A 56494-nucleotide genomic window follows, 5' to 3' on the forward strand; every position below is an offset into this window, starting at 1 on the left:
TCACGGTACTGTTCCGGCGTCATGTCATAGGCACTCTGAAGATGGCGCTTGAGCATCTTCAGCTTTTTACCGTCTTCAAGACAGATGATGTAGTCAGGAAAAACCGAGCGTTTGATGGGGACAGCCGGCTGCGGACGTTCGGACTGCGGCTCTTCTTCCGGAACTCCAGCCTTGGCCAGAGCGTCATAGACCTGACGGATCAGAGCTGGCAGCGCCTCGGCTTCAAGTGTACCGCGCGATGCCTGTGCAGCAACGATCTTGGCCGTGAGTTCCAAAAGACCGGTATTGGAAGTGTTTTCGGACATGATATTTCATCCCTCTGCTCGAATGAATTTTTTTGGTTCTATAACGCCTGTAAACGATCAGGTAAATGCATTGCGGAAATATTTGACTTATGCCTCTCCCGACTCATTGATTATCATCATACCAAAATAGTCTGCAAACAAAAATAGTTCAGCGCAATTGCGGCAATATTCAGTCATACAACAGAGACCTGGGATAATGACATGAACGGCAAAACAGTTGTCCTTTCAGCCACAAGTGATTTTTCCGGCTGGCGCGCATGGTCCAGAAAACTGCTTTATGACAGAGTAGCGGCGGACGAAATACGCTGGACTATAGAAGCTCCAGCAGACCTGTATGCCCGCTCTGCTACACGAGTCCTTCCGGAAGCCCCCTCGACAACCACCATCCCCCGATCTTTAGCAGCCCTTTTCCCCGCAGTGTTTGCTTCTGACGCTCCAGACCGCTTTCAGTTACTTTATTTTACGCTTCAGCTGCTGCGTGACGGAACACCGATATCCGATGAGCTTTTCGTGCGGTTACAGGATCTCGCCACACAGACGCGGCATCGCGTTCTCGATCTTCGGTGCCAGATGCCGGATGCGCATAATCCTGACTGGCAGATTATTCGCACATCCCACGCCTCCGCCTTGATCGACAGTCAGGCTTCGGCGCTCTCAAACTTGAGACCAGCTCCGTGGATTCTAACCGCTCCTGAGCGGACCCTGTGCTGGGATGGTCAGGAATACCGCTTCGGTCCGGGGCTGGAAAAGGATATCGCCGATCCGGCCGAGCTCATTGCAACCGCACGCGAAATCGCTACGGCCGGGACCGATAATGCCTGGTGGAACGGAATTGCCCCTGTGCGACTGCATCCCATAGCTTCCGAAATTGGCTCGTCCACGTCACTGGCCAGTCTCCGCGGACAGGCTATTGACTGTCAGTTGTGCGATCTCTATGGCCCGGCGACACGCACGGTTTCAGGAGAAGGTGATCCCGAGGCCCGCATTATCTTTGTCGGGGAACAGCCGGGCGATCAGGAGGATCTTCAGGGCCGACCGTTTGTCGGCCCCGCAGGACAGCTGTTTGACCGTGCCCTGAAGGAAGCCGGCGGCAACCGGGCGGAAGCGTGGATCACCAACGCCGTCAAACATTTCAAATTTGTTCCCAGAGGGAAACGTCGTATTCACCAGAAGCCGGACTCGGCTGAGATGGCCGCCTGTGCGCCATGGCTGGCAGCCGAGCGGAAGGTGCTGGCGCCAAAAGTGACCGTGATGCTCGGCGTTACAGGCGCCAGTGCTGTTCTGGGGCGACACGTCACAGTGTCGCGTGAGCGTTCAAGGCATATTCCTCTGGAAGACGGAAGTATCGGGCTGGTAACCGTCCATCCGTCTTATCTGCTCCGCCTTCCCGATGAGGAGTCGAAGACACGTGAATATACAAAATTTGTAACCGATCTCAGAATGGCAATTTCCGCTCTCGCCGGATAATGCTGTTAAGGCTAAGAAACTCCCGCAATGAGTGGCAGCACCATCTCCTCGGGACAACCGACTCCGGATAATACGACCACACGGCCTGCACCTCTGCGGCCGCGCGCGCGTCCCTTTCTTTCATGGCTATACGCACCCAGTGCCTCATCCGTAACCTTTGCCCTGCGCAATACCATTGCGGCCTGCCTCGCGGTGGGGATTGCGTTCTGGATGGAACTGGATGATCCGGCCTGGGCTGCCATGACCGTCTGGGCGGTTGCGCAGACCAGCCGTGGCGAAAGTCAGTCCAAGGCCAAATGGCGTGTAGTAGGCACCATCAGTGGCGCGGTTGCGGCCATAACCATCATGGCGGCCGCTCCGCAGGCACCCTGGATGTTCTTTCCCATGATCGCGGTCTGGATCGGTCTGTGCAGCGGCTTTGCGACATTTGTCAGCAACTTCCGCTCCTATGCCCTTGTTCTTGCAGGATATACCTGTTCGATCATCTGTATGGGCGCCGCCTCCAATCCCGATAATGTCTTCATGATTGCGATGTCGCGCGGGACCTACATTGTCCTCGGCGTGCTGTGTGAAGCCTTTATGGGACTTATCTTCGCCACAAGTCAGGAAAGACACGCCCGGGCCCAGCTGAGGCAGAAACTTGAATCGGCACTGGTCCTCGTCACGACGACATTGTGCAGCCTTCTGGGTGAAGAGCGTGGTGCGCTCAATGCCGCCCGCCGTCAGTTTGGTACGATCCTGACGATCAACGACCAGATCGAGTTTGCCGAAGTCGAGATGGGGCCACACGGCCATGAAGGCGATCATGCCCGTGCAGCACTCGCTGCGGTCTCCGCGCTTCTGTCCCGTGGCTTCGGAATGGCGATGCGCCTTCAGGTGCTCAATCACAACCATCCGGCCTTTACCAAGACCGCTGATGAAATCCTCGCATTTCTAAAGCAGTTTCCGCAGCGCCTGCCGGATCAGAACGCCGTCCCTGCCCTGCTCGCTGATCTTCAGCACTTTCGTGACGTATGCCGCCTCTACGCGGCACCACATCGTGAATCCGATGTCCGGACGGATCTTGAACCCATTCCCGGACAGGAACCTTTCGACCAGACGGCCGAAGGTCAGGAAATGCAGCAGGGTCGGCTGGATGAACGCATCCTGTTCGTCTCATTGGGAGAACTGCTGGGCGATCTCGAACAGGCCATCAAGGAATATGAAGCCAGTACCCATCGCATCAGGGGCGACCATTTCCATTTCCAGCTTGAAACCCATCGCGATACCCGTGAAGCCGTCCATAACGGTCTGCGCGGAGCCTGCGCCGTGCTTATTACCGCCTACATCTATGAAGTAACGGCCTGGCCAAACGGGCTTGGTTTCATCGCCATTACGACGCTGGTCTGCGGCCTCTTCGCCACCAAGGAAAATCCTGTCCTCGGCACGACAGAGTTTCTCAAAGGCGCGGTCGCTGCCTATTTCATGGCATGGATCCTCGTTTTCGTGCTCATGCCGAAAGTCACGACATTCGAGACTCTGGCGCTCTTTCTCGGGCCTGCAATGTTCCTGGGCGGGCTAGCCAAAGGCAATCCGGCCACTGCTGGCGGTTCAGCGGCTTATGGTCTGCTGCTCCCGGCCATGCTGGGGCTCCAGAACCATCACGTCATGAATGAAATCGCGTTCTACAATGGCAATATGGCGACCGTTCTGGCCGTGGCCGTCAGTGTTATTGTATTCCGGAGCGTCCTGCCCTTCAGCAGCGATGCAGAGCGCTTCCGTCTGCGCCGCATTATGCTAGGAGAATTGCAGCATCTGGCCCATCCGGGCTTCACGCCACGCATCAGTGTCTGGATCGGCCGCAACACGGATCGCTTTGCACGCATCATCCGCCATGCCGGACCGACCCCTGCTCCGCTGATCGAAGCCTGCATCCTGGGAACACTGGCAACACTCACCCTTGGCCTGAACGTTATCAGGCTCCGCGCCCTCCTGGACCGTGAATACCTGCCCGAAAGTGCACGGCGGCCAATCCTGCTGGTCCTGCATTATGTAGAAGAATCGACACGCCGACATGACAAGGCAGCCCGTATTGCCGAAGCTGCCGTTAGACGCCTGCGCGTTCTCGACGCCCAGGAAACGGATCTGGTGACGCGCCTCGAACTGACACGCGCCATCACCTATCTCGTCGTCATCGCCTACACGATGCGGACAAACGAGGACTTCCTCGATGCCAGCAAGCCGTTCCGGGGCGAGAAGAACAGCCGCCTGCTCAACTCGGGTCAGGGCTGATTATTTTTCAATGATTTCAAATCAGATGGCGGAGAGGGTGGGATTCGAACCCACGGTACCCGCGAAGGCACAACGGTTTTCGAGACCGCCCCAATCGACCACTCTGGCACCTCTCCGTACGGCTCTGCTTTTGCGCTGAACCTGATCGACGGAGGGGCTTATGACGGGGTTTGTCCGACATTGCAAGAGGGTCCGAGGACGTTCATGACAGAAACCAGTCTGCGAACGCGTTTTTTCGCCGTTTCTGATTGACTGGAACGCCTCAAAGCTATATCGACCGCGGCTGTTCCATGTCATTGCACCCGCTGGAGTGCATGGAGCCAACGACAAAAAGCGACTGGGTCGCGCCAGATCGGGTCAACCCGGCAGAAGCGGCCACGAGATCGGAACAGAGAGAGTTTCCAGAATGTACGCAGTCATCCGCACCGGCGGCAAGCAGTATCGCGTTGCTCCCGAGAGCATCCTCAAGGTCGAGAAGCTCGAAGCTGAAGCCGGCAGCACCATCACCTTCACCGACGTCCTGATGGTTGGCGGCGAAGGCACCCTGACCGTTGGCGCACCGCTGGTCGCTGGCGCAACCGTGACGGCAACCGTGGTTGCTCAGGATCGTCTGCCGAAGGTGATCATCTTCAAGAAGCGTCGCCGCCAGAACAGCCGCCGCAAGAACGGCCACCGCCAGCCGGTGACCGTCCTGCGCATCAACGCGATCAACGCGGCCTGATCGGCCCGACACTCCAGGTAAGGATAAACAGCCATGGCACAAAAAAAGGCAGGCGGTTCGAGCCGTAACGGACGCGACAGTGCAGGTCGTCGTCTGGGCGTGAAGAAGTTCGGTGGCGAAAGCGTCATCGCAGGCAACATCATCGTCCGCCAGCGCGGCACGAAGATGAAGGCTGGCGCCAATGTCGGTATCGGCCGCGACCACACGCTGTTCGCTCTCGTGGACGGTCATGTGAAGTTCCAGCGCCGCGCAGAAGGCCGTGTCCACGTTTCCGTGGCACTGCCGGAAGCTGCTGAATAAGCAGCCCGCGTTTTCCAGCGCGAGCGGAAGGGGCCGGTCCTGTTCGGGACCGGCCTTTTTGCGTATAAAGCGCCCCTCACCTTTTCTTGCGGACAATACGATGAAGTTTCTCGACCAGGCCAAGATCTATGTACGTTCCGGTGACGGTGGGGACGGCGTGATCGCATTCCGGCGCGAGAAATACATCGAGTTCGGCGGCCCGGACGGCGGTGATGGCGGCCGTGGTGGCGATATCATTTTCCGCGCGGTTCCCGGCCTGAACACGCTGATCGATTTCCGCTACACGCAGCATTTCAAGGCCCGCAAGGGCGGCAACGGCGCAGGCTCCAACCGCACCGGTGCGGCTGCGGCCAATGTCACCATCAACGTGCCAGTCGGCACGCAGATCTTTGACGAAGACCGCGAGACCCTGCTGGCCGACCTGGATGCCGAGGGCAAGGAAGTCCTGCTGTGCCGCGGCGGTGATGGTGGTCTTGGCAACACCCATTTCAAGAGCAGCACCAACCGTGCGCCACGCCGGGCCGACAAGGGCTGGCCGGGCGAAGAGCGCTGGGTGTGGCTGCGCCTGAAGCTGATCGCCGATATTGGCCTCGTGGGTCTGCCCAATGCGGGCAAGTCCACCCTCCTCTCCGTCGCGTCCCGGGCACGTCCCAAAATTGCCGATTATCCGTTCACGACCCTGCATCCGCAGCTCGGCGTGGTGCGGCTGAACAATACGGAAGAGTTCGTGATCGCCGACATTCCCGGCCTGATCGAAGGCGCCAGCGAAGGCGCCGGGCTTGGGGACCGCTTCCTCGGGCATGTGGAACGCTGCGCGACACTGCTGCATCTGATCGACGGCACGGAAAGTCAGATCGTCAAGCACTGGCGTCTGATCCGCAAGGAGCTTGAGGCCTATGATCCCGAGCTTGCGGCCAAGCCGGAAATCATCGTCCTGAACAAGTGCGATTCCCTCACCCCCACCCAGCGTTCCGCCAAGAAGCGGGCTCTGGCAAAGGCTTCTGGTGCGGAAGTGATGATGCTGTCCGGCGCGACGCAGGAAGGTCTGCCCGAACTGCTCCGCCTGCTTCAGGATCGCGTGACCGCTGCCAAAAGGGACCGTCAGGGATGACCGCTCCGGCTTCTGCTCCTCGTCTGGCGCAGGCCCGCCGGATCGTCATCAAGATCGGAAGTGCGCTTCTGGTCGATTCCGCGAATGCAAGCCTTCGTCTTGAATGGCTGCAGAGCGTCTGTGCGGATATTGCCGACCTGCGTGCCCGAGGCGCGGAAGTCATCGTCGTGTCCTCGGGCGCGATTTCCCTGGCGCGACACCGCCTCGGCCTGACATCCCGCCGCCTGCGGCTGGACGAAAAACAGGCCATGGCCAGTGTCGGCCAGATCGGACTGGCGCAAGGCTGGAGCGCGGCCCTCGCCGGCCATAATCTGGTCGCCGCCCAGCTTCTGCTGACCCCGGACGATACGGAAAACCGTGAGCGCCATCTCAATGCGCGCGCCACGCTTCAGACCCTGCTCGATCTGGGCTGCGTTCCCGTCATCAACGAAAACGATGCCATCGCGACCGGCGAGATCCGCTTCGGCGACAATGACCGCTTGGGCGCCCGTGTAGCCCAGATGACCGGGGCCGACTGTCTGGTCCTGCTGTCCGACATCGACGGGCTTTATACGGCGGACCCGCGACAGGATCCGTCCGCGCGGCATATTCCCGTTGTCGAACAGATGACGGACGAGATCATGGCGATGGGAGGCGAGCCGCCGCCGGGTTATTCGTCTGGCGGAATGCGCACGAAGCTCCTCGCGGCCCGGATTGCGACGCGCGCGGGTGCGAACATGGTGATCGCGGCCGGACAGGAGCATCATCCGCTCCGCAGGCTGCAGAATGGCGGTCTGTGCACCTGGTTCATGGCACAGACCGATGCCGGCTCCGCCCGCAAGCGCTGGATCGGTGGCAGCCTTCAGCCCAAGGGGACACTTACGATCGATGCCGGTGCCCGTCGTGCTCTTGAAGAGGGCGCATCCCTCCTGCCAGCGGGCGTGACCGGCCTTGAGGGCAGTTTTGGGCGCGGCGACCTGGTACTCATCCGTGATGCTGACGGAAGCATTATCGGGCGCGGTCTGATCGCTTATGATTCCGAAGAGAGCCAGAAGCTGATTGGCCATCGCTCCGGCGAGATGGAACAGCTTCTGGGATATCGCGGACGTGATGCCCTGATCCATCGGGATGACCTGGCGCTCGATCTTCCCTGACGGGTCGGCCCTGCGCGCCGCTGGCTAGTCTCTGGGCGGCCAGCGGAGCTTGGGCTCCGAGCGGGGCCGGTAGGCGTCTTCTTCGACGACCGGTCTGTTGCCCTGCTTCCTGTCCATACTGCGACCAAGGGGCTGTCGTCCCGTCGTCGAGACATCCTTTTCCCATGGCGCCCGGGCCCAGGCGCGTTCGGAGACGTCGGACATCTCCTCCCGCAGGGCGGATTGGGAGGACTGACCGCGACGCGGCAGGGTTTCAGGATCCCCTGCTCCCGGACCATCCTCATAGGACGGCAGATCGGAACGCAGGCTTCGCACCGGCATGAGATAATCCTCATCCGGCAGGCTCGGAGCTGAATGAACCGTACGCGGCTCAACAGCCGCAACGGTCTGTCTGTCGGGTCCGGCAGGCAGACTGTCAGGCCGTGTCGAAACGGCCAGCCGCATGTTGAGCGCCCGCAGTTCCGCCCGCAGTTCCGCGATCTGGAACTCCAGTTCCTGCAGCCGCGGCTTGGTGCCGAAGACGGCGAAGGGCATGCAGAGCAGCGCCAGCGCAAACAGGGCGGCCACCACGGCCAGGCACCCGAAGGCCCAGCCCGGCAGCCATGAAAAATCAGACATCATAAGGAGGCCTGGTCCAGTCTGAAGGTGGCGCGTTCGGGTATCCGGAAGCCGGAATTACATGCCCCGCAATTACATACCAAGGGCACGGCGATAGATATCGAGCAGGGTCTCCTGCTCCTCGATCTCGGCCGGCTCCTGCTTGCGCAGACGGATGATCTGCTTGATGACTTTCACGTCAAATCCGGCGGATTTGGCTTCGGAAAAAATATCCTTGATGTCCCCGGCCAGAGCCTTGCGCTCCTCTTCCAGACGCTCGACGCGCTCGATGATGGAGCGCAGACGGTCCGCAGCGATCCCGCCTGTGGCAGCGCCTTCGCTTTTGCTTTCTGCATCCATGTCCGGTTTCCTTCCTGAGGCGTAAGTCTTGGCTGTATTTTCCGGCGCTGCACGAACACAGCATCCGCCGCGCGGCTTATCGTGATGAGGGCGGGACGGTCAACGGAATTATGTGCACGTTTCATGAACGCGTGAACATGACGAGGCTTTTCTCCCGAGGTCGTGCTCGGGCTATCCCTTGACAGGAAGGGCCCTGACAGGGAACTAGACGGTGCCTGAAAAGGCCTGAACCCTAACCCTTTTTTCCCCGGTCTGCGGGTTCGAGAGGTCAGAGAGTCTTCCATGGAACATTTCCAGCAGGTCGAGCCTTTCGACTATGTCATCTTCGGTGCCACTGGCGATCTTACGATGCGCAAGCTGCTGCCCGCGCTCTATAACCGTCTCCGAATGGGCCAGATTCCAGATGATGCCTGCATCATCGGAGCCGCCCGTACGGAGCTGGACCGGGAGGCCTATGTCGCGCGGGCCCGAGATGCCCTTCAGCGCTTCCTTCCCTCGGACATCCTGAGCCCGGGACTGGTTGAGCGCTTCCTTGCCCGTCTCGACTATGTGACGCTGGACAGCAGCCACGAGGGACCTCAGTGGGAAACCCTGAAGTCCCTGCTGGCCAAGGCGCAGCCTGACCGCGTCCGCGTCTATTATTTTGCAACCGCACCGCAGCTCTATGGCGGCATCAGCGAGAACCTGCACCGGTACGGGCTGATTACACCCAATTCCCGGGTCGTGCTCGAAAAGCCGATCGGCACCGATATGGCGACCGCAACCGCCATCAATGACGGCGTCGGACAGTATTTCCCGGAAAAGCAGATCTACCGGATCGACCATTATCTCGGCAAAGAGACGGTCCAGAACATCCTCGCCCTGCGTTTCGCCAATCCGCTGATGAATGCGGCTTGGTCCGCAGAGCATATCGAGAGCGTTCAGATCACGGCCGTCGAAACCGTGGGCGTGGAAGGCCGTGCAGCCTATTACGACACCTCCGGCGCCCTGCGTGACATGATCCAGAACCATCTGCTTCAGGTCCTGTGCCTGGTTGCGATGGAAGCACCGGACTCCCTTGAGGCCGATGCCGTCCGCAATGCCAAGCTCGCCGTCCTGAACGCCCTGCGCCCCATCACCGATGCAACTGCTGCCACCGAGACCGTGCGCGCGCAGTACACGGCAGGTGTGGTCGATGGAGAGAACGTTCCGGGTTATCTGGAAGAGCTGGGCAAGCCGAGCACGACAGAAACCTATGCCGCAGTGCGTGCCTGGGTCGATACCCCACGCTGGAAGAACGTGCCGTTCTATATCCGCACGGCCAAACGTTCAGGCCGCAAGGTCAGCGAGATTGTCATCACATTCCGCCCGGCCGCCACCACGATGTTCGGTGCAACGCCCGCCAGCAACAGACTGGTCCTGCGCGTGCAGCCCAATGAGGGCGTCGAACTGCGGCTGAACGTCAAGAACCCTGCGCTGGACGTGTACAATCTCCATACGGCAGATCTCGACGCCAAAATCCGCATGGAAGGCGGCATGCCCTTCCCGGACTCCTACGAGCGGCTTCTGCTCGATGCCGTGCGGGGCGATCCGGTGCTGTTCATCCGCCGCGACGAGGTCGAGGCCGCATGGCGCTGGGCCGAACCCATCCTCGATGCGTGGAAGCATGACAAGGTCCCGATGCAGACCTATAGTGCAGGCTCTTACGGACCGGAACAGGCCACCCGCCTGCTCGCCGGGCATGGCGATATCTGGCACGAAGCCGCGGAGTAACACCATTTGAGTGATGATAAGAGCGCAACGCCCCGTCTCGGCCGCAATCCGGGCCGGGGCCCGCGCCGGCAGCCCCGCAGCTTCAAACAACTTCTGCTGCGGCGAATGCTGGTCGTCATTCCGGCCTTCCTGCTGATGTTCATTGCGGTCCGGACCGGACTGCTGGACATGTCCTACGACAAGATCACGTTCAGCAAACTCAGCTGGTTCGACAACACGGCTCTGGTGGAGCATCTCCGCCTGGCCGTCGTGAAAGACAACCTGACGGACCTGCCCCGGCACTGCCTGGTTTTCGTGGTGAACGGGAATGCGGCCGATAACACACCCACGATGGATGTTCTGGGACGGCACGGAAATGGCTGTCCCGGCGCAACACCTTCGGCCGACAAGTTGTTCAGCCTGAAAATTAACCGCTCCGAGCGCACGGTACAGACAGACGCAGGAACGCCCGGCGCCTTCCACGATCTACCCCTTTAAGACATTCCCGGAAGGCGGGGCCTGCTAGCGGGCTTCGCCTTTTTTCTGCGCAAATGCCTCGCGCAGGAACAGCCCCCCTTCCCTGAGCGCCCGACGCCCGTCCCGGAACAGCGCATAGCCGTTCAGGAAGCCGTGTATCATCCGCGGAAAGTTTTTCAGTCTGACTGGTATTCCGGCTTCATCGAGGCGTCGGGCATAAAGCTCCCCCTCACCCCGAAGCGGATCAAATCCCGCCGTCACGACCATGGCAGGCGGCAGATCCTTCAGGCTTTCCACCAGCAGAGGCGAGAATGCCGGATCAAAAAGCTGCTCGGGCGAACTGAGCGTCTGGCCACAATACCAGTACAGAAGCTCCGTGCTCAGCATGTAACCTTCCGCGTATGTCTCACGCGAAGGTGGCGCGAACGGACCACTCAGGGCCGGATAATAAAGAAGCTGGGCACTGAGCGCACGCATCCCCTGCGAGCGCACCCATTGTGTCAGCGCAGCAGAAAGATTGCCGCCCGCACTGTCCCCGGCAACCGCAACAGGCATGTCTGGCGGAACAGTCCGAAAAATCCAGTCCAGCGCCGATTTGGCATCCTCCAGACCAGCCGGGAAACGGTGTTCCGGCGCAAGGCGATAGTCCAGCGAAAGAACCATCGCCCCCGATGCCGCCGCAAGCCGGCAGCAGATCCCGTGATGGGATACGAGATCGCAATGCACGAATCCACCGCCATGCAGGAAGAGGACAACACCCCGGACCTTTCCACGCGGCCGGTACAGGCGCGCCGTCCTCGGTCCCTCCGCTCCCGGAACCCGGATGTCACGCCAGCTACGGATCCGCAGCGACGACAGCCAGACCGGGAAACTCGGGCGACCTGTCACCCGCCGGATCTGCCGCAGGACGTCCGCGGATGGGGGCACGGCCGGGATCGGCGGGATCTCATCCAGAGCAACACGCCGTGGTACGACGCCCCGTTTACGGGCCTGCCGGGCAAGCCAGAAAAGGAAAATCCGCAAGGTCAGGGTTGGACGCATTTTGTCATTATGCCGGGATTTTACTGAAAAGTCTGCCCTTGACCCCGCAGGCATCCCGGAGCAGTGTCTGCGCCGCCAGACGGCTGGACGATCGCTGTGTGTGCGATGAGGATCGCATACAGGGAGGAAAGTCCGGGCTCCATGGGAAGACGGTACCGGTTAATTGCCGGCGGGGGCGACCCCAGGGACAGTGCCACAGAAAACAGACCGCCCGCCGGACTGTACCCCACGCGTTCATTCGCCGGGGAACATGTTGCGGGTAAGGGCGAAACGGTGCGGCAAGAGCGCACCGCATCTCCGGCAACGGCGATGGTCATGGTAAACCCTACCGGGAGCAAGACCGAATAGGAACGGCAGGTCTCCGCAAGGGGACCGGGGGTTTCTCGCCCCGTCGTTCGGGTTGGTTGCGTGAGGCCTGCAGCAATGCAGGTCCCAGAGGAATGATCGTCCCGCTTTCGGGCGGACAGAACCCGGCTTACAGGCCGTCTGGCACCCTCTGAAAAAAATCTGTTCTTCCAGTAATTGTTCCGCTCATTAAAGAAGAACAAAAACAGAACAAATAACGGCAGGTATAGTTCCGCCAGAGCGATTATCCCTGATAAACCCTAATAAACCGCAAAAATTTCCGTCACATTTCCAGTTTTGAAAATGTCGCAGTTTTCTGCGGTTTTCTGACGATATCTGTTTGACGTCCCATGAAATCCCATGATATCCCAGTCAAGACAAGCCAAATAACCAGAAGCCGCATTACCGGTTCTGAGCGCAGGAAGGAGGCACATCATCCATGAGCATGTTCCTCGGCACGCATCAGAACCGTTTCGATGCCAAGGGACGTGTTTCCATTCCTGCATCTTTCCGCGCCGCCCTGAAATCACAGGCCCAGCCGGGAGATCCACTGGTCATCCTGCGCCCGTCCCATCTGCATCCCTGCATCGAGGGCTGGACGACCGGCGCATTTGCCGCCCTCGCCACACCGCTCGACGAATACGATCCCTTTTCGGAAGATCATGAAGATCTGGCCGCCAGCCTCTATGCGGATGCCTATCCGCTGGACAGCGACAAGGAAGGCCGCATCATCCTTCCTGAAACCCTGCGCACCCACGCCGTTCTGACGGACGAAGTTGCTTTCATGGGGCTTGGCCGGACCTTCCAGATCTGGAACCCGACCGCTGCCGCAGAACGCCGTCAGGCCGCACGCAGCCGCGCCAAGACGCTTGCCACCAGCCGCCGTCCCGCCAGCAACCCTGCGGGAGCAGCAGAATGAACGCGATCACCCTGATCCATTCCGGTCATGTTCCGGTCATGCTGCACGAGGTTCTCGAAGCCCTCGCCCCCCGTACTGGCGGACGTTATCTGGACGGAACGTTCGGTGGCGGTGGCTATGCCCGTGCCATCCTGAATGCAGCCGACTGCACGCTGGATGCGATCGACCGCGACCCCGCTGCCATCGAGCGCGGAAACGCCATGGCCATTCAGGCTAACGGGCGCCTTCGAATGCATCAGGGGACGTTCGGCGACATGGAAGCGCTGGTCGGAGCGGAAGGACCGTTCGACGGCATCGTTCTGGATCTGGGAGTTTCATCCTTTCAGATCGATCAGGCCGAGCGCGGCTTTTCCTTCCGCAATGATGGTCCGCTGGACATGCGGATGGGCTCCGATGGTCCTTCCGCTGCGGATCTGGTGAATACCTGCAAGGAAGCAGATCTCGCGGACATCCTGTACCGCTACGGCGAAGAAAAACTCTCCCGCCGCATTGCACGCGCCATCGTAGCCGCACGCGCCGAAGCCCCGATCACCACGACCGGTCAGCTGGCACATATCATCCGCTGCTGCGTCCCCCGTGACCGCGCCAATATCGACCCCGCGACCCGCAGCTTCCAGGGGCTGCGCATTGCGGTGAATGATGAGCTTGGCGAACTCGAACGCGCTTTCGAAACCGCACCACGCCTGCTGGCCCCGGGTGGAGTTTTCGTGGTCGTGACCTTCCATTCCCTCGAGGATCGTCTGGCCAAGCGCGCCATGGCAGTGCTCGCAGGCCGGACGGGAAACCCGTCCCGTTACGAACCGGCCCCGCTCCGTCAGGAAGCGCCGGCCTTTTCCCTTCTTCATTCCCGCCCCCTCTCCGCCACGGATGAGGAAGCCCGGGAAAATCCGCGTGCCCGCAGTGCCCGTCTGCGCGCACTGGTCCGTAACCCCGTCTCCAAGATGCCCGTCTCAGGAATGCCCTCATGATCCGGCCCTTCACCGTTGCCTGCGCTGTCCTCGCCGCAGGATCTGGCCTGTTTCTCTACACCAAGAAGCATGAGACCACGGTTCTGGACCAGAAGATCACGAAGATCGTTCAGGAAACCCAGCGCGTGCGCGGCCAGACTGCCATGCTTCGGACGGAATGGGCTCTCCTGAACCAGCCCGATCGCCTGAACACACTGGCAGCCCGTTTCGTGCCTTCCCTGCACCCGATGGAGCCGGACCAGTTCATCCGCATGGCCTCGCTTGAATCTCGTCTGCCCGCACCCGGTTCGAAGGCGCAGCCCGCTGATCCACGTGAAGGACTGCACGAAGTCGTTAACCGCGCAGCCGAAGCGGCACATCTTCCGCTGCCTGCACCACAGACTGTCACCCATACACCTGCACAGCCTGCACCTGCCCCGCATCCGCTGGTCGTCGCCGTGGCAACGCACCCTACTCCGGCAGCAAAGCCTGTGCCGGTCCAGCCGCATGTCTCCCATGCGCATAATGCCGACACGCAGTTGGCCTCGGCAGCGCCACGCACCATTACGGCCTCTGCCCGCAGCCATGCGGACAGCGCGCCCAGCGTCCATCTCGTAAGCTATCGTGAGAGCCACCCTGCTCCCCTGATGGTTGCAGCCTGGCACCCGCAGACCGTGCGCGTGAGCCATGCCGCAGCCCCAGCCCGTCTGGCCGAAGAGCGTCCGCACCCGCATCACGCACAACTTTCCGCTCTGGGAAATGCGAATGACGCATTGCCCGCGCCTGTGCCGTTGGCTAACTGAGAGCCCTTCCATCATTAACCGCTCGTTCAGCATTTTCGGATAGCTTAGGGCGAGCCCTTCAACAGGACGCACCCCCGCACGATGCCTCAGGACGTGCCACCTTCTTCCGGTTCGCAGCGCCCCGAGCGCCCGGATGTGCCGTCAGGGCATTCCCGCAAGACCGCGCAGCCACGGGGACTGCGCCGACTGAATCTTGACCAGATGCACGGGCGCCTGCTCGGCGTCGGGATGGGATTTCTCGCGATTTATGGCGCCGTGGCGCTCAAGGCGACAGTGGCGACCGTCCTGATGCCGATGGAGCCTGAAAAACGCCAGATCGCGCCCCAGGTCCCGGAAATTCCTAAGAGTGACCCACGTGGAGAAATGGCGGGCGATTTCGTTCTGCCAACCGTTAAACGCGCCACAATCACCGACCGTACAGGTCAGGCCCTCGCCCTCTCGCTCCCCGTCGCGCAGGTCTATGCCAATCCGATGGAAATGATCGATCCGGCCGATGCTGCGGACAAGCTCCGGAAAGTTCTGCCGCAGCTCGACCGTGACGAAACAATCCGCCGCCTGTCGCTGAAAAAACAGTTCGTCTATCTGGCGCGAGACATTTCCCCCGTTCAGGAAATCGCCATCAACAATCTGGGCATTCCAGGCATCTATTTCGAAGCAGGCGAACGCCGCCATTATCCGCTGGGCCGGACTGCCGCACAGATCATGGGCAGTGTCGATATCGACGATCATGGCATTGCAGGCGTGGAACGTTATTTCGACAAGCGACTGAATTCGGACAAATCTCCGCTGCGCCTGTCACTGGATGTCCGCGTGCAGACCGTTGCGCATGACGAACTTCAGGCTGCCAAAGACGAGTTCTCGGCCATCGGCGCCAGCGCGATCGTCATGGACGTCCGTACCGGCGAAATCCTGGCCATGGTCAGCCTGCCCGATTACGACGCCAACGATTTCGGTCACGCCCCCAACGACGCCCGCTTCAACCGGGCCGTCACCGGCATGTATGAGCCCGGCTCAACGTTCAAGCTGCAGACGGCCGCAATGGGTCTGCAACTTGGGGTCGTCCATCTGTGGGACCGTTTCTCGACCATTCCGATCAAGGTCGGCCGCTTCACCATCCGCGACATGAAGACCGATCATTTCGCCCCCTGGCTCTCTCTGCCCGGCGTTCTGGCCTACTCCTCCAACCCGGCCGCAGCCCATATCGCGCTCGATGTCGGTGCAACCCGCCAGCAGGACTGGCTGCGGAACATGGGCTTCTTCAACCGTGTTCCCGTAGAACTGCCCGAAGCTGGACGTCCCCTTGTTCCCGCCTCGCGCAACTGGGGCATTTCAACCGTCATGACGGTCGGGTTCGGTCACGGTGTGGCCGAGCCGCCGCTGGCCATCGTTCGCGGCACGGCGGCGACCGTGAACGGCGGTATCCTGCTCAAACCAACCCTCGTGGCACGCGATACCGAAGACGACAGCAAGCCGGCGTCCGACGCCGATGCGGCCCAAGTCCGGCCCGTAGCCTATCGGCCGGGTGCGGACAGTGACGAGATCGGAGCCGAAACGCCCGTGGGCACACGCGTCCTGTCCGAACAGACCTCAGCGCTCCTGCGCAAGCTGCTGCGTCTGGACGTTACACTGGGGAGCGGCAAGTCCGCCGAGGTCCCCGGCTATTATGTCGGCGGCAAGACCGGCACGGCAGAAAAGATCGGCGCACATGGTGGCTACTTGAAACACGTGAACGTCTCGGCCTTCACCAGCGTGTTCCCGATGAACAACCCGCATTACGCCGTCTATGTCATGCTCGACAGTCCGCAGGGCACAGCCGCGACGCATGGCTGGACGACAGCCGCATGGAACGCCGCACCCACGGTCAAGAAGATTATTTCGCGTGTCGGCCCGATCCTGAACCAGTTCCCTGATCTGGCGAACAAGGATGCGATTGACGCCTCCCTCGCCATTCCGATGAACCCGCCCGTTCCTGCCGGATACCGCGCCCTTGGTCCCGGAAATGATCCGGGCGACCCGCGCAACCAAGCCCACGCCGCCAAGACCCAGCCCTCAAAGACACAGCACTGAACCGTTTGATGCGCCTCTCCCAGCTTTTTGCCCTCTGCGGTACGCCTCAGTCCCTGACGGACGATCCCGAGATCCTGTCCGTAACAGCCGATAGCCGCAGAGCCGGTCCGGGTACGCTCTTCTTCGCCCTGCGCGGAGTGAAGCAGGATGGCAGCGCTTTCATCGCACAGGCCATGTCACAGGGCGCTGCGGCGGTCATCGTGGATCATGAAACTATCGATCTGAGTGCTGCAATCCCTGTGATCGTACGTCCGGACGCCAAGCATCTGCTGGCCTGCATGGCCTCCGCCCTTGCTGGTCGGCAGCCCTCCTGCATCGCCGCAATCACGGGAACGAACGGCAAAAGCAGCACGGCCGATTTCCTGCGCCAGCTCTGGACGCTTCAGGGAAACCGGGCGGCAAGTCTCGGAACGCTGGGCCTCATTTCCGACACGGACGTGCCAGCTCCACCGAGCCTGACCACACCGGACCCCGTATCGCTGTCCCAGACCCTGGCCGCGCTGGCCCGCAACGGCGTGGAGCATGTCGCCCTCGAAGCCTCGTCGCACGGACTGGAGCAGCATCGGCTGGACGGCGTCACTTTGACGGCGGCAAGTTTCTCCAATCTGACGCGCGACCATCTCGATTATCACCTGACGCTGGAAGCCTATCGCACGGCAAAATTGCGCCTGTTTGACGAAGTGCTGCCCACGGGGGGCATCGCGGCGGTCAATGCAGACATGGACAGCGAGACGTTTGCGGCTCTTCAGAACATTGCAGCCCGTCGGAGCCTGAAACTCCGCAGCGTCGGGCGCAATGGCACCACGCTGCGACTGATCGAAGCCCGTCCCACGCCGTCAGGGCAGATCCTGCGTTTCGCCCTGCATGGCGAGGAACTGCCCGAAATCTCCCTTTCGCTTCCCGGGCGCTTTCAGGCTGACAACGTGATGCTGGCGGCTGCCATGTGCTGGCAAGATGACGCCGACACCCGGCAGGTTGTAGCCCTTCTGCCGCGCCTGACGGGTGTACACGGCCGGTGCGAGCGGGCTGTTGCGTTGCCCAACGGTGCTGCCGCCTATGTCGATTATGCCCACACCCCCGATGCGCTGGACTGCGTCCTGTCCAGCCTGCGACCGCATACGGCAGGGCGTCTGGTCGTGGTCTTCGGCGCGGGCGGCGACCGTGACCGCGGCAAGCGCCCGCTCATGGGGGCCGTTGCCGCGAGGATGGCGGATCTGGCGATCGTGACGGACGATAACCCCCGCACGGAAGAACCCGCTTCGATCCGCTCCGAAATCCTGGCGGCATGCCCGGATGCACTGGAAATCGCAGACCGCCGCAGCGCCATCGCAGCAGGATTAGAAGCTCTGAAGCCCGGCGATATCCTTGTCGTGGCCGGCAAGGGACATGAGCAGGGTCAGATCGTCGGCACGGAAATCCTGCCCTTCGATGACCGTCTCGTCATTCGTGAACTGGCAGGTGCGGTATGAGCGTTCTGTGGAACAGTGCGGACCTTCGGGCTGCGACGGGTGGAACACTGAATGCCGATGTTCAGGTTACGGGCATCTCAATCGACACCCGAACGTTGGCCCCGGGCGACCTGTTTATCGCCCTGCGTGGCGAAATGAGCGACGGTCATGCCCATGTCCGGCAGGCTCTGGACAAGGGCGCAGCCTGCGCGCTTGTGCATGACATAGCCGGTCTGGACGACCCGCGCCTTCTGATCGTTCCTGACACCATGACTGCCCTTGTGGATCTGGGCCGTTATGCGCGAGCGCGCTTTCGCGGCAAGGTCGTCGCGATTACCGGAAGTGTCGGCAAGACGACGACCAAGGACATGCTGAACGTCGCGCTGTCCGCCATCGGCCCGACGCACGCCGCCGTCGCCTCCTACAACAATCACTGGGGCGTGCCCCTGACACTGGCACGACTGCCGCAGGACGCCCGGTTCTGCATCAGCGAAATCGGCATGAATCATGTCGGGGAAATTGCTCCCCTCGCTGCTCAGGTCCGGCCCGATGTGGCCATCATCACCACGATCGGCACGGCGCATCTCGGCCATATGGGCAGCATCGAGGCGATTGCGCAGGAAAAATCCGACCTGTTCGGCGCGCTTGCGGACAACGGGACCGCCATCGTTCCCGACGACGCAGCCGGTCAGGAGCATTTCCGGACATCCCTGCCCGAAGGCTGTACCCTGTGGCGTTCGGGCTTCTCCGAGACGGCACAGCTCCGGATCGAAAATCTGCACTGCTCGGCAGAAGGCAGCCATTTTGCGCTTCATCTGCCATCTGGCATCCAGAACGTGACGCTGACGGCGCCGGGAGAGCATCTGGCCCGCAACGCGGCCCTAGCTCTCGGCGCGGTTGCAGCCTTGGGCGAAGACGTCGCCGTTGCCGCCACCGCACTGCGGAACTTCGTGCCGGGCGCCGGACGTGGACAGATGCGCACGATCCTGAACGACGTACGCCTTCTGGACGAAAGCTATAACGCCTCCACGCCCAGCGTCCGCGCGGCTCTGGCAACCCTCGCGCTGCTCCCGGCCCAGCGGCACATCGCGGCTCTCGGAGACATCCGCGAACTCGGCACCTTCGCCGATGCCGAACACCGTTCGCTGGCGGACGCCGTTCAGAACGCCAGGGCCATCGCCTTCTGCTGCGGCCGCCATATGCGCGCGCTTTATGACGCGCTTCCGTCCGAACTTCGGGGAGGATACGCCGCTGATGCCGCGTCTCTGGCCCCTCTTCTGCTCAAAGCCCTTCGCCCCGGTGATCTCCTGCTCGTGAAAGGCAGCTTCGGCAGCCGGATGCGTGACGTGATCTCAGTCCTCGACAACGCTTCCAGCCCGGTTTCTGCCTGATGCTTTTCAATCTCATCGCCGCCCATGACACGTCCCATGGCGGGTTCTTCAACCTGTTCCATTACCTGACATTCCGTTCGGGCTGCGCCTGCCTGACGGCGCTGGTCATCTCCCTGGCACTGGGCAACCCTTTCATCGCACAGCTCAAGCGGATCCAGCGCGAAGGCCAGCCAATTCGCACTGTCGGTCCCGAGCGGCACATTCTGGAAAAGGCCGGCACCCCCACCATGGGCGGCATGCTGATCCTGATTGCACTGTTCTCAGCCACGCTGCTCTGGGCAGACCTGACAAACGGGTTTGTCTGGGCGGTCATGCTGACCACGGCAGCCTTTGGAGCCGTCGGTTTTGCCGATGACTACCTGAAGCTCTCCAAACGCAACACGACCGGCGTCTCTAAGCGCACCCGGCTTGGCTGCGAGTTTCTTGCGTCGCTGATCGCCGGAATCTGGCTCCAGTCCCTGACGCCGCCGGAACTGCGCAACATGGTCGCCTTTCCCTTCGTCAAGGATGTGCTGCTTCCGCTGGGCTATGCCTTCCCGATCTTTGCGATGATCACCATTACAGGCTTCGGCAATGCTGTGAACTTCACGGACGGGCTGGACGGTCTGGCCATCGTCCCGGTCGTAATCGCGGCACTGGTCTTCGCGCTGATTTCCTATCTGGTCGGCAACCACGTCTTCGCCGATTACCTACAGCTCCACCCGGTTCCTGGTACGGGCGAACTCGCGGTTTTCTGTGCAGCATTGATTGGCGCGGGTCTCGGGTTCCTGTGGTTCAACGCCCCGCCGGCCGCTGTCTTCATGGGCGATACCGGCTCCCTGTCCCTCGGCGGCGCTCTCGGAGCCGTGGCCGTCGCCACCAAACATGAACTCGTGCTGTGCATCGTAGGCGGCGTTTTCGTTGCTGAAACCCTCTCCGTCGTGATCCAGATCTTCTGGTTCAAACGAACCGGACGGCGCGTATTCCTGATGGCACCGCTGCACCACCATTTTGAGAAAAAGGGCTGGCAGGAGCCGAAAATCGTAATCCGGTTCTGGATCGTCTCCATCGTGCTGGGCCTGTGCGGTCTGGCGACGCTGAAACTGCGATGAGCGGCTTTCCGTCCAACCTCCTCGCAGGCGAGCGCTATGCCGTCTGCGGTCTGGGGCGCAATGGCACAGCCGTTGTGCAGGCGCTGCTCGGGATGGGCGCAGAGGTTCAGGCCTGGGATGATCGCAATGCCGATCTTCCCGCGCAACCGAACCTGACCGTTGCCCCCCTGACCGACCTGTCCGGCATGACGGCCCTCATCCTGTCCCCCGGCATTCCCCATCTGCTGCCCAAAGCCCATCCCGTCGCGGACCTCGCCCGGGCACAGGGGATCCAGATCCTGTCCGACGCCGAGATCCTGTATCGCGCCGTCCGAAAGTCCGAATCAAAGGCCGCGTTCGTTGCCGTCACGGGAACAAACGGGAAATCGACGACGACGGCGCTGATCGCCCATCTTTTTACGATGGCCGGGCGTCCCTGCGCGGCGGGTGGTAATCTGGGCACGGCATCGCTGGCATTACCGCTCCTGCCCGATGACGGCGTCTACGTCATCGAAATGTCGTCCTACATGCTCGAACGGCTGGACCGTTTCCACGCGAACGCCGCCTGCCTGCTGAACCTGACCCCCGACCATCTGGACCGCCATGGTGACATGGCAGGCTATGCCGCCGCCAAGGCTCATGTTTTCGACAATATGGGCCCGGACGATCTGGCCGTGATCGGCATGGATGATGACTGGTGCCGCGCCATCGCCTCACAGGTCACATCTCGCGGCGTGCAGGTTGTTGAACTGGACGCAGACGCCCTGCCACCTTACGACGGCCCGGCCCTTCCCGGACGGCATAATGCCCAGAATGTCGGCGCGGCCCTGGCCATCGCGCGCCATCTCGGCCTTGATGAGGCGGCAATCCGGACCGGCCTGAAATCATTCCCCGGCCTGGAGCATCGCCTGCAGAAAGTGGCGGAATGCGATGGTGTCTCTTTCATCAACGACAGCAAGGCCACGAACGCCGAGGCCGTCTCCAAGGCTCTCGCCGCCTATGACAAAGTCATGTGGATTGCGGGCGGAGTTGCAAAAGCGGGCGGCATCGAAAGTCTCGCGCCCTTTTTCGGTCATATCACACAGGCTTTTCTGATCGGACAGGACGCGGACGTCCTGGCCGTGACGCTGGCAACGCATGGCGTACCCTTCCAGCAGTGCGGAACATTGGAAAATGCTGTTCCAGCCGCTTTCCAAGCCGCTCTCGACGAAAACATTCCCGTCGTCCTGCTCTCACCCGCCTGTGCAAGTTTCGATCAATTTCGCAGTTTCGAGGATCGAGGTTCACACTTCCTTCAGATTTGCGATAATATCGTAAAATCAGGCCATTCGGGCACCAACCCCACGCAGAAACAGGAGGATTGACACCATGTCGGGACTGTCCCGTGTCGAGACTTCTGCGCTTGCCCGCTGGTGGCGCAATCTGGACCGTGTGACGCTGGCCTGCGTCGGCCTGCTGATCGGGCTCGGCTACGTCCTGATGCTGGCGGCCAGTCCAGCCGTGGCCTCGCGTATTGGCGCCTCGCGCAACATGTTCATTCTCAAGCAGGTCATCTTCTTGGCGCTGGCCGGAGCGATCGTGCTTGGAACGTCCTACCTGTCCCGACAGGCCATCAAGAAGCTCGCGATCATCGGTGGCATCATAGCGCTCGGCGCCACGGCCATGACGCTTGTGCACGGCATGGAAATCAAAGGCGCGCGCCGCTGGATTGCGCTGCCGATGATGTCGGTTCAGCCCTCGGAGTTCCTCAAGCCCTGCTTTGCAGTCGTCACTGGCTGGTTGCTCTCCGCGCGCCGTTCCGTCGTGATGTGGGGCAACATCGCGTTCCCGGGCATGCTGGTGGCCTTCCTGTGCTTCGGGTTCATTCTGGTTCTGCTGAAATCCCAGCCGGATATCGGAATGCTGTCCGTCATCACGATGGTCTTCATGACCCAGCTTTTCGTGGACGGTCTCAAGCTCTACTGGGTCGGACTGTGCGTGGCTGGCATGGCGGGCGCCTTTGCAATCGCCTACATCGTCTTTCCGCATGTACAGTCCCGCGTGCAGCGCTTCCTGCATCCCGATGTGGGTGACCACTACCAGATCGACACCGCTCTGCGGGCGTTCGGAAATGGTGGCCTGCTCGGCCGGGGGCCCGGCGAAGGCCGCGTAAAGGATCTGCTGCCCGATGCCCATGCCGACTTCGTCTTCGCGGTCGCAGGTGAGGAATACGGCCTGATCCTGTGCATCGGCATCATCCTGCTGTTCGGAATCATCGTTCTGCGCACCCTGCTCAAGCTGATGCATGAGGATGACCCGTTCGTCATCGTCTCCACTGCCGGTCTGGTGACAGGCTTTGGCCTTCAGGCTTTCGTCAACATGGGTTCGACATTGCATCTGATCCCGACAAAGGGCATGACCCTGCCTTTCATCTCCTATGGCGGCAGTTCGGCAATGTCGGTGGCCCTGACCATGGGTATGGTTCTGGCCCTGACACGCCATCACGTCGGCCAGAGCAGGATCGGTCAGAGAGCCTCCGTCCCATACGGACAGGCCCCATTGTTTGAGAGGAACGCGCCGTGAGCCGCCCCATCGTTATCGCCGCCGGTGGCACAGGCGGACATTTCTTCCCGGCCGAAGCCGTCGCAACCGTGCTTGCGGGACGGGGTCACGACCTTGTCCTGATGACGGACGCCCGGCATGGACGTCGAGAAACCGGCCTGTTCAAGGACCGTCCGCAATATGTGCTGGACGGCGCAGGCGTGGCTGGCAAAGGCATTGGCGCAAAAATCCGTGGCGTACTGGCCCTGCTGCGCGGCATGATGGAAGCACGACGGATCCTGAACACGCTTGATGCCGCCGCTGTTGTTGGCTTCGGCGGCTATCCGTCCATCCCGCCTCTGACCGCATCGCGCCTTCTGCCTTCAGCAAAGCGTCCGCAGATGGTCATCCATGAAGGCAATGCCGTGCTCGGACAGGCCAACGCCTTCCTGTCCCGCTTTTCTCCGCTGATCGCCACGTCCTATGCGAAGGTCGCCCGACTTCCCAAAAACGCGCAGACGACACTGACCGGGATGCCTGTCCGTGCAGGGATCGAGGCGCTGTGTGGTCATGTCTATGCGCCGCCCAAAGACAGAATCAACCTTCTGGTCTGGGGTGGCTCCCTGGGCGCACGCGTGTTCTCCGACATCGTGCCACAGGCGCTGGCCGCCCTTCCCGAAGAATTCCGCAAACGCCTGAAAGTCACGCAGCAGATCAAGGCCGATGATCTGCTGCGCGTCCGCGGCATCTACGAAAATGCGGGAATCGAAGTCGAAGCCGCCCCCTTCTTTACGGATGTTCCGGCCTGTCTGAAAAATGCCCATCTCGTGATCGGACGCGCAGGCGGTTCTTCGGTTGCGGAACTGGCCATGACCGGTCTGCCATCCATTTTGGTGCCGCTGCCCATCGCAGCGTCCGATGAACAGGGCGCGAATGGTCAGGCGCTCGTCGATGCCGGTGCAGCCTGGATGATCCGACAGCCCGATTTCACGCCCGCAACCCTGACGGCTCTGCTGACAGACCTGTTTTCCCATCCAGAAAAGCTCGAAAACGCAGCAAAAGCCGCTCATCTGTGTGCGCGCCCTCATGCTGCCGCAAAAGTTGCTGATCTGATTGAATCCGCCCTGCGGTCCTGATCCTTGTTTTCTCGTTTCTGCCCAAGAGTACCTGCCCCATGCGCGCCCTGCCCCTGAACATCGGAACCATTCACTTCGTCGGTATCGGCGGCATCGGCATGTCCGGCATCGCCGAAGTCCTGCACATGCTGGGCTACAAGGTGCAGGGTTCCGATATTGCCGAGGGCGCCAATGTGCAGCGCCTGCGCCAGGCCGGGATTGTCGTCCATATCGGCCATGATGCCGCTAATCTGGGCGACGCGCAGGTCGTCGTGACCTCGACGGCCGTGAAAAAGGACAACCCGGAAGTTGTGGCCGCCCGCGCGAAGCTCATCCCCGTCGTCCGGCGTGCGGAAATGCTGGCCGAACTGATGCGCCTGCGCTGGTCCGTCGCCATCGGCGGCACGCATGGCAAGACGACGACCACTAGCCTCGTGGCCTGCGTGCTTGAGCATGCCCGTCTGGACCCGACTGTCATCAATGGCGGCATCATCGAGGCTTACGGCACCAACACACGTATGGGGTCAGGCGACTGGATGGTCGTAGAGGCCGATGAAAGCGACGGGTCCTTCCTGCGCCTGCCGGCCGTGATTGCGGTGGTAACCAACATGGATCCGGAACACCTGGATCACTGGGGCACGGAAGAGGCTATGCAGGCCGGCTACGACCAGTTCGTCTCGAACATTCCGTTCTACGGCTTTGCGGTCCTGTGCGTGGATCACCCGCAGGTGCAGCAGATGATCCCGCGCCTGTCCGATCATCGCGTCATCACCTACGGTTTCAGCCCGCAGGCCGATATCCGCGCCGAGAAGGTCGTCATGGACAAGCGCGGCGCGACATTCGAGGTCGTGGTCACCAACCGCCAGCGCAACCGCTCGCGCCGCGCCGGTCCGTTCCGTCTGCCGATGCTCGGACACCACAACGTCCTGAACTCGCTCGCGGCCATCGCCGTCGCGCTGGAAATGGAAATCAGTGATTCCGTGATCGCGTCCGCCCTGACGACCTTCAAGGGCGTCAAGCGCCGCTTCACGCGCACGGGCGAGTATAACGGCATTTCCATCATCGACGATTATGGCCATCACCCGGTCGAAATCGCCGCCGTGCTCAAGGCGGCCCGTCAGGCCGGTGCGCGTAACGTCATCGCCGTTATGCAGCCGCACCGCTATTCGCGCCTGAAGGTCCTGTTCAACGAGTTCTGCACCTGCATGAACGATGCCGACACGGTCATCGTGGCGGATGTCTATGCCGCAGGCGAAGCACCGATCGAGGGTGCGGGCCGCGATGCACTCGTTGAAGGCCTGCGCGACCGCGGCCATCGCTCCGTCGTGCCGCTCCCCGACCCGGCTCATCTGGCAGAAATGATTAACGTCATCGCCAAGCCGGGCGATTACGTTGTCTGCCTCGGCGCCGGCACCATCACCCAGTGGGCGCAGGCCCTCCCCGCCCAGCTCGAAGCCCTGAACCGCCAGCCCGCAACCGAAGGCGCGGCATGACGGGCAGCAGCGATTTTCCCGTCAAAGGCCTGCGCGGCAGACTGACCCCGAACGCCCTGCTTGGCCCCCGCGCATGGTTCCGCGTGGGCGGCCCGGCGGACTGGCTGTTCGTTCCCGAAGACCAAGATGATCTGGCCCTTTTCCTGCGCGAAAAACCGGCCACCATGCCGGTTACGGTTTTAGGTGCGTGCTCGAACGTCATTATCCGCGATGGTGGTATTGCCGGTACGGTTATCCGCCTAGCGCGTGGTTTTGCGAACATTGATGTGCAGGGCGACAGCCTCATTGTAGGTGCAGCCGCGCTCGACATCACTGTGGCCGAACATGCCGCCGCTGCCGGTCTGGCAGGGCTGGAGTTTCTGGCTGGCATTCCGGGATCGATCGGCGGTGCCGTCCGCATGAATGCGGGCGCCTACGGATCGGATATCAACGCCGTTCTCGAATGGGCGGACATCCTGACGGACGAAGGCGATCTGCGCCGCCTGTCCCATGACGATCTCGGCTTTGCCTATCGCCATTCGGAGCTTCCCGAAGGCAGCGTGGTGATCCGCGCCAGCCTGCGCGGCACACCGGACAACGCAGACGCCATCCGCAGCCGCATTGCAGACATCCGAGCTTCGCGCGAAGCCTCGCAGCCCGTGCGGGCGCGGACCGGCGGCTCAACCTTCCGCAACCCCGAAGGCCACAAGGCCTGGCAGCTCATTGACGATGCCGGATGCCGTGGTCTTCAGATCGGGGATGCGCAGGTCAGCGAGAAGCACTGCAACTTCCTGCTCAATCTGGGACAGGCCAGCAGCGCGGATCTGGAAACGCTGGGCGAAACCGTGCGCGAAAAAGTGCTGGCACAGAGCGGCGTGGACCTGCATTGGGAAATCAAACGTATCGGGCGCAAATCCGAAGGAGAACAGACGGTATGAAGGTCGCAGTCCTGTTGGGGGGAACATCCAGTGAGCGGCCTGTCAGTCTCGTCAGTGGCAAAGCCGCAATCGAGGCGCTGCGCGAAAAGGGACACGACGTCACGCCAATCGATGTCGGCCCGGATATCGCAACGACCATCGCCAGTCTGAAAGCCGCCGCACCGGACGTCGTTTTCAACGCCCTGCACGGCCCGCGTGGCGAAGACGGTGCCATTCAGGGCGTCCTGGAATGGCTTGGCCTGCCCTACACCCATTCCGGCATCCGCGCCTCGGCCGTGGCGATGGACAAGGGCGCGACCCGTATCCTTCTCGCCGCAGCCGGTCTGCCCGTAGCGCAGGGACGTGTCGTGACGGTCGATGAACTGGCCGAAGCCGATCCACTCCCCACACCTTACGTCATCAAGCCGGTCGCCGAAGGCTCCTCCGTCGGGGTCGAGATCGTGCGGACGGGAGACAACCGTCGCGCCGAAATCGCGCGGACCTGGCGCTTCGGAAAAGACGCGCTGGTCGAGAGCTTCATTCCCGGCCGCGAGCTGACTGCCGGCGTCATGGGAGACCGAGCTCTGGCCGTGACGGACATCCTGCCCAGCGAAACGGCTGCGTTTTATGATTTCGAGGCTAAATACAAGGCTGGCGGCTCGCGTCATGTGGTCCCTGCGGAGCTTCCGCAGGCGGTGACGGACCGTGCGCTTGATTACGCTCTGCGCGCCCATCAGACACTGGGCTGTCAGGGGGCCAGCCGTACGGATTTCCGCTACGATGAGGACACCGACACGCTGGTCATCCTCGAGGTCAACACACAGCCCGGCATGACACCGACATCCCTGCTGCCGGAACAGGCTGCCTATTGCGGCATCTCCTATCCGGAACTGTGTGACTGGATGGTCCGGGAGGCACTGACGCGCTGATGCGGGAGGATCCGTCCTTTCAGAGAGACGATTTTGTCCGGGAACGCTATTCCGGGGCCCTTCCGCCCCAGGAAGACCGTCCGTCACGGGCAAAGCTGTTCTGGCGCCGGCAACGGCGGCTGATCCGGCCTGCGATCGTCTTTCTGGTCGTGATGGGAATTGCCGGCGCGGGAATACGACTGCTGTATGACGCAGCTTCCGAAGAGCGCTTCGCTCCGCTACGGGCCCGTCTGGTGGAAATGGAACCGCTGCCCATCCGCCACATCATCATCAACGGCCGCAGCATGACGAGCGAGGCTTCGATCCAGGAGGCTCTGGGGACATCGGTCGGTCATCCCATCTTCGGATTTTCCGTCGAAGCCGCGCGCCAGCGGCTGGATGAGTTGCCGTTCATCGACCACGCAACGGTCGAGCGGCACATGCCCGATACGGTCATTATCACGCTCGTGGAACGGACTCCGATCGCCGTCTGGCAGGACCGCGGGCATTTCATGCTCATCAACCGGGCCGGAGAAGAAGTCTCCGATCAGGGCCTGACCGGGAAAAATGCGCAGGCATTTCTGCAACTGCCACTCGTGGTGGGTGAAGGCGCGAATACGGCAGCGGCGAGTGTGATTGATGCCCTGAACCATGAGCCTCTGGTTAAAAGCCAGGTCACTGCCCTGATCCGCGTGGGCAACCGGCGCTGGAATGCCACGCTCAAGGACGGGACGACCGTCATGCTGCCTGAAGGCGAAGAAGCCGCGGCTTTTGCGCGTCTGGCCCGCTATCAGCAGAGCATGCGTCTGCTGGAACGACCGGTCCAGTCGATTGATCTGCGACTTCCGGATCGAATGGTCATTCACCAGCCTCCGCAGGCCCCGGCTCCTGCCCCCGACAAGGCAAAAACCGATCCGTCCTCACCTCCACCACCAGCAGACGGCACGAAGCAACCATGAATGACCTTACCTCCATGTCAGATCTTCCGGCATTCCGTCGCCGGGGCGGTCTCAGGGGCCGGTCCCTCATCCCTGTTGGTGGCGAGCGTGATGTCAGCGTCAACCGGGTTCCGCGTGACATCCTTCCCCTTCCCCCGGAAGAAACCCAGAGGACCATCGCCTGGCGTCCGGGGATCTTCGGAGCGCTGGACATCGGCACGACGAAAATGACCTGCCTGATCGGCAAGGGCGAACCGGACGGATCCATTCAGGTTCTGGGCCATGGATGGCGCCGTTCCCATGGCATCCGTTCGGGATCCATCGTCGATATCCGCGAAGCCGAAGCGGCGATCCGCGCCACTGTCGGGCAGGCCGAGGAAGCCGCCGAACGCCGCATGGACTCGCTCGTCGTCAACCTGTCCTGCGGCCGCCCGCTGAGCCGTCTGGTCGACGCACAGATCCCCATCGGCGGCCGCGAAGTCACCGCCGGAGACGTGCAGCGCCTGATCGCCGAAGGACAGGCCCGCGCCTGGATGGAGGGGCGCGAGGTCATCCATACGCTCCCCATCGGATATGTTGTTGATTCGATTCCCGGGATCGCAGATCCGATTGGTCATCAGTGCGAAGAACTGGCCACGCGTATGCATGTCGTGGACATGAACTCAAGCGCGCTCCGCACGCTCGATGCCGTTCTGCAGCACGCTGAACTGAAACTGGACGGACTGGTCGCAAGCCCGTTCGCCTCCGGTGTCTCCGTACTGGCCGCCGAAGAACGCGAACTGGGCGTGACCGTCGTGGAAATGGGCGGTGGCACGACATCCCTTGCGGTTTTCTGCGAAGGTAAGCTGCTTCACACGGCCCAGATCCGTGTTGGAGGCCTGCATGTCACGCGCGATATTGCCGGTGTGCTCTCCACGTCTCTGGAGACGGCCGAACGTCTCAAGACAATGTATGGCGCAGCCCAGATGGGCTCGGATGACCAGCGGGAAATCCTGTCGGTTCCGCTGATCGGCGAGAACAGCGACCGCCTTGTAAGGCTTCAGCGATCCAAGGTCATTTCCGTCATCCAGCCCCGGATCGAAGAGACGCTCGAACTCGTTCGTCAGTCGCTCGACAACGCCGGACTAGGCCGACTGGCCAATGGCAGGGTCGTCCTGACGGGCGGCGCATCGCTACTGGAAGGAATCGTCCCTGTCGCAACCCGCATCCTCGGCCGACCGGTTAGGATGGGAAAACCCCAGAATATTTATGGCCTGCCCGAGACGGCCGCGGCTTCGGCAGGCTTTTCAACCGCTGCGGGGCTTTTGGCCTGGGCAGCGGGTGCGGATCGGGAGTTTGGAGATATTTCCGCCCCCGAACCAAGACCTCGCGGACTTGTTAAACGTCTCGTGGGCTTCATACGTAACCATGTATAAGCTACTACAGATCATAACGCCCTCACCTGTCGCTTTCATGCAGTTCCGGACCAGATCATGACACTAAACCTTACTCCGACTCCGAATTCCCACGTTGAGCTGGCGCCACGCATTACGGTGATTGGTGTTGGTGGTGGCGGCACGAATGCCGTCGACAACATGATCGCATCCGAACTTAAAGGCGTGGAATTCGTCGTTGCCAATACAGACGCCCAGCAGCTTGCCCATTCGAAAGCCGAACGCCGCGTCCAGCTTGGCCCGCATCTGACGCGTGGCCTTGGTGCAGGTGCAAAGCCGGAAATCGGCCGTGAGGCTGCTGAAGAAGCTGCCCAGGAAATCGACCGTCAGCTCGAAGGGGCAAATCTGGTCTTCATCACGGCCGGCATGGGCGGCGGTACGGGTACGGGTGCGGCTCCGGTCATCGCGCGCATGGCACGTGAACGCGGCGTCCTGACGGTCGGTGTCGTTTCCAAGCCTTTCAATTTCGAAGGCCGCCGCCGCACGACAGCCGCAGAGAACGGCATTGCCGAACTGCAGAAGCACGTCGATACGCTGATCGTCATCCCGAACCAGAACCTGTTCAATTCGGCAACGCAGAACACGACGTTCCGCGAAGCCTTCCGGATGGCCGACAATGTCCTGAACATGGGCGTGCGCGGCATTACGGACCTCATGGTCTCCCCGGGCCTCATCAATCTCGACTTCGCGGACGTCAAGGCCGTGATGGAAGAGATGGGCAAGGCCATGATGGGTACAGGTGAAGCCTCCAGCGAAGAAGATGCGGAAGACCGCGCCGTGCTCGCAGCCGAGCGCGCAATTTCCAACCCGCTGCTGGAAGACGCGTCCATGGCAGGCGCACGCGGCCTTCTCATCAACATCACCGGCGGCGAAGACCTGACGCTGTATGAAGTGAACGCCGCTGCAGACCGCATCCGTGAGGAAGTCGCCGATGATGCCAACATCATCTTCGGTGCACTGATCGACGAAAAGCTGAACGGTCGTGTCCGCGTGTCCGTCGTGGCAACCGGTATCGACACCCAGCCGCGCCAAGACCCGTCCGCTCCGAGCGAGCCCCGTCAGGCGCCTGCCCAGCAGTCCAATTCTGCCGCTCCTGCTGCACGCGACAATTCGGCTTCCCGGCCCGCAGCAGCGTCCTCTTTCCAGCCGGGTTCGACCTATGCTGGCGGCCCGCCGCGCCCGAATTTTGCGATCGACCCCCAGCAGACACCGGCCCAGAACACGGCTCCCCAGCAGCCCCAGCCGGAAGCCCCGGCTGCACGGCCTGCTGCCAGCACCGAGGCGCAGCCGCCACGACAGGACAGCGCGCATCAGCCTTCCCCGCGTGCCGGCCTGTTCTCCGATCCGTCCCGCCACGCTCCGCAGCCTCAGGCCGAGGCACCGCGCAGCCTGTTCGGTCTGGTCACGGGCGCATTCCGCAGCCGTCCTCCCCAGCCCCAGCAGCCGACACAGCCCGCCCAGCGGACGGAACCCAGCGCATCCGAGGGCTATCAGCAGCAGACCCCCCAGCATCCGGAGCAGCCTTCCAGCGGCGGTGACGATTCCAACCTGGATATTCCCACCTATCTGCGGCGCTGATCCGCTTCCCCCTCACCTGCGTGGTGAGGGGGTAATATCCGGCAACAATCGTTGACTGGAATTGCGGCCCGGTATCTGTTTTCTAGTCTCCGGGAACAGATTTTTCGGAGGTTTTATGCAGGTTACGCCCACGCATGGTGGCAACACGGCGCATGGCGTTGATGCGAAACCACCGGAAACGGTTTCGGGCATTGACGGCCCGGTCACTCGCTCCGAGCGCGGCAATTCGAAAAACCTGCAGACCACCCTCGCCAATCCCATCCACTGCCAAGGCATTGCCCTGCATAGCGGTGTGACGGTCGATCTGATTCTTTCCCCGGCAGCAGCCAATACCGGTGTCAGGTTCCAGCGTTCAGATGTGGTTGGCTCTCCGTCTTTCCCCGCTCTGTACGATTATATCGTGGATACCCGTCTCTCAACGGTCGTGGCCTGTGATGCCGATCCCGCCCTGCGTGTGGCGACGATCGAGCACCTGATGGCTGCGCTGAATGCCTGCGAAATTGATAATGTCCTGATTGCAGTCAGCGGGCCGGAACTGCCTGTGCTGGACGGGGCTTCTGATGCATTCATGTTTCTGATCCGCTGCGCTGGCCGCAAGACCCTGGAGACACCCCGGCAGGTCATCGAAATCCTGCGTAATGTCCGGGTTGAAGGGGAAAACGGTGCCTTTGCGGAACTGCGCCCTGCCCAGCGCGGTCTTTCACTGGCCATCTCCCTCAGCTTCGCGGCACGGGCCATCGGTAACCAGCGTTATGCCATGCAACTGAATGAACAGCGCTTTGCCGAAGAAGTCGCGTTCTGCCGTACCTTCGTCAATCGCCAGGATATTGAATATCTGCAGAGTATTGGTCTTGCGCGTGGCGGTTCTCTGGAGAATGCTGTCGTCGTGGACGGTGAAAACATCCTCAACCCTGCTGGCCTGAAAATCGAGCGTGAATTTGCACGCCACAAATTACTCGATGCCATCGGAGACCTCTACTGTGCTGGCCACAGAATGCAGGCAGGATTTATTGGTCACAAATCCGGACATACGCTGAACAACAAACTCCTGCGGACGGTTTTTTCCGATGCTGCCAACTGGCGTTTTGTCCCCGCCGCCTCCCCAAGGGCCCTGACAAAGACGTTGCGCGCCCGCGTTGCCGCCTGAGACGCATGGCAGGACTTTCGTCAGCGCATTCCCGTGATATAAGACGGGCTTCCACGGGAAGAGCAGGTATGACAAGCAGCACTCAGCGTCATTTTGAAGCATCGGTCACGAATGGTGGTTTCATTCTGAGAGCTGCGGCTGTCAGCGGATTTCTGCTGCTCTCCGGCTGCTCGATGTTCTCGCACAAGCACGAAAAGCCTGCGATTCCCAAAACCGCCGACGCCGAGACCCTGTATAATTACGGCATCGACGCTCTTCACACGGGCCATTACGAACTGGCTGGCGGTGAGTTCGAACTGCTTCAGCAGAACTACCCCTATTCTGGCTTCACGGGTAACGCCGAGCTGATGGAAGGGTACGCCTACTACCTTCAGGGCGAATACGCGCTTTCGGTGCAGCAGCTTGAACGTTACCTCCAGTTGCACCCGACCAGCCCAGACGCGGCTTACGCCTTCTATCTGCGCGCGCTTTGCTATTACGAGCAGATCGCAAACGTCGAGCGTGACCAGCAGGGTACGGTTGAAGCCCTGGATGCGCTGGAAGAAGTCATTACCCGCTTCCCGCAGACATCCTACGCCCGTGACGCCCAGCTGAAGATCGATCTGTGCCGCGATCACCTTGCCGGCAAGGAAATGCTGGTCGGCCGCTGGTACCAGCAGCAGCGCAATTACGAAGCGGCCATGACCCGCTACCAGCGCGTCGTTCAGGATTATCAGACGACCAACCACGTCGCCGAGGCCCTTGAGCGTCTGGTGGAGGTCTATCTGGCCCTCGGCCTGAAGGATCAGGCACATCAGACGGCCGCCGTGCTCGGCTATAACTATCCCGACAGCCAGTGGTATCGTTATGCCTATAATGATCTTCGGGAAAACAAGCTGCTCAAGAGCGATCTCAAGAAGCCGGTCGTCCATCCGGGACAGCCGGATCATCGTGGTTTCTTCTCCCGGATGTGGCACAGCGTCTTCTGATCGTGTCCCTTTGACACGAGCCGTCACACGCCCAACATTGCTGTCATGCTGACACATCTCTCGATCCGCGACGTTGTTCTGATCGAAAAGCTCGATCTTGGTCTCGCACCCGGTCTGACGGTCCTGACTGGCGAGACCGGTGCCGGCAAATCCATCCTGCTCGACAGTCTGGGTCTGGCCCTCGGAGAGCGTGCCAGTGGTGGGCTCGTGCGCTCCGGAGCCACACAGGCCAGCGTGTCGGCCATTTTTGAAATCGCCGCCGATCACCCCGTTTTCGCTCTGCTTGACGAACATGGCATCGTCCGTGAAGACCCGTCAGATCCAGTCGTCCTGCGACGCATCGTCACCCCGGACGCCCGTTCCCGCGCCTATATCTGCGATCAGCCGGTCGGCGTCGGCCTGCTCCGGCGTATTGGTGCCTATCTCGTGGAAATTCAGGGCCAGCACGAACAGATGGGACTTGCCGACCAGAGCACCCATCTCGATCTGCTGGATGCCTTCGGGATCGCCCCCACTCTGCGGGAAAAAACAGTACAAAGCTTCCGCCAATGGGCAGCGGCTCGAGCTGCCCTAAAGGCTGCGCGCACCGATATGGAAGCCGCGGCACGCGAGGAAGAATGGCTGCGTCAGACGGTCGATGATCTCGAACGCATGGCCCCGCAGGAAGGCGAAGAGGGCGCGCTGGCCGCCATGCGCGTCAGTCTCCAACATGATGAACGCCGTGGCGAAGCCGTCGCCGCCGCGCTATCGGAACTGACCCCCCGCGACCGCCGTTCCTCCGCTCCCGCCGCAGCCCTGCGTTCCGCGAGCCGTGCCCTCGCGCGACTACTGCCGGCACCGACGGACACAGACACACTCGCAGGCAGCCATCAGACACAGGCGCAGGACGCACTTGATGCGCTTGGAAAGGCCGAAGAAGCTCTGGCGGAAGCCGAAATGCTGCTGAGCCGCCTGGCCGCGGACACGGAAGGCGATCCGCGCCTGCTGGAAGAAACGGAAGAACGCCTTTTCGCGCTCCGTGGCGAGGCCCGCAAACACAATGTCTCCGTCGCAGAACTTCCCGGCTTTCTGGTCGAGTTGAAAAGACGGCTGGCAGCGCTTGATTCCGGAAACGCCGAACTGGCCCGTCTGGAAACTGCTCTGACCGAAGCCCGTCTTGAATACGAAGACGCCGCACGAGCCCTTTCCGCCGCCCGCAAAAAAGCTGCCGAGAAGCTCGAAAAAGCCGTCAGCGCCGAACTGCGCCCGGTCAAGCTGGAGCGCGCCCGCTTCATCGTCTCGATCCTCCCGCTCGAGCCCGACCACTGGAACAGTCAGGGCATGGAGCAGGCCTCCTTCCTGATTGCCGCCAATCCCGGACAGGCCCCTGGCCCTCTCGCCAAGGTGGCGTCCGGCGGTGAGCTGTCCCGCCTCATGCTCGCCTTGAAAGTGGTGCTGGCGGAACGCTCCGACGTCGGCACGCTCGTCTTCGATGAAGTCGATTCCGGCGTTGGCGGCGCAACCGCATCTTCCATTGGCGACCGGCTGCACAAGGTCGCACAGGACGTGCAGGTTCTGGTCGTCACCCACAGCCCGCAGGTTGCGGCACGCGGCGACCATCACCTGCGGATCGCCAAGCGTGTCCGTAACGAACGCACCGAAACCCTGGCCGAGCCTCTCCCCCACGACGCCCGGCGCGAGGAAATCGCCAGGATGCTCGCGGGCGACACCATTACAGACGCAGCCCGCGGGGCTGCCGACAGTCTTCTGGGACATCCTTCATGACCACTGCCCCTGTATCCGCCGCCGAGCGTCATGCCGCACTCGAAGCGGACCTCGCGCGGTGGGACGAGGCCTATCATGGACGCGACGAACCCGAAGTGTCCGATGCCGTCTATGACGCAGCGCGACGCGAACTTCTGGCCCTCGAGGAAGCCCATCCGGAACTCCGGAGCGAAGGCGGCGCCAGCCAGCGCGTGGGTGCGGCACCCGATTCCGCTTTCGGGAAATATCGTCACCTCGTGCCGATGCTGTCCCTCGACAACGTGTTCGACCCCGAAGGCTTCGACGGCTTCGTCTCGAAAGTTGGGCGCTTTCTGGGACTGGACGAAGAGCGGTTGCAGGCCCTTCAATTCGTCGCCGAACCCAAGATCGACGGCCTGTCCATCAGCCTGACTTACGAACACGGCCGCTTCATGCGCGGCACGACGCGCGGCGACGGCATCGAAGGCGAGGACGTCACCGCCAACCTCCTCACCCTGAACGATATCCCGCACGACCTTCCGGCAGACGCCCCCGACCGGATCGAGATCCGCGGCGAAGTCTTCCTGTCCAAAAGCAGCTTTCTGACCCTGAACGAGCAGCAGGTTGCCCGCGGCGCCCGGCCTTTCGCTAATCCCCGGAATGCCGCTGCCGGCTCCCTTCGCCAGCTGGACGCGGAAATCACACGCAGCCGCCCCCTGTCCCTGTTTGCCTACGCACAGGGCTATACGTCAGCGCCGGTAGCCGCCACGCACTGGGACTATCTGGAAAAACTTCGCAGTTGGGGCTTTACGGTCAATCCGCTGTCCGAAATGATCGCCCATGCTCGCGACATCCCGGCCTATGTCGAAAAACTCGCCCGTGAGCGCTCGGGGCTGGATTATGACATTGACGGCATCGTCTTCAAACTGGACGATATCAGCCTGCAGGACCGGCTCGGTTTCGTGGGCCGTGCCCCCCGCTGGGCCATCGCCTGGAAATTCCCTGCCGAACAGGCCATCACGCGCCTGCGGGAGATCGAAATCCAGGTCGGCCGCACGGGCGCCCTGACACCGGTCGCCCATCTGGAGCCCGTCAATGTCGGCGGCGTCATTGTCTCGCGCGCCACCTTGCACAACGAAGACGAGATCGCCCGCAAGGACGTGCGCGTCGGTGATCTGGTCCGCCTCCAGCGCGCAGGCGACGTCATCCCGCAGATCCTTGGACCCGTCCCGAGCGAGGAACCGCGCTCGGAGCCTTTCGTCTATCCCGACCACTGTCCCGTCTGCGGATCACTCGCCGAACGTGTGCACGGAGAAGCAGTCCGCCGCTGCACGGGCGGCCTGACCTGCGAGGCACAGGTCGTCGAGCGCCTGATCCACATGGTCTCACGCAACGCCTTCGACATCGACGGTCTTGGCGAGCGCAGCATCCGCGAATTTCACGATGCCGGCTATATCCGCACGCCCGGCGACATTTTCCGTCTGCGCACCCATGAAGACGCCCTTCTCCAGCGTGACGGCTGGGGCAGACTGTCCGTGGACAATCTGCTTCGCGCCATCGACGAACGGCGGACCATCCACCTGTCCCGGCTGATTTTCGGCCTCGGCATCCGGCGCATCGGAGAACGCAACGCCCAGCTTCTGGCCCGGCATTACCAGACCTTCGAAAACTGGCGCGCCGCCATGCTGGCCGCCGGTCCGGACTCCGAGGAACGGGCCGCCCTTGGTGCAATTATGGGCGTGGGGGATGCAATTGCCGACGAACTCTCCGCCTTCTTCTCCGAAAGCCACAACGTCGAAACGCTCGACGACCTGGCTTCAGAGCTCACGGACATCATCCCCGAAGAAGCCCCGTCGGAAGGGCATCTTTCCGGAAAAATTATTGTCTTCACGGGCACGATGACCACCATGACCCGCCCGGAAGCCAAGGCCATCGCCGAACGTCTGGGCGCGCAGGTCACCGACAGCGTATCCAAAAAGACGTCTCTGGTGGTCCTGGGCGAAAAAGCCGGATCCAAAGCCAAAAAAGCCGCCGAACTCGGGATCGAGACCGTCGATGAAAGCGGCTGGCGCGTGCTGGCGGGGCTGTAACAGAACTGCAAAACCGGAACCGTGAGAAAGTTGGTAACATCCCACTTTTTCAGGGTATAACGCCTCCCGCATGTCAGTCTCCCCTTCCTCCCAGCACCAGATTGTCCTTCTCCTGCTGGGCCTTGTCGCCACGGTCGCGCTGATTGGCGTCTCCGTGCTGATCTCGCTGTCCGAAATTTCCTTTGCCGCAGCACGCGATGTGCGTCTGCGCTCCCGGGCAGAAGCGGGAGACCCACGGGCCGTTGCCTTCCTCAAGCTGCGGCGCAACAGCGGTCAGGTCATCACGGTCCTTCAGATCTGTCTGAACGCAGTCGGGGTTCTGGGCGGCATCATCAGCGAATCCATGCTGAGCGACCCGATCGCCGAAGGCTTCCGCGTTTTGGGCATGGCCCCGTCACTGGCAGACAAGCTGGGCTCGGCCTGTTCCTTCATCCTGATCACCGGCCTGTTCGTCCTGTTCGCCGATCTGCTCCCCAAACGGATCGCCATGAACGCACCGGACCGGATCGCGCTCAAGGTCGGCTGGTTCCCGGCCGTCGCCCTCAAGGTTCTCTATCCGGCCGTTCTGGTCTTCTCGAAGATTTCCGACTGGCTGCTCAAGCTCCTCAAAATCCCGGCAGCGGCCACCGTCGAGCCCGTAACGCCGGAAGATCTGCGAGCCATTCTTGCAGCGGGCACAGCCTCTGGTGTGCTCTTGGAAGAAGAGCATCAGATGATCCAGAACGTGCTGGGCCTTCAGGACCGGTCCGTCACCTCTGCCATGACCCCGCGCGACGAGATCGTGTTCCTGGACGTGCAGGAAACTCCGGAAAGCCAGCGCGACAAGGTCCGGGTCCGTCCGTATTCGCGCTATCCGCTGTGCGATGGCGGCCTGGACAAGGTCATAGGCTCCATCCGCGCCGAAGACGTGCTGGTGGCCGTCGTGGACGAACCGCAACCCAAAAGCACAGGCCTCGCCCCCGTCGCCAGCCAGATCTTCAAAATGCGACGCGACGTCCTGTCTCTGCCCGACACGTTGAACCTGTGGGAAACCTTGGCCCAGTTCGAAGCCCACTCCGCCGGCTTTGCTCTGATCGTCAACGAGTACGGACTGGTCGTCGGCCTCATCACCTATAAGGACATCATGGGCGCCCTGATGGACGGTCTGGTCAGCCCGTTCGAAGAGCAGGCCATCGTCCGCCGCGATGACAAATCCTGGCTGATCGACGGCGCCGCCCCCATCGGCGATGTCATTCGCGAACTGGACATTCCCATGTTCGACGATGCCCAGAACTTTGACACGGTGGGTGGCTTCGTCATGAACCGCCTGCGCCGCATGGCCCGCAAGGCCGACAGCGTGCAATCCTCGGGCTTCCGGTTTGAGGTCGTCGATGTGGAAGGCTTCCGAATCAACCAGTTGCTGGTCACACGCCTGAACTGACTTCCGTCGGCTAACGGAGCCTGTTTAGATCGTAACATGATCGATCTCAGCCGCTCCGCTCTCATTCTTGTTGATATTCAGAACGATTTCTTGCCCGGCGGTGCTCTTACCGTTCCGGAAGGGGACCGCATCCTCAACGCAGTCAATACGCTCGCCGCACGGCCGTTCAGAGCAGTCATCGCAACGCAGGACTGGCACCCCAAAAACCACTGCTCCTTCACCGCACAGGGCGGCCCTTGGCCGCCTCACTGCATCGCGGGCACCCATGGAGCAGATTTCCCAGAAGCACTCACACCTACCCCTGTGACGCATATTGTCCGCAAAGGTGTTTTGCAGGACCGGGACAGCTATTCAGGGTTTCTGGATAACGACCGCGCAACTTCCACCGGGCTGGACGGGTTATTACGAGGTCTTGGCATCGAACATGTGGTCGTCTGTGGGCTGGCCCTCGATTACTGCGTTGCGGCGACGGCGCTGGATGCCCGCCATTACGGATACCGCACAGACGTCGTTCCCGAAGCATGCCGAGGCATTGCAGCTGATCCCGGATCAGCACTGGAAAAACTTAAAAAACAGGGTGTTCTGCTGAAAAGCGTAGAGGCCTGCTGAAGGTAGAACAATGCGGATATCCAGACTGCTCCCAGCGATCATAGCACTGGCAACCTGTGATGCCGCTTTGGCAACCACGCCTCCAACGACAGCGGAACTGGCCGGAACAGATGGGTTTCACCAAGCCTATCAGGCCATGCTGACACTCCCATCATGGGTCATCACGGCTCACGCAACATCCGTGCCAGTCAGCAATTTCAGCGCTAATGGCAAAGACTATATTCTGGGACATATGTGCCGTCCACATGACTGCGCGGCAGAACAGCTTGAAGTGATTTTTTCCAAGGATCATTCAGCGGCCTGGGGCCTGCTAAGCATACGGAACGAAACATCCCTCAGGCAGAACTTTCTGGGCGCGCCCGATGCCGCCATGCAGAAAATTCTTCTGAAAGCCTATCAGGACAATAACCCATCAGACTGAATTTAAAGGAATATTGAATGGTACTGGGCGTGTCAGGCAGATGGCGCGCCCTACTGGATTCGAACCAGTGACCCACAGCTTAGAAGGCTGTTGCTCTATCCAGCTGAGCTAAGGGCGCATCTGTAAAGCCATTAACTGGTCGGGGCGCCCGGACTCGAACCGGGGGCCTCTTGTACCCAAAACAAGCGCGCTACCAGGCTGCGCCACGCCCCGAACCGGCCGGAACCTAGGATGTCTGACCGGTCGAGGCAAGGGGGTTTTTTTTATTCGCCTTCGCTTCGCACGAGCGGGGGCACGAAAAGCGGCGCCGTATCCCATGGAAAGAGCACCCAGGTATCCTGCGCAACTTCCGTTACATAGTGATCGGTGAAAGGTTTGCCATCGGGTTTGGCATAAAGGCAGGCGAACACGGCCTTGGGCAGCAGTTCGCGCACGATACGGGCGGTTACACCCGAATCCACAAGGTCATCCACGATCAGGAAGCCTTCACCGTCGCCAGCAGCTACAGGCGGCTTGACGACCTTGGGCTCGTGCTGTGTGCCTTCCTCGCCGGCATAGCTGATGACCGAGACACTCTCGATCAGGCGGCAACCCATTTCGCGGCCCAGAATGGCGGCGGGGATCAGGCCACCACGCGTAATGGCGACAATGCCACGGAAAGGACCATGCTTCTGCATGAGCGTTGCGGCCAGAAGGCGGGCGTCACGATGGAGCTGGTCCCAGGTGACGGTCGCATAATGAACGGTTTGGGGGGTCTGATTGGCTGTCATGGTCTTCCTCTGCCTTCCGTCTCGCAATTTTGCAATAAACTTGAGATGCGGAAATGCCTAAAGTGCCGCAATGATTGATCCGGCCCTGCGCTCCCTCCCCGGCCTTCCGTCCCTGATTGTCGGAAGAATTTTCTCACAGCTTTCCGCAACGACCATGACGATCGCCATCGGATGGCAGATCTATGCCCTGACACATGACGTGGCGTCTCTGGGTTATCTGGGTCTCGCCCAGTTCCTCCCCATGATCCCCCTGACCTTCGTTGCCGGTCATATCGCGGACCGCTTCAACCGGCGCACCATCGTCCTGATCTGTCAGGCCTGCGAAATCCTGGCCACGGGCGCACTGGCTTTCGCAGCCGCATTCCATGCCCTCACAACAGGCGCCATTTACACATTCGCGGCCTTCTACGGCGTCCTGAGAAGCTTCGAGATGCCCTGCCAGCAGGCCTTTCTTCCCGCTATCGCACCGCCTGCCCTGTTGCCCCGCGCACAGGCCCTGCTCTCTTCACTGTTCATGACGGCTTCGATTGTCGGGCCCAGTCTGGGTGGGCTGCTCTACGGGATCGGACCCGTCGTCTGTTACGGCCTCTCCACCGCCGGATTTGCCGCTGCTTTCGGGGGCACATTGTCTCTCAGGCTGGTTCACACGGTCCCGGCCAAAGAGCCGATCACGTTTGCCTCGGTTTTCGCTGGCCTGTCTTTCCTCAACCGCCGCCGGGATCTTCTCGGAGCCATCACGCTCGACCTGTTTGCCGTGCTTCTGGGTGGCGCCACGGCCATGCTGCCGGTCTATGCCGACGGAATCCTGCATGTTGGCCCGATCGGTCTAGGGATGCTGCGTGCAGCTCCTGCCGTAGGAGCCCTTCTGATGTCCTGGGGGCTGTCACACTATCCTCTGAAAGGTCGCGCGGGCCTCATCATGTTTGTGTCCGTGGTGGTCTTTGGCGTTGCAACGATTGCTTTTGGAGCCTCCCACATCGTCTGGCTCTCGATCATTGCCCTGATGGTTCTTGGCGCATCCGACGTCATCAGTGTGGTGATCCGCTCTTCGCTTATCCAGTTGGCCACACCAGATTCAATGCGGGGTCGCGTTTCGGCCGTGAACACGCTGTTCATCGGTTCAAGCAACCAGCTTGGCGAATTTGAAAGCGGGATGCTCGGAACGGCCATCAGACCGGAAGCGGCTGTGATTGCTGGTGGCGTCGGCACCATCGTGGTCGCGGCTGTCTGGGTACGCCTGTTTCCGCGCCTGTGGACACTGGATCGTCTGGAAGACGTCTTCCCGGAGGAACAATAATTCCAGAAACGCAAAAAGCTCCCGAAAGGGAGCTTTTTCTGCGGCCAGAACCAACCTTGAAAAGGCTGGCTCCCGAAGTAGGACTCGAACCTACGACCCAGCGATTAACAGTCGCTTGCTCTACCAACTGAGCTATTCGGGACCGGCGAGGTGGTATGTAGCCAAATGACCGGGGCCGGTAAACCCCAAAAATGAACTTTTTCGAGAGATTTTTTCGTTTCTCTTCAAAGACCTGCGAAAAACAGCCGTTTTTTTCAGAGCTCTTCCCGTCCCCGCGTCGCGAGCAGATCCACGCGTTCGTTGTTTTCGTCCCCCGAATGACCTTTGACCCAGAGCCATTCGATCTCATGCGCTTTCGCAGCATTCAGAATCCGCTCCCACAGATCCATGTTGGCCACGGGATCACCTGCCGCATTACGCCATTTCCGCCGCACCCAGCCGGTATGCCAGCGTGTGATGCCGTTGCGTAGATATTCGCTGTCCGTATGCAGTGTCACAATGCAGGGACGCTTCAGGGCTTCCAGCGCTTCGGCCGCGGCTGTCAGTTCCATCCGGTTGTTGGTGGTCTCCGGATGGCCGCCCAGAAGTTCTTTTTCCTGACCGCGACAGACCAGAAGGGCTCCCCATCCACCGGGGCCCGGATTAGGCTTGCAGCCGCCATCTGTCCAGATTTCAACCTGAGGCCGCGCCGAAGACGCCTCAGACATGTTTCATGCTCGCGAAATGACGCAGACGCAGCAGGTAGGCCAGCGGATCCTTGCGGGTCACCAGCGCATTGGCCGGCGTGTTAATCCAGTCATACAGCCGGGTCAGCAGAAACCGGATTGCAGCCCCCTGACAGAGCACCGAAAGGGCCGATTTTTCTGCTTGGCTAAGAGGACGGACGCTTTCGTAACCCTGCAAAATGGCCGCAGCAAAAGACGGCTCGAACGTCTTTTCGTCCCGGAAACACCAGGCATTCAGGCAGATCGCCAGATCGTAAGCCAAGAAATCTGTGCAGGCGAAATAGAAGTCGATCAGACCCGAGACCTGACCGTTCTGGAAAAACACGTTGTCCGGAAACAGATCGGCATGGATCTGCCCGCGCGGAAGGTCGGCCGTCGCAGGCCATGCAGCCTCAATTTTCTGAAGCGCGGTCCGGACTTCCGCCGTCAGACCGGGCGCAAGAGCATCCCCGCTCTCGCCACAACTGTCGAGAAGCGGTCCCCAAGCGGAGGAAGACAGTGCATTAGGCCGCACCGCCTCATAGCCCTCACCGGCGAGATGGAGTTGAGCAAGAACCTTGCCAAGTTCCAGGCACAGCCCGGCATCAAGCTGGGTCGCCGAGACACCTGGCAGAAAAGTCGTAATTGCTGCCGGACGGCCTGCGAGGCTGCGGAGTGCCTTGCCGTCCCGGTCCGACACCGGCAGCGGGCAGTTCAGTCCCCTGCCCGACAGATACTGCATGAGCCCCAGAAACCACGGCAGCTCATCAGCTTTTACGCGGCGTTCAAACAGCGTGAGGATAAAATCCCCCTCGGTCGTACGGAGGAGGAAATTACTGTTTTCGACACCCTCGGCGATGCCATGAAACGAGACCAGCGTCCCGATCTCGTAAGTGCCAAGAAACGCTTCAAGCGTCTCGGCCGCCAGTTCCGTATAGACGGCCATGAGAAATCAGTCGTCCTCGCCAGCCAGCGGACCGGGCAGACGGAAGTTGATGTTCTCTTCTTTGACGATTCGCTCTTCGATCTTGAGCATGTACTTCTCGGCCAGAGCAGTCACCATTTCCTGCACGAGGCTTTCGGGAGCGGACGCACCGGCACTGATGCCCAGCGTTTCCACGCCTTCAAGGACGCTCCAGTCAAGGTTTTCGAGCTTCGGCACCAGCAGGGCACGACGCGCGCCGGAGCGCTCGGCGACTTCCCGCAGACGCTGCGAGTTGGACGAATTGGGTGAGCCGATCACGATCACCAGATCGCTCTCAGGCGCAATCGCCTTTACGGCTTCCTGACGGTTGGTCGTGGCATAGCAAATGTCTTCACGCTTGGGTCCCTCGATCAGCGGGAAGCGCGAACGCAGGATGTCCACGATTTCAGCCGTATCATCGACCGAAAGCGTCGTCTGCGTGATGAAGGCGAGCTTCGTCGGATCTTCCGGCTGAATCGTACGGGCTTCTTCCGCATCGTTGATCAGCGTGACAGCGCCCGGCGGAAGCTGGCCCATGGTGCCCACGACTTCCGGATGGCCGGCATGACCGATCATCAGGATGTGACGCTGGTCCGGACCGCCGCCTGCAAAATGGCGCTCTGCCTCACGATGCACCTTGGAGACCAGCGGGCAGGTCGCATCCAGATACAGAAGGTTGCGGCGCTGTGCCTCTGCCGGAACCGCCTTGGGAACGCCATGGGCCGAGAAAACGACATGTCCGTCTTCGGGAACTTCATCCAGTTCCTCGACGAAAATGGCGCCCTTGGCTTCCAGTCCTTCCACGACAGTCCGGTTATGGACGATCTCGTGGCGGACATAGACCGGCGCGCCATAACGGCGCAGGGCCTCTTCCACAACACGGATGGCACGGTCCACACCGGCACAGAATCCACGCGGACCGGCGAGCAGGACGCGAAGGGTTTTATGGGCTTCCACACCGTCGGTGCGGGAAGGAGCGAAAGTCGTCTGTTCTGACATGGTGTTCCCCAAGCGGGCGGAGTTCGATATGTAGGACCAGTATCGACCGGATTGCCTCTCGTCGCAACGTCCGGGCCGCTTTGTTGGGAGTTTCTTCAGCTGATGCCAGCCATCCGGCGCCTCGCCTCGTCCCTGTTTGCTCCGGCTTTTGCCCTTGTGGCGCTTTCGAGTCTGGCCGGCTGCGACGAATCCAACCCGAGTTTCTTCGCCCCCGCCTGCCCGGCGCTCGATATCCCGGGTTCGGCCGCGGACCAGTTCGTCTATGACGGCAAGAGCGCGGATATCGGCAGTCTCGTCAGCCATGCCCAGATCGCGTCTCTTTCAGGAGACTGTGAACGGGGTCCGGACGGCCCGCATGGTCATCAGACGGTCCGCACGCGCCTGAGCCTTGCGATGAACCTGACCCGTGGCCCGGCTGCGACCAGCAGCACGATCGACGTGCCATATTTCATCGTCATCATGCGTGACGGCAAGATCGTGGACAAAAAGGTCTTCACCGACAGCTTCCGCTTCCCGGCCAATGTCAGCACGCAGTCCGTCCGGACGAACCTGCGGCTGATCGATCTTCCTGCGACAGACAACATGACGCAGGAAAATCCCTACACGCTTGAGATTGGCTACCAGTTGACGCATGGAGAACTGGGCTATAACCGCGAGCATCTCGCGCCAGTCGCCTTCCACAGTCATACCCAGTAAACAGAACGCCAGGCCCAAATGGCCTCAGATACAGGCGGCAATCCGTTGCATGACAACAGTTGCCGCATGAACAGCCCGGTATGCGAACAGGGCGGAATGTTCCGTACCGGGCATCATTTCGGAACAGAAACACATGGACAGTCGCGAACTGACCCTCCGCGGGATTATTCTCGGGGCCCTCATTACGGTCGTGTTTACGGCGGCAAACGTCTATCTGGGCCTGAAAATCGGCCTGACGTTCGGTTCATCCATTCCAGCCACGATTATCTCGATGGCCGTCCTGCGCCTCATGGGCGGTGGTACAATGCTGGAAAACAACATGGTCCAGACGCAGGCCTCGGCTGCTGGCACCCTGTCCTGTGTCTTTGCAGCGTTTCCGGCCCTCATCAGGGTTGGTTACTGGCATGAGTTTCCGTATTTCGTAACGCTCCTGCTCACGATGGCCGGCGGCATGACAGGCGTCGTCTTCACCATTCCGTTGCGACGGGCCCTCGTCAGCAATTCCGACCTGCCCTATCCCGAGGGCACGGCCTGCGCGGAAATCCTGCGCGCCTCCTCCCCCGAAGGCGACGCCCAGAGCCTGAAATCCCTGACACTAGGCACCCTCGTCTCTGGCGCGATCGCCTTTGCTACATCGGGCTTACGTCTCCTGTCAGACGGATTTTCCGCTGCCACCGTCGTCGGATCATCCGCTTTCCGCCTGAGCGGAAGTTTCTCCCTCGCCCTGCTGGGAACCGGATATCTGGTCGGCATTGGCGGAGGTATTGCGATGCTGCTTGGGGTGTTTCTGGCCTGGGGCGTGATGGTCCCCGTTCTGGGTCACGTGGCCCCGACTGCCAACCCGCTGGCCGACGCGACCGGTCTATGGCTGCACAAAGTCCGTTTCATCGGCGCAGGCGCCATTGCCGTCGCGGCAATCTGGACCCTGCTGGCACTCGCCAAACCGGTGGCACAGGGCCTGAAGGAAGCCCTCTCGATCACCCATCAGGCCACCGGCGACGATAGCGACCGCGACCTGACGCCCCGAACGCTGGTCAGCCTGTGTGCAGGGATTGCCGTGCTGCTGGCAGGATTGTTCACCTATTTCCTGTGGCCCGTCATGTCCCATGGCGGCGCTCTGTTTGCCCTTGTCATACTGGGCCTGATCGCCTGTTTCGGGCTGGGCTTTCTGGTCGCCAGCGCCTGCGGTTACATGGCCGGGATCATCGGTTCATCCTCCTCGCCCATTTCCGGCGTCGGAATCATCGCCATTATCGTGATTTCCGTTGCCTTATGGGGACTGGAAAGCGGTGGACTGCTCACGGTCGAGCAGCGTCCGATTGCCATTGCTTTCGGCCTCTTCGTCCTCTCCGCCATCACGGCCTCGGCAGCCGTGTCCAATGACAATCTTCAGGACCTCAAGACCGGACAGCTTGTTGGTGCAGCTCCCTGGAAGCAGGAAGTCGCCCTGCTGATCGGCTGTGCCGTCGGCGCGATTGTCGTCCCCTGGGTTCTTCAGGTCCTGTATCAGGCTTATGGCTTTGTGGGAGCGATGCCACGGACAGACATGGATCCCACACGGGCGCTCGCCGCACCCCAGCCTGCCCTGATGGCTGCCATTGCCACCGGTATTCTCACCCATCAGCTCGACTGGCTGATGCTGGAAATCGGGGCCGCCATTGGCGTGGTTCTGGTCGTGCTGGATATCGTACTACACCGCCGCAACCTCGCGCTTCCGCCGCTGGCCGTCGGCATGGGCATATACCTTCCGGCAGATGTCTCGGTCACGATCGGAATTGGTGCGGGGCTTGGATGGCTGCTGCGTCGTTTTCCCAAGGAACAGGGAACGATGATCGCCTCAGGCTTCATCGTCGGAGAAAGCCTGATCGGCGTGGCACTGGCAGCAATGGCCGGTGCTACGGGAAGCGCCGATACGCTGGCACTTCCCATACCGGCCCTGCTGAATGCAGGGCTCGGCTGGGCTGTCTTCTGCGGCGTCATGCTCTGGTTCGGGCGCCAGGTCAGACAGTCGCAGTAATAAAGTGGGGGCCTGTAATCAGGCCTTCACCCACCACTGCACCGGCTCCTGCTCGGAAGCATCGGCTTCTGCCATCTCCGCGACTTCCGGAGCAGCCTCCTTGCGGGGACGCCCGACAGGACGGGGCGCACGACGTGCAGCCTCGGCAGCCTGTTCACGCGCCTGATGCAGGGAAGCCTTCAGTGTCTGGATGGTGTCCTGGTTTTCACGCAGTTCGCGGTTCAGTTCACTGATCTGGATCTTCGCGTGGGCTTCGCGGGTTTCAAACGCCTTGAGCTGGGACCGGACCTCCACGAGGCTCCGCTCGGCTTCTTCCCAGCGACGCTGCTCACGCTTGACCGACTGGCGCAGCCGCTCGATTTCTTCCTGATCTTCCTGACTGGGGGCGCGGGCAGCAATTCCCCGGCTTCCCTGATGTTCGACGACAACCTGTCCATCACGGACAAAGCGACGGCGACGTTCCGGAGTAGCCGTCACAGGCCGCGCTTTGGAAGAACGGGAGGAAGCCCCGGCTCCCAGACGGGCCAGAGCCTGTCGCAGCTTGTCTTCTTCGTTAACCTGATGCTCGTCGTGCATTCTGTATTCTTCAACCAATATGATATTTATAGATTTCTTCCCTGCACGACAGGTCTGCCAAAAGGCAGAAAAGCTGACCGGACCCTGGTCCACTCAGCAGTGACATGTCCTGACAAGGATATGGAAAATCGACTCGTCTGGAGAAACTCCAGCGTTCTGACGACGGACTTCTAGCACTTCAGGCGCATTCTGTCACCAGAACAATAAGCAAATACCTATATTTTCTGCTGATGCCAGCGACCCGGAGACCAGAGAATATCCGTTTCACCATCATTATTGGCGTGACGGGCAAGAACAAAGAAGTAATCAGACAGTCTGTTCAGAAAACGCAAGGCCTCTGCCGGAGCATGTTCCAGCACCGCCACCCTGCGTTCCGCCCGGCGCGCAACCGTCCTGACGAGATGGGCCTGTGCTGCAACGAGGCTTCCGCCCGGCAGGACAAAGCTCCGGAGATCCTGCTGGTGCTGGCGCATGTCTTCCAACCGGACCTCAAGCCATGTGCTGGCTTCCGAAGTCAGGCTGGGAGAGCGTTCAGGATCCGGAAGGCACAGATCCGCTCCAGGATCGAACAGACAGGACTGGATCTGCCGGACTTCATCGACAAGAGCAGTTATCCGGGTATTCTGTGCCATGTAACAGCACAGAATACCCAGTTGGGCATTGAGTTCATCGACAGTCCCCATGGCTTCAATACGGTCCGAGGACTTGGGCACACGTGTCCCGTCCCCCAGCGACGTCTGTCCCGCATCACCGCCACGGGTTACGATCCTGTCGATCCGGATGCTCATGCCTGTCCGTCTTTCCTTACGTTATGCTCAGCGGTTTCTCTTGTGCTTTGCGTGATGGCGGATCGTGCGATCTCCCATCAGGTCATGGGCACGCGAAGTGTGATCGGTCAGCAGCTTGTCCGTATCCGAAGCCAGGGTTTTGATATCGGGCGTGCCACCGGAGGCCTTGGCCGTTGTGATGGCCTTGTCCAGATCCGCGGTGCGGACACTCACGACATCCCGCAGGAACATGCGGTCATATGCCGCACCATACAGATGGGAGAACGAATCGACATGCTCCTGATCGGCTGCGTCGATCTTGGCCGCAACCGTCAGGTTGGCATCCGATGCGATCTTGGCAACGGCCTTCTGGTTCGTCGTGTGGTCGCCCTGAACCGTCGTCGCGAATGCCTTGATAACGTCGCTGTTGCTGTGGGTGGCTGCAAGCGTTGCGATGGCGATCTGCGTCTGATCCATTTCATCGACCTGCTGGATGAATGCCGCATCCGCCGTGGTCAGCTTGTAGGTGGACGCAACACTCGGCAGAGCCGGAGCCGGCGGCGCGTCGGGAGCGTTACAGGCTGCCAGCCCGGCGAGAAGACCGGCGGACAGGCACAGGCGGACATATGAAACGGTCATTGAAGCTTCCTTTTTCAAACGCGCCTCCCCTGCGAAGGACAGGCCGCGACAGACTGACATTCCACTCATGACAGTCTCTCATTCGCTGTTCAGACAACACATGATACATTCACGGCATGTCCGCAAACCCTGTCCGCACCAGTCTGCCCGATCTGCTCCGGGGAAGTTTCATATTTGCAGCTCTGTCCGCTGCATCAGGCGTCATGCTGGGCGCACTTTCCGCGCATCTGCCGGACCGGCTTTTTGCCGTCCCAAGCGGACGCGCCATGCTGCATTCCGCAGTTGAAATCCAGATGTGGCACGCACTGGGTCTTTGCGTGCTGTCCCTGAACGCTTCCCGTCTGTCGCCGAAACTGATCCGCCTGGCCTGTCTGTGCATGGCGGTCGGTATGGTTCTGTTCTGCGTACCGGTTACGCTGCTCGCCCTGTTCAATCTGAAGCTAGGCCCCATGTCGGTTGGGCGAATTGCGCCTTATGGCGGCACGATGCTCATGATCGCCTGGTGTCTGGCTGCCGCATCGGCGCTGCGTCGCCCGTTCCAGAACTGAACGGCGATCAGCTTCGGCTTTTTCTGATTCGCTGAAAAACCAGTAGCCCGATCGTCTGGACGGCAAGAGCCGCAAGAAAACAGACAATCATGATCCCGGTCAGGATCAGCTGTTCGCGCCCGAGGCCGGATTCAATATGAAACAGACTGTACAGTTCCTGCCAGGCGGACGTTCCCGCCACATGCTGCGCCAGTTTGATTGCGGGCTGCCAGAAGCGGAACACCGAGGCGAAAGCAAGCGTGAGCCCTACAAGGATGACAGTCCGGATCAGGGTCTCCGTGACACTGACCTCACGTGACGGCGCGGCTTGCGGAGGTGCTGCTGGCTTCTTCAAACGCATGACCTTTCGTGGAATTTGAGCTTTAATCATATGTTCCTGTCATTCTGCGTTATGGCATGCAGAAGACAACATCAATGAAAGCCTTTTTCATGCGTCGTTCCCTTCTTGCCGCAACCGGCCTCGGTCTGGCGCTCCTCGCAACCCTTCCGGCACAGGCCGCACCCACCATGCCAGCAGTCCCTGCACCCCAGCTGAGTGAAACGTCAGCCCCTCCTGTCGCTACGCCCTATCCAGATACGGCGGTGGCTCATGATCAGGTGGCGCAGGCCTTTGCCCTGGCGCAGAAGACGCACCGCAAGGTCCTGCTCGATTTCGGTGGTAACTGGTGCCCGGACTGCAAGATGCTCAGCGGCATCTTTGCCCTGCCCGACGCCGCACGCTGGCTGGACAGCCAGTTCATCGTGGTCCCGGTCAATGTCGGACGCATCAACACCAATCTTGATCTCGCCGAACGCTATGGCGTGACGATCAAGGCCGTGCCGACCGTCATCATCGTCACACCAGACGGTCATGCCCTGAACGACGATGGTTCCACCGCGTTGGGCAATGCCCGCAGTATGTCTCCGCAGGCCGTTCTGGACCTCATTTCCGGCTGGAACAAACGCGGATAAGCCCTTGAGGCTCCGGCTTTTTCCGGAGCCTCATCCTTTAGTTAGAGGGCGAGAACCTGCTCGGCCTCATGCACGACCTCCGCCAGAACGTCCGCCTCGAACGGAGAGGTCAGTCCGGCTTCGGACACAAGCTGGGCGAAGGGTTTCGAGCCGCCCTCAGCGCAAAGCCTGCGATACGTTTCCAGCGTCCCTTCCCGATCCAGCCGTGAGCCCAGCCAGAGCTGCAACGCACAGCACTGCGCCAGTGCATAGTCGATGTAATAAAACGGCAGACGGTAGATATGGAGCTGCGCCTGCCAGCGACCACCCTTTGCCGGATATTCCAGATCGCCCCAGTCCCGCCACGGCATGTAAAGCTTTTCAAGCCGCTGCCATGTCTCGTGCCGTTCTTCCGGCGTCATGTCCGGACGGGCATAAACTTCATGCTGGAAGTGATCCACGCAGACGCCATACGGGAAGAACGACAGCGCGTCGATCAGATGCATCCGGCGATACCGATCCGCCGCACCATCTTCGACCAGTTCACCAATCTGCGGCCAGGTCAGGAACTCCAGCCCCATGGAATGGATTTCCGCAGCCTCCATGGTCGGCCAGAGCTGGTCAATCCAGGGCAGATCACGGCTTTTCCAGTTCTGGAACGCATGACCCATCTCATGGGTGAAAACCCCGATATCATTATGGGTGCCATTGAAATTGGCAAAAATATAGGGCGTTCCAACCGTCGGAAATGACGTGCAGAACCCGCCACCAGCCTTGCCGTCCCGGTTCTTCAGATCAAGATACCCGAGATCCCGCATCTGGACATAAAAATCAGCCATTTCCCCCGAAGGGTCGAGCTCACGGAACATGGTTTCTGCCCGCGCAACCAGCAGATCATGGTCACCTGCGGGTTCAGGATTTCCCTGAAGGTCAATGAGAGCCTCGTCCCAAGCCATCAGCCTCTCGCAGCCCATTTTCAGGCGGCGGCGCTCCATAAGCGAACTGATGAGCGGCGTGACATAGGCCAGCACTTTTTCACGGAACGCTGCGACCTGCTCCGGACCATAATCCGTGCGACGCATCCGGCGATAACCAAGCTCGATATAGTTCTCAAAGCCAAGCGTCTTCGCCATCCGGTCACGCAGGGCGACGAGCTTGCCATAAAGCGCGTCCAGCTCCGCTCCGTTCTTTTCAAAAAAGGCCCAGCGCGCCTTTTCGGCATCATGACGGATTTCGCGATCCAGCCCCTGAAGATAAGGCACCAGCCCGGACAGGTTGAGCGTCTTGCCATCGAACGGAATTTTCGCCGAAGCGAGAAGCGCGGTGTATTCTCCCGTCAGCCGTGCCTCTTCCTCAAGATCCGTGCTGATACGCGGATCAAAGGTCCTCGTATCCGATTCCCAGAGCCGGACCACATGCGGCGTCACGATGGCTTCAAGACCTTCACGGTCAGGATCCGCCAGAAGGCGTTTCTTCACCGTCACCTCATGATCGGTCGCAACCGGAGACAGCCGATCGGCATAATCCCGGTCCGCTTTTGCAGTCTCATCCTGCGTATTGCGCGAAAACTGCAGGTGGACGTGTGATGCCCAGGACTCATACTCGCGCCGGACCGCATCAAAAGCCTGAAGGGCTTCCACGCGATCACCCGCATCAAGCATGGCTGCGATGGCATCGTAACGGGCCTTGAGCGACTGCTCGTCAGGCCGGGGAAAAGACAGTTCAGAAAAGGGAGGGAGCGTCTTTGTCATGGCACAATTCTGCCAGTCTCCCGCCTTTGCGTCCATGCCTGTCAGGGCTGCCGGATATCACCCGCAAACTGCGCGATCCGGCGGCAGGCTTCCGCAAGCTGTTCGTCCGATGCCGCAAAGGACAGACGCAGATACGGACTGTATCCGAATGCTGACCCCGGCACCGTCGCAACATGAACCTCGTCCAGAAGCGCTTCCGCAAAGGCCACATCCGTATCGAGCAGCCGCCCCTGCCCCGATGTTCCGCCAATCAGGGCTGCCACGCCCGGATAGGCATAAAACGCACCTTCCGGCATCACGCAGGTCAGACCCGGCACATCCTGAAGCGCCCCCACAACAAGACCGCGCCGGCGCTCATACGTCTCCAGCATCCGGGCGATCCCGTCCGCATCCCCATCCAGAGCAGCAACCGATCCAGCCTGAGCGAGCGTGCACACGCCGGAGGTGGAATTGCCCTGAACCGCAATCATCCCCTGGATCAGCGGAACCGGTCCGCAGGCAAAGCCGACACGCCATCCTGTCATGGCATAGGCCTTGGCCATGCCGTTCACGATCAGGATACGATCCGCCAGATCCGGCGCAACACTCAGCAGGGACAGGTGTTTGCGACCATCGAACGTCAGATGCTCGTAAATCTCGTCACTCATCACGAGGACATGCGGCGCATCACGCAGCACATCCGCAATGGCTTCCAGATCCTGACGTTCAAGAATGGCGCCCGTTGGATTATTCGGGAAGTTCAGTACCAGCCATTTCGTCCGCGGCGTAATGGCCTCGCGGATGGCTTCAGGATCGGGACGGAAACCATTTTCCTCCCGACAGCGAATTTCGACCGGAACCCCGCCAAGCATCCGGGTAATCAGCGGATAGCTGACCCAGTAAGGGGCAGGCACGATGACTTCATCGCCAGCTTCAAGAGAGGCCATCAACGCGTTGAAAATGACCTGCTTGCCACCATTCGCCACCATGATCCGGTCAGGCGTGACATCCAGACCATTGTCACGACGGAATTTCCGGATGATGGCGTCAATCAGCGGCTTCTGACCCGGGATTGGCGGATAGCCGGTATCACCGGCCTTGGCCGCAGCATAAGCGGCTTCGATTGCTTCGGGCGGCGACGGAAAATCCGGCTGCCCGAGTGCAAGCGAAATGACATCCGCGCCCTGTGCCTTCAGTTCGCGTGCGCGAGCCGCCATCGCAATCGTTGCGGGCTTGGGAAGCCCTGCGAGGCGTGAAGCGATGGTAAAACTCATGAAAGCCCCTGACAGAAAGCCTGGATCCGGGTGCAGGCTTCCTTCAGCAGTTCCGTGCTGGTCGCATAGGAAATGCGGAAATATCCCGGCGTCAGGAACGCGGTGCCATGCACGGCCGCAACTCCGGTCTCCTCAAGCAGGGCATTCACGAAAGCCTCGTCGCTGTCGATGAAGCGTCCCCCTTTGCTTGTCTTACCCAGAACTCCGGCAATGGACGGGAACGCATAGAATGCCCCTTCCGGAAGCGCACAACTCAGACCTGGCGCATCATTCAGCATACCGATGACCAGATTGCGCCGTTCCTGATAGACCGCCACCATTTCGGAAATGAAATCCTGTGGACCGGACACGGCTTCCTGCGCAGCAGCCTGTGCAATGGAACACGGATTGCTCGTGCTCTGTCCCTGCAGTTTGACAAGCTGCCGGGTCAGTTCAACCGGAGCCGCGGCAAATCCGATCCGCCAGCCCGTCATGGCATAGGCCTTGGACACGCCGTTCATCGTCACGGTGCGTGACCTCAGACGTGGCTCAACCTGCACCACAGTCTTTGCAACAGCTCCGTCATACAGGAGCTTGGCGTACATATCGTCTGTGAGGATCCAGATATCCGGATAGTCCAGCAGCACATCCGTCAGGGCCTTGAGTGCCTCGGTATCGTAAGCCGCGCCTGTCGGATTGCAGGGAGAATTGAGGCAGAGCCACTTTGTCCGGGGCGTAATTGCGGCACGAAGCTGTGCGGCGGTCAGGCGGAAGCCGTTTTCGGGGTTCGTCTGGACAATGACAGGGGTGCCATCAGCCAGCGTCACGATATCGGGATAGGAGACCCAGGCCGGTGCCGGAATGATGACCTCGTCACGCGCATTCAGGGTCGAGACCATGACATTGTAAATAACCTGCTTGCCGCCCGTGGAAACACAGATTTCCTCGGCCTTGTAATCCAGATCAAAATCAGCATTCAGACGCGCCGCCACGGCCTTGCGAAGCTCAAGCGTCCCCGCAACATCCGTATATTTCGTCTTACCGGCTTCAATGGCGCGGATCGCTGCCCGCTTGATGAAATCAGGTGTATCAAAATCCGGCTCACCTGCGGAAAGACTGATGATGTCACGGCCTTCCGCTTTCAGGGCACGCGCTTTCTGGGTCACGGCAATCGTCTGGCTGGGAAGGATACGATTCAGACGGTCGGCGATAAAGGACATGACAGATTTCCGGATCATTTCGATATCGCGATCCTAGACACGTTCGAGGAGTTTTGACCACAGCGCGCTGGGCTACAGACAACAAAAAAAGGCGCCCTCCCTTTCGGAAAGACGCCTTGGAAACGGACAAGAGCCAAAACTCAGGCCAGTTTTTCCATCTCGCGAAGAACCGCCTGTCCCATCATTTCAGTCCCGACGCGTGCCATCCCCGACGACATGATATCGGCGGTCCGCAGACCCGAAGCCAGAACATTGGACACGGCTGTCTCAATCAGATCCGCGTCTTCACTCCGGTTGAGCGAGTAACGCAGCAGCATGGCGAAGGAGAGGATCTGGGCCAGCGGATTGGCAATCCCCTTGCCTGCAATGTCCGGCGCGCTGCCATGAATCGGCTCGTACAAGGCATTGCGCTTGCCATCAGCACGGACCGGACCAAGCGTGGCCGACGGTAACATGCCAAGCGACCCGGTCAGCATGGAGGCCAGATCGGAAAGAATATCGCCAAACAGGTTACCCGTGACAATCACGTCGAACTGGTTCGGATCACGGACAAGCTGCATGGCGCAGTTATCAGCCAGCATGTGGGACAGCTGGACGTCCGGATATTCGCGCTTGTGCACATCCGTCACGACTTCCTTCCACAGAAGGCCGCTTTCCATGACATTGCACTTCTCGACCGAGCAAACGCGGTTATCGCGCTTGCGGGCAAGGTCGAAAGCCACACGGGCCACGCGCTCGATTTCAGAAGTCGTATAGACTTCCGTATTGATCCCGCGACGCGAGCCATCGGGCAGCGTCTCGATCCCGCGCGGCTCACCGAAATAGATGCCACCGACCGTCTCACGGACAATCATCAGATCCAGCCCGCGCACGACTTCAGGCTTCAGCGCAGACGCATCGATCAGGGCATCGAACAGCTTGGCCGGACGCAGGTTGGCAAACAGTTCCAGTTCCTTGCGGAGCTTGAGGATCGCCACTTCCGGACGCTTGTCAAAACTGACATGGCTCCAGGCCGGATCACCAACCGAACCGAACAGGACAGCATCAGACTGACGGGCCAGTTCAATGACTTCATCACGGATTGGCACGCCATGCACGGCCAGAGACGCCGCACCGACGAGTTCTTCCGTAATTTCAAGCTTCAGCCCGCGATGCGCACTCATCCAGTGCACGATCCGTGCGACTTCGCGCATGACTTCCGGACCAATGCCGTCTCCGGCCAGAACCAGAAGCTTGTGTGCGTCGCTCATTTTGAAGTTCCTATGGTAATTGACGGCACCCAGGCACGACTTGGACGGTGCTCGAAACTGGTGATCTCGGCATCATGCGCCATGGTCTGCCCGATATCGTCCAGACCTTCGAGCAGCATGTGACGGCGGAACGGATCAACATCGAACGCGATGGTTTCGCCGTTCGGACGCACGATCACCTGACGCTCCAGATCCACCGTCAGACGCGAATTCGAACCCTGACGGGCATCATCCATCAGTTCGTCGCAGATCTCGCGCGGCAGCCGGATCGGGAGAATGCCGTTCTTGAAGCAGTTATTGAAAAAGATGTCGGCAAAGCTGGGCGCAATAACGCAGCGGATTCCAAAATCCAGCAACGCCCAGGGCGCATGC

53 protein-coding genes, 4 tRNA genes and 1 other RNA gene (2 of these 58 cut by a window edge) are annotated in these 56494 nt (G+C 60.9%); 37 read left to right on the forward strand and 21 right to left on the reverse strand.

What is annotated here, in order from left to right:
• Positions 1–305: the 5' portion of a MucR family transcriptional regulator gene (locus HKD24_RS02435; RefSeq protein ID WP_194258852.1), read on the reverse strand. Its footprint begins 163 nt before the window's first position; 305 of the gene's 468 nt are visible here — the first part of the coding sequence; its start codon is at positions 303–305; its stop codon lies off the left edge, out of view.
• A gap of 510 nt (positions 306–815) precedes the next feature.
• Between HKD24_RS02435 and HKD24_RS02440 the strand changes: the two genes are divergently transcribed.
• Together HKD24_RS02440 and HKD24_RS02445 are read left to right on the forward strand one after the other, a co-directional pair.
• Positions 816–1772 (forward strand): UdgX family uracil-DNA binding protein, encoded by a 957-nt coding sequence (locus tag HKD24_RS02440; RefSeq protein WP_322783268.1) that lies wholly within the window; start codon positions 816–818, stop codon positions 1770–1772.
• A 27-nt stretch (positions 1773–1799) separates the two neighbouring features.
• Positions 1800–4043, forward strand: coding sequence for an FUSC family protein (locus tag HKD24_RS02445; protein WP_194258854.1), 2244 nt, complete (start codon positions 1800–1802; stop codon positions 4041–4043).
• 26 nt (positions 4044–4069) lie between these two features.
• On the opposite strand, the gene HKD24_RS02450 is transcribed toward HKD24_RS02445, so the two are convergent.
• Positions 4070–4159 (reverse strand) — tRNA-Ser (locus HKD24_RS02450).
• 290 nt (positions 4160–4449) lie between these two features.
• Here HKD24_RS02450 and rplU point away from each other — a divergent pair.
• From rplU to proB, 4 genes are all read left to right on the forward strand, one after another.
• On the forward strand, positions 4450–4764 hold the full coding sequence (gene rplU, locus HKD24_RS02455; protein WP_011251736.1) for a 50S ribosomal protein L21: 315 nt from the start codon (positions 4450–4452) through the stop codon (positions 4762–4764).
• Positions 4765–4797: 33 nt separating this feature from the next.
• Positions 4798–5064 carry a 50S ribosomal protein L27 gene (gene rpmA / locus HKD24_RS02460; protein ID WP_008851550.1) on the forward strand — a complete coding sequence of 89 codons (267 nt, stop codon included), beginning with the start codon at positions 4798–4800 and terminating at the stop codon, positions 5062–5064.
• Positions 5065–5164: 100 nt separating this feature from the next.
• On the forward strand, positions 5165–6175 hold the full coding sequence (obgE, locus tag HKD24_RS02465) for a GTPase ObgE (RefSeq protein ID WP_011251737.1): 1011 nt from the start codon (positions 5165–5167) through the stop codon (positions 6173–6175).
• Positions 6172–7308: a glutamate 5-kinase gene (gene proB / locus HKD24_RS02470; protein ID WP_194258855.1), complete on the forward strand. Its 1137-nt coding sequence runs from the start codon at positions 6172–6174 to the stop codon at positions 7306–7308. Before obgE ends, proB begins: the two co-directional genes overlap by 4 nt.
• A 24-nt stretch (positions 7309–7332) precedes the next feature.
• On the opposite strand, the gene HKD24_RS02475 is transcribed toward proB, so the two are convergent.
• Positions 7333–7929: a hypothetical protein gene (locus tag HKD24_RS02475; RefSeq protein WP_194258856.1), complete on the reverse strand. Its 597-nt coding sequence runs from the start codon at positions 7927–7929 to the stop codon at positions 7333–7335.
• A 69-nt stretch (positions 7930–7998) separates the two neighbouring features.
• The gene (locus HKD24_RS02480) at positions 7999–8265 is read right to left on the reverse strand and encodes a DUF2312 domain-containing protein (protein WP_011251740.1); all 267 of its coding nucleotides are present in this window, start codon (positions 8263–8265) and stop codon (positions 7999–8001) included.
• Positions 8266–8547: 282 nt separating this feature from the next.
• On the opposite strand from HKD24_RS02480, the gene zwf reads away from it, so the two are divergent.
• Together zwf and HKD24_RS02490 are read left to right on the forward strand one after the other, a co-directional pair.
• Positions 8548–10017: a glucose-6-phosphate dehydrogenase gene (zwf, locus tag HKD24_RS02485; protein ID WP_194258857.1), complete on the forward strand. Its 1470-nt coding sequence runs from the start codon at positions 8548–8550 to the stop codon at positions 10015–10017.
• A gap of 6 nt (positions 10018–10023) precedes the next feature.
• Complete coding sequence (locus tag HKD24_RS02490; RefSeq protein ID WP_194258858.1) at positions 10024–10494, forward strand: hypothetical protein; 471 nt, start codon at positions 10024–10026, stop codon at positions 10492–10494.
• A gap of 24 nt (positions 10495–10518) precedes the next feature.
• Here HKD24_RS02490 and HKD24_RS02495 read toward each other — a convergent pair whose 3' ends face one another.
• Entirely contained in the window at positions 10519–11514 is a 996-nt protein-coding gene (locus tag HKD24_RS02495) for an alpha/beta hydrolase (protein WP_194258859.1), read from the reverse strand.
• 75 nt (positions 11515–11589) lie between these two features.
• Between HKD24_RS02495 and rnpB the strand changes: the two genes are divergently transcribed.
• The 24 genes from rnpB to HKD24_RS02615 all read left to right on the forward strand — a co-directional run bounded on the left by rnpB (position 11590) and on the right by HKD24_RS02615 (position 39762).
• Positions 11590–12008: RNase P RNA component class A (gene rnpB / locus HKD24_RS02500), an RNA gene on the forward strand.
• A 290-nt stretch (positions 12009–12298) separates the two neighbouring features.
• Positions 12299–12778, forward strand: coding sequence for a division/cell wall cluster transcriptional repressor MraZ (gene mraZ / locus HKD24_RS02505; RefSeq protein ID WP_194258860.1), 480 nt, complete (start codon positions 12299–12301; stop codon positions 12776–12778).
• The gene (gene rsmH, locus HKD24_RS02510; protein WP_194258861.1) at positions 12775–13746 is read left to right on the forward strand and encodes a 16S rRNA (cytosine(1402)-N(4))-methyltransferase RsmH; all 972 of its coding nucleotides are present in this window, start codon (positions 12775–12777) and stop codon (positions 13744–13746) included. Before mraZ ends, rsmH begins: the two co-directional genes overlap by 4 nt.
• Positions 13743–14528, forward strand: a complete 786-nt coding sequence (ftsL, locus tag HKD24_RS02515) for a cell division protein FtsL (protein WP_194258862.1) — start codon at positions 13743–13745, stop codon at positions 14526–14528. Before rsmH ends, ftsL begins: the two co-directional genes overlap by 4 nt.
• A gap of 81 nt (positions 14529–14609) precedes the next feature.
• A complete protein-coding gene (locus tag HKD24_RS02520; protein WP_194258863.1) occupies positions 14610–16595 on the forward strand; it encodes a peptidoglycan D,D-transpeptidase FtsI family protein in 1986 nt (661 codons plus the stop codon).
• A gap of 8 nt (positions 16596–16603) precedes the next feature.
• Positions 16604–18064 carry a UDP-N-acetylmuramoyl-L-alanyl-D-glutamate--2,6-diaminopimelate ligase gene (locus tag HKD24_RS02525; RefSeq protein WP_194258864.1) on the forward strand — a complete coding sequence of 487 codons (1461 nt, stop codon included), beginning with the start codon at positions 16604–16606 and terminating at the stop codon, positions 18062–18064.
• Complete coding sequence (locus tag HKD24_RS02530; protein WP_194258865.1) at positions 18061–19434, forward strand: UDP-N-acetylmuramoyl-tripeptide--D-alanyl-D-alanine ligase; 1374 nt, start codon at positions 18061–18063, stop codon at positions 19432–19434. Before HKD24_RS02525 ends, HKD24_RS02530 begins: the two co-directional genes overlap by 4 nt.
• Positions 19434–20525, forward strand: coding sequence for a phospho-N-acetylmuramoyl-pentapeptide-transferase (gene mraY / locus HKD24_RS02535; RefSeq protein ID WP_011251751.1), 1092 nt, complete (start codon positions 19434–19436; stop codon positions 20523–20525). The genes HKD24_RS02530 and mraY overlap by 1 nt, the downstream gene beginning before the upstream one ends.
• A complete protein-coding gene (gene murD, locus HKD24_RS02540; RefSeq protein WP_194258866.1) occupies positions 20522–21868 on the forward strand; it encodes a UDP-N-acetylmuramoyl-L-alanine--D-glutamate ligase in 1347 nt (448 codons plus the stop codon). The genes mraY and murD overlap by 4 nt, the downstream gene beginning before the upstream one ends.
• 4 nt (positions 21869–21872) lie before the next feature.
• Positions 21873–23066 carry an FtsW/RodA/SpoVE family cell cycle protein gene (locus HKD24_RS02545; protein WP_194258867.1) on the forward strand — a complete coding sequence of 398 codons (1194 nt, stop codon included), beginning with the start codon at positions 21873–21875 and terminating at the stop codon, positions 23064–23066.
• Positions 23063–24160, forward strand: coding sequence for an undecaprenyldiphospho-muramoylpentapeptide beta-N-acetylglucosaminyltransferase (gene murG / locus HKD24_RS02550; RefSeq protein ID WP_194258868.1), 1098 nt, complete (start codon positions 23063–23065; stop codon positions 24158–24160). The genes HKD24_RS02545 and murG overlap by 4 nt, the downstream gene beginning before the upstream one ends.
• Before the next feature lie 38 nt (positions 24161–24198).
• Positions 24199–25632: a UDP-N-acetylmuramate--L-alanine ligase gene (gene murC / locus HKD24_RS02555; RefSeq protein WP_194258869.1), complete on the forward strand. Its 1434-nt coding sequence runs from the start codon at positions 24199–24201 to the stop codon at positions 25630–25632.
• The gene (gene murB, locus HKD24_RS02560; protein WP_194258870.1) at positions 25629–26549 is read left to right on the forward strand and encodes a UDP-N-acetylmuramate dehydrogenase; all 921 of its coding nucleotides are present in this window, start codon (positions 25629–25631) and stop codon (positions 26547–26549) included. Before murC ends, murB begins: the two co-directional genes overlap by 4 nt.
• Positions 26546–27457: a D-alanine--D-alanine ligase gene (locus HKD24_RS02565; RefSeq protein WP_194258871.1), complete on the forward strand. Its 912-nt coding sequence runs from the start codon at positions 26546–26548 to the stop codon at positions 27455–27457. Before murB ends, HKD24_RS02565 begins: the two co-directional genes overlap by 4 nt.
• Positions 27457–28395, forward strand: coding sequence for a cell division protein FtsQ/DivIB (locus HKD24_RS02570; protein WP_194258872.1), 939 nt, complete (start codon positions 27457–27459; stop codon positions 28393–28395). Before HKD24_RS02565 ends, HKD24_RS02570 begins: the two co-directional genes overlap by 1 nt.
• A complete protein-coding gene (gene ftsA, locus HKD24_RS02575; RefSeq protein WP_194258873.1) occupies positions 28392–29789 on the forward strand; it encodes a cell division protein FtsA in 1398 nt (465 codons plus the stop codon). Before HKD24_RS02570 ends, ftsA begins: the two co-directional genes overlap by 4 nt.
• A 57-nt stretch (positions 29790–29846) precedes the next feature.
• Positions 29847–31385 (forward strand): cell division protein FtsZ, encoded by a 1539-nt coding sequence (ftsZ, locus tag HKD24_RS02580; protein ID WP_194258874.1) that lies wholly within the window; start codon positions 29847–29849, stop codon positions 31383–31385.
• 115 nt (positions 31386–31500) lie between these two features.
• Positions 31501–32532 (forward strand): UDP-3-O-acyl-N-acetylglucosamine deacetylase, encoded by a 1032-nt coding sequence (lpxC, locus tag HKD24_RS02585; protein WP_194258875.1) that lies wholly within the window; start codon positions 31501–31503, stop codon positions 32530–32532.
• Between the two features lie 68 nt (positions 32533–32600).
• Positions 32601–33500 carry an outer membrane protein assembly factor BamD gene (locus HKD24_RS02590; RefSeq protein ID WP_194258876.1) on the forward strand — a complete coding sequence of 300 codons (900 nt, stop codon included), beginning with the start codon at positions 32601–32603 and terminating at the stop codon, positions 33498–33500.
• 45 nt (positions 33501–33545) lie between these two features.
• The gene (gene recN / locus HKD24_RS02595; protein ID WP_194258877.1) at positions 33546–35264 is read left to right on the forward strand and encodes a DNA repair protein RecN; all 1719 of its coding nucleotides are present in this window, start codon (positions 33546–33548) and stop codon (positions 35262–35264) included.
• A complete protein-coding gene (gene ligA, locus HKD24_RS02600) occupies positions 35261–37312 on the forward strand; it encodes an NAD-dependent DNA ligase LigA (RefSeq protein ID WP_194258878.1) in 2052 nt (683 codons plus the stop codon). The genes recN and ligA overlap by 4 nt, the downstream gene beginning before the upstream one ends.
• 70 nt (positions 37313–37382) lie before the next feature.
• The gene (locus HKD24_RS02605) at positions 37383–38732 is read left to right on the forward strand and encodes a hemolysin family protein (protein ID WP_194258879.1); all 1350 of its coding nucleotides are present in this window, start codon (positions 37383–37385) and stop codon (positions 38730–38732) included.
• Positions 38733–38768: 36 nt separating this feature from the next.
• Positions 38769–39341 carry a nicotinamidase gene (locus HKD24_RS02610; RefSeq protein ID WP_194258880.1) on the forward strand — a complete coding sequence of 191 codons (573 nt, stop codon included), beginning with the start codon at positions 38769–38771 and terminating at the stop codon, positions 39339–39341.
• Between the two features lie 10 nt (positions 39342–39351).
• Positions 39352–39762: an Ivy family c-type lysozyme inhibitor gene (locus HKD24_RS02615; RefSeq protein ID WP_194258881.1), complete on the forward strand. Its 411-nt coding sequence runs from the start codon at positions 39352–39354 to the stop codon at positions 39760–39762.
• A 41-nt stretch (positions 39763–39803) separates the two neighbouring features.
• On the opposite strand, the gene HKD24_RS02620 is transcribed toward HKD24_RS02615, so the two are convergent.
• The 3 genes from HKD24_RS02620 to gpt all read right to left on the reverse strand — a co-directional run bounded on the left by HKD24_RS02620 (position 39804) and on the right by gpt (position 40532).
• Positions 39804–39880, reverse strand: a tRNA-Arg gene (locus HKD24_RS02620).
• Positions 39881–39898: 18 nt separating this feature from the next.
• Positions 39899–39975, reverse strand: a tRNA-Pro gene (locus HKD24_RS02625).
• Positions 39976–40025: 50 nt separating this feature from the next.
• Complete coding sequence (gene gpt / locus HKD24_RS02630) at positions 40026–40532, reverse strand: xanthine phosphoribosyltransferase (RefSeq protein WP_194258882.1); 507 nt, start codon at positions 40530–40532, stop codon at positions 40026–40028.
• Positions 40533–40602: 70 nt separating this feature from the next.
• Here gpt and HKD24_RS02635 point away from each other — a divergent pair, with 70 nt between their 5' ends.
• A complete protein-coding gene (locus HKD24_RS02635; RefSeq protein ID WP_194258883.1) occupies positions 40603–41829 on the forward strand; it encodes an MFS transporter in 1227 nt (408 codons plus the stop codon).
• A gap of 66 nt (positions 41830–41895) precedes the next feature.
• Here the strand turns inward: HKD24_RS02635 and HKD24_RS02640 are convergent.
• From HKD24_RS02640 to ispH, 4 genes are all read right to left on the reverse strand, one after another.
• A tRNA-Asn gene (locus HKD24_RS02640) sits at positions 41896–41971 on the reverse strand.
• Positions 41972–42083: 112 nt separating this feature from the next.
• Positions 42084–42536, reverse strand: a complete 453-nt coding sequence (rnhA, locus tag HKD24_RS02645; protein ID WP_194258884.1) for a ribonuclease HI — start codon at positions 42534–42536, stop codon at positions 42084–42086.
• Positions 42529–43479, reverse strand: coding sequence for a homoserine kinase (locus HKD24_RS02650; RefSeq protein WP_194258885.1), 951 nt, complete (start codon positions 43477–43479; stop codon positions 42529–42531). The genes rnhA and HKD24_RS02650 overlap by 8 nt, the downstream gene beginning before the upstream one ends.
• A 6-nt stretch (positions 43480–43485) precedes the next feature.
• Positions 43486–44496, reverse strand: a complete 1011-nt coding sequence (gene ispH, locus HKD24_RS02655; RefSeq protein WP_194258886.1) for a 4-hydroxy-3-methylbut-2-enyl diphosphate reductase — start codon at positions 44494–44496, stop codon at positions 43486–43488.
• Positions 44497–44598: 102 nt separating this feature from the next.
• Here ispH and HKD24_RS02660 point away from each other — a divergent pair, with 102 nt between their 5' ends.
• A complete protein-coding gene (locus HKD24_RS02660; RefSeq protein WP_194258887.1) occupies positions 44599–45192 on the forward strand; it encodes a hypothetical protein in 594 nt (197 codons plus the stop codon).
• Between the two features lie 133 nt (positions 45193–45325).
• Positions 45326–47209 (forward strand): OPT family oligopeptide transporter, encoded by a 1884-nt coding sequence (locus HKD24_RS02665; RefSeq protein WP_194258888.1) that lies wholly within the window; start codon positions 45326–45328, stop codon positions 47207–47209.
• Positions 47210–47227: 18 nt separating this feature from the next.
• On the opposite strand, the gene HKD24_RS02670 is transcribed toward HKD24_RS02665, so the two are convergent.
• From HKD24_RS02670 to HKD24_RS02680, 3 genes are all read right to left on the reverse strand, one after another.
• A complete protein-coding gene (locus tag HKD24_RS02670; protein WP_194258889.1) occupies positions 47228–47785 on the reverse strand; it encodes a hypothetical protein in 558 nt (185 codons plus the stop codon).
• Between the two features lie 215 nt (positions 47786–48000).
• Positions 48001–48573 (reverse strand): cob(I)yrinic acid a,c-diamide adenosyltransferase, encoded by a 573-nt coding sequence (locus HKD24_RS02675; protein ID WP_194258890.1) that lies wholly within the window; start codon positions 48571–48573, stop codon positions 48001–48003.
• Between the two features lie 27 nt (positions 48574–48600).
• Positions 48601–49191 carry a DUF4142 domain-containing protein gene (locus HKD24_RS02680; protein ID WP_194258891.1) on the reverse strand — a complete coding sequence of 197 codons (591 nt, stop codon included), beginning with the start codon at positions 49189–49191 and terminating at the stop codon, positions 48601–48603.
• A 116-nt stretch (positions 49192–49307) separates the two neighbouring features.
• Between HKD24_RS02680 and HKD24_RS02685 the strand changes: the two genes are divergently transcribed.
• Entirely contained in the window at positions 49308–49739 is a 432-nt protein-coding gene (locus tag HKD24_RS02685; protein ID WP_194258892.1) for a DUF423 domain-containing protein, read from the forward strand.
• A gap of 7 nt (positions 49740–49746) precedes the next feature.
• Here HKD24_RS02685 and HKD24_RS02690 read toward each other — a convergent pair whose 3' ends face one another.
• Positions 49747–50079 (reverse strand): hypothetical protein, encoded by a 333-nt coding sequence (locus tag HKD24_RS02690; RefSeq protein WP_194258893.1) that lies wholly within the window; start codon positions 50077–50079, stop codon positions 49747–49749.
• Positions 50080–50168: 89 nt separating this feature from the next.
• On the opposite strand from HKD24_RS02690, the gene HKD24_RS02695 reads away from it, so the two are divergent.
• A complete protein-coding gene (locus tag HKD24_RS02695; RefSeq protein ID WP_228124110.1) occupies positions 50169–50690 on the forward strand; it encodes a TlpA family protein disulfide reductase in 522 nt (173 codons plus the stop codon).
• A gap of 41 nt (positions 50691–50731) precedes the next feature.
• On the opposite strand, the gene HKD24_RS02700 is transcribed toward HKD24_RS02695, so the two are convergent.
• The 5 genes from HKD24_RS02700 to leuD form a co-directional block, all read right to left on the reverse strand.
• Positions 50732–52420, reverse strand: coding sequence for a M3 family oligoendopeptidase (locus HKD24_RS02700; protein ID WP_194258895.1), 1689 nt, complete (start codon positions 52418–52420; stop codon positions 50732–50734).
• Positions 52421–52461: 41 nt separating this feature from the next.
• Entirely contained in the window at positions 52462–53673 is a 1212-nt protein-coding gene (locus HKD24_RS02705; RefSeq protein WP_194258896.1) for a pyridoxal phosphate-dependent aminotransferase, read from the reverse strand.
• Positions 53670–54872 carry a pyridoxal phosphate-dependent aminotransferase gene (locus tag HKD24_RS02710; RefSeq protein WP_194258897.1) on the reverse strand — a complete coding sequence of 401 codons (1203 nt, stop codon included), beginning with the start codon at positions 54870–54872 and terminating at the stop codon, positions 53670–53672. Before HKD24_RS02710 ends, HKD24_RS02705 begins: the two co-directional genes overlap by 4 nt.
• Positions 54873–55012: 140 nt before the next feature.
• Positions 55013–56122 (reverse strand): 3-isopropylmalate dehydrogenase, encoded by a 1110-nt coding sequence (gene leuB, locus HKD24_RS02715; protein WP_194258898.1) that lies wholly within the window; start codon positions 56120–56122, stop codon positions 55013–55015.
• Positions 56119–56494, reverse strand: the 3' portion of a protein-coding gene (leuD, locus tag HKD24_RS02720) for a 3-isopropylmalate dehydratase small subunit (protein ID WP_194258899.1). 251 nt of this gene lie beyond the right edge of the window; 376 of the gene's 627 nt are visible here — the last part of the coding sequence; its start codon lies beyond the right edge, outside the window; it ends in the stop codon at positions 56119–56121. The genes leuB and leuD overlap by 4 nt, the downstream gene beginning before the upstream one ends.

The organism is Gluconobacter vitians, assembly GCF_015244565.1.
Taxonomy (GTDB): Bacteria; Pseudomonadota; Alphaproteobacteria; order Acetobacterales; family Acetobacteraceae; genus Gluconobacter; species Gluconobacter vitians.

Excerpts from the sequence above, each read along its gene's own strand:
- HKD24_RS02445 (WP_194258854.1), top strand. The coding sequence starts at position 1,800 with ATGAGTGGCAGCACCATCTCCTCGGGACAACCGACTCCGGATAATACG.
- rplU (WP_011251736.1), top strand. The coding sequence starts at position 4,450 with ATGTACGCAGTCATCCGCACCGGCGGCAAGCAGTATCGCGTTGCTCCC.
- rpmA (WP_008851550.1), top strand. The coding sequence starts at position 4,798 with ATGGCACAAAAAAAGGCAGGCGGTTCGAGCCGTAACGGACGCGACAGT.
- obgE (WP_011251737.1), top strand. The coding sequence starts at position 5,165 with ATGAAGTTTCTCGACCAGGCCAAGATCTATGTACGTTCCGGTGACGGT.
- proB (WP_194258855.1), top strand. The coding sequence starts at position 6,172 with ATGACCGCTCCGGCTTCTGCTCCTCGTCTGGCGCAGGCCCGCCGGATC.
- HKD24_RS02475 (WP_194258856.1), bottom strand. The coding sequence starts at position 7,929 with ATGATGTCTGATTTTTCATGGCTGCCGGGCTGGGCCTTCGGGTGCCTG.
- HKD24_RS02480 (WP_011251740.1), bottom strand. The coding sequence starts at position 8,265 with ATGGATGCAGAAAGCAAAAGCGAAGGCGCTGCCACAGGCGGGATCGCT.
- zwf (WP_194258857.1), top strand. The coding sequence starts at position 8,548 with ATGGAACATTTCCAGCAGGTCGAGCCTTTCGACTATGTCATCTTCGGT.
- HKD24_RS02495 (WP_194258859.1), bottom strand. The coding sequence starts at position 11,514 with ATGCGTCCAACCCTGACCTTGCGGATTTTCCTTTTCTGGCTTGCCCGG.
- mraZ (WP_194258860.1), top strand. The coding sequence starts at position 12,299 with ATGAGCATGTTCCTCGGCACGCATCAGAACCGTTTCGATGCCAAGGGA.
- rsmH (WP_194258861.1), top strand. The coding sequence starts at position 12,775 with ATGAACGCGATCACCCTGATCCATTCCGGTCATGTTCCGGTCATGCTG.
- ftsL (WP_194258862.1), top strand. The coding sequence starts at position 13,743 with ATGATCCGGCCCTTCACCGTTGCCTGCGCTGTCCTCGCCGCAGGATCT.
- HKD24_RS02520 (WP_194258863.1), top strand. The coding sequence starts at position 14,610 with ATGCCTCAGGACGTGCCACCTTCTTCCGGTTCGCAGCGCCCCGAGCGC.
- HKD24_RS02525 (WP_194258864.1), top strand. The coding sequence starts at position 16,604 with ATGCGCCTCTCCCAGCTTTTTGCCCTCTGCGGTACGCCTCAGTCCCTG.
- HKD24_RS02530 (WP_194258865.1), top strand. The coding sequence starts at position 18,061 with ATGAGCGTTCTGTGGAACAGTGCGGACCTTCGGGCTGCGACGGGTGGA.
- mraY (WP_011251751.1), top strand. The coding sequence starts at position 19,434 with ATGCTTTTCAATCTCATCGCCGCCCATGACACGTCCCATGGCGGGTTC.
- murD (WP_194258866.1), top strand. The coding sequence starts at position 20,522 with ATGAGCGGCTTTCCGTCCAACCTCCTCGCAGGCGAGCGCTATGCCGTC.
- HKD24_RS02545 (WP_194258867.1), top strand. The coding sequence starts at position 21,873 with ATGTCGGGACTGTCCCGTGTCGAGACTTCTGCGCTTGCCCGCTGGTGG.
- murC (WP_194258869.1), top strand. The coding sequence starts at position 24,199 with ATGCGCGCCCTGCCCCTGAACATCGGAACCATTCACTTCGTCGGTATC.
- murB (WP_194258870.1), top strand. The coding sequence starts at position 25,629 with ATGACGGGCAGCAGCGATTTTCCCGTCAAAGGCCTGCGCGGCAGACTG.
- HKD24_RS02565 (WP_194258871.1), top strand. The coding sequence starts at position 26,546 with ATGAAGGTCGCAGTCCTGTTGGGGGGAACATCCAGTGAGCGGCCTGTC.
- HKD24_RS02570 (WP_194258872.1), top strand. The coding sequence starts at position 27,457 with ATGCGGGAGGATCCGTCCTTTCAGAGAGACGATTTTGTCCGGGAACGC.
- ftsA (WP_194258873.1), top strand. The coding sequence starts at position 28,392 with ATGAATGACCTTACCTCCATGTCAGATCTTCCGGCATTCCGTCGCCGG.
- ftsZ (WP_194258874.1), top strand. The coding sequence starts at position 29,847 with ATGACACTAAACCTTACTCCGACTCCGAATTCCCACGTTGAGCTGGCG.
- lpxC (WP_194258875.1), top strand. The coding sequence starts at position 31,501 with ATGCAGGTTACGCCCACGCATGGTGGCAACACGGCGCATGGCGTTGAT.
- HKD24_RS02590 (WP_194258876.1), top strand. The coding sequence starts at position 32,601 with ATGACAAGCAGCACTCAGCGTCATTTTGAAGCATCGGTCACGAATGGT.
- recN (WP_194258877.1), top strand. The coding sequence starts at position 33,546 with ATGCTGACACATCTCTCGATCCGCGACGTTGTTCTGATCGAAAAGCTC.
- ligA (WP_194258878.1), top strand. The coding sequence starts at position 35,261 with ATGACCACTGCCCCTGTATCCGCCGCCGAGCGTCATGCCGCACTCGAA.
- HKD24_RS02605 (WP_194258879.1), top strand. The coding sequence starts at position 37,383 with ATGTCAGTCTCCCCTTCCTCCCAGCACCAGATTGTCCTTCTCCTGCTG.
- HKD24_RS02610 (WP_194258880.1), top strand. The coding sequence starts at position 38,769 with ATGATCGATCTCAGCCGCTCCGCTCTCATTCTTGTTGATATTCAGAAC.
- HKD24_RS02615 (WP_194258881.1), top strand. The coding sequence starts at position 39,352 with ATGCGGATATCCAGACTGCTCCCAGCGATCATAGCACTGGCAACCTGT.
- gpt (WP_194258882.1), bottom strand. The coding sequence starts at position 40,532 with ATGACAGCCAATCAGACCCCCCAAACCGTTCATTATGCGACCGTCACC.
- HKD24_RS02635 (WP_194258883.1), top strand. The coding sequence starts at position 40,603 with ATGATTGATCCGGCCCTGCGCTCCCTCCCCGGCCTTCCGTCCCTGATT.
- rnhA (WP_194258884.1), bottom strand. The coding sequence starts at position 42,536 with ATGTCTGAGGCGTCTTCGGCGCGGCCTCAGGTTGAAATCTGGACAGAT.
- HKD24_RS02650 (WP_194258885.1), bottom strand. The coding sequence starts at position 43,479 with ATGGCCGTCTATACGGAACTGGCGGCCGAGACGCTTGAAGCGTTTCTT.
- ispH (WP_194258886.1), bottom strand. The coding sequence starts at position 44,496 with ATGTCAGAACAGACGACTTTCGCTCCTTCCCGCACCGACGGTGTGGAA.
- HKD24_RS02660 (WP_194258887.1), top strand. The coding sequence starts at position 44,599 with ATGCCAGCCATCCGGCGCCTCGCCTCGTCCCTGTTTGCTCCGGCTTTT.
- HKD24_RS02665 (WP_194258888.1), top strand. The coding sequence starts at position 45,326 with ATGGACAGTCGCGAACTGACCCTCCGCGGGATTATTCTCGGGGCCCTC.
- HKD24_RS02670 (WP_194258889.1), bottom strand. The coding sequence starts at position 47,785 with ATGCACGACGAGCATCAGGTTAACGAAGAAGACAAGCTGCGACAGGCT.
- HKD24_RS02675 (WP_194258890.1), bottom strand. The coding sequence starts at position 48,573 with ATGAGCATCCGGATCGACAGGATCGTAACCCGTGGCGGTGATGCGGGA.
- HKD24_RS02680 (WP_194258891.1), bottom strand. The coding sequence starts at position 49,191 with ATGACCGTTTCATATGTCCGCCTGTGCCTGTCCGCCGGTCTTCTCGCC.
- HKD24_RS02685 (WP_194258892.1), top strand. The coding sequence starts at position 49,308 with ATGTCCGCAAACCCTGTCCGCACCAGTCTGCCCGATCTGCTCCGGGGA.
- HKD24_RS02690 (WP_194258893.1), bottom strand. The coding sequence starts at position 50,079 with ATGCGTTTGAAGAAGCCAGCAGCACCTCCGCAAGCCGCGCCGTCACGT.
- HKD24_RS02695 (WP_228124110.1), top strand. The coding sequence starts at position 50,169 with ATGCGTCGTTCCCTTCTTGCCGCAACCGGCCTCGGTCTGGCGCTCCTC.
- HKD24_RS02700 (WP_194258895.1), bottom strand. The coding sequence starts at position 52,420 with ATGACAAAGACGCTCCCTCCCTTTTCTGAACTGTCTTTTCCCCGGCCT.
- HKD24_RS02705 (WP_194258896.1), bottom strand. The coding sequence starts at position 53,673 with ATGAGTTTTACCATCGCTTCACGCCTCGCAGGGCTTCCCAAGCCCGCA.
- HKD24_RS02710 (WP_194258897.1), bottom strand. The coding sequence starts at position 54,872 with ATGTCCTTTATCGCCGACCGTCTGAATCGTATCCTTCCCAGCCAGACG.
- leuB (WP_194258898.1), bottom strand. The coding sequence starts at position 56,122 with ATGAGCGACGCACACAAGCTTCTGGTTCTGGCCGGAGACGGCATTGGT.